50 protein-coding genes and 1 riboswitch (2 of these 51 cut by a window edge) are annotated in these 56,667 nt (G+C 73.4%); of the genes, 18 read left to right on the top strand and 32 right to left on the bottom strand.

Going from position 1 to position 56,667, the window contains the following annotated elements; all coding sequences use genetic code 11:
* Both ACFYU9_RS03180 and ACFYU9_RS03175 read left to right on the top strand, forming a co-directional pair.
* Positions 1–1,163, top strand: partial view of an MFS transporter gene (locus ACFYU9_RS03180; protein WP_389341840.1) — the 3' portion only. The gene continues 88 nt to the left of window position 1, outside the view; 1,163 of the gene's 1,251 nt are visible here — the last part of the coding sequence; its start codon lies beyond the left edge, outside the window; its stop codon occupies positions 1,161–1,163.
* Between the two features lie 123 nt (positions 1,164–1,286).
* The gene (locus tag ACFYU9_RS03175; protein ID WP_389341837.1) at positions 1,287–2,792 is read left to right on the top strand and encodes a carboxylesterase/lipase family protein; all 1,506 of its coding nucleotides are present in this window, start codon (positions 1,287–1,289) and stop codon (positions 2,790–2,792) included.
* A gap of 48 nt (positions 2,793–2,840) precedes the next feature.
* Here the strand turns inward: ACFYU9_RS03175 and ACFYU9_RS03170 are convergent, their stop codons facing one another.
* The 6 genes from ACFYU9_RS03170 to ACFYU9_RS03145 all read right to left on the bottom strand — a co-directional run bounded on the left by ACFYU9_RS03170 (position 2,841) and on the right by ACFYU9_RS03145 (position 11,712).
* Positions 2,841–3,323, bottom strand: a complete 483-nt coding sequence (locus ACFYU9_RS03170; RefSeq protein ID WP_389341835.1) for an ATP-binding protein — start codon at positions 3,321–3,323, stop codon at positions 2,841–2,843.
* 306 nt (positions 3,324–3,629) lie between these two features.
* Positions 3,630–5,804, bottom strand: coding sequence for a M4 family metallopeptidase (locus tag ACFYU9_RS03165; protein WP_389342963.1), 2,175 nt, complete (start codon positions 5,802–5,804; stop codon positions 3,630–3,632).
* 454 nt (positions 5,805–6,258) lie between these two features.
* Positions 6,259–6,705, bottom strand: a complete 447-nt coding sequence (locus tag ACFYU9_RS03160) for an MscL family protein (protein ID WP_389217846.1) — start codon at positions 6,703–6,705, stop codon at positions 6,259–6,261.
* Between the two features lie 147 nt (positions 6,706–6,852).
* Positions 6,853–8,301, bottom strand: a complete 1,449-nt coding sequence (locus ACFYU9_RS03155; protein WP_389341832.1) for an amidase — start codon at positions 8,299–8,301, stop codon at positions 6,853–6,855.
* Positions 8,298–8,468 carry a hypothetical protein gene (locus ACFYU9_RS03150; protein WP_389341829.1) on the bottom strand — a complete coding sequence of 57 codons (171 nt, stop codon included), beginning with the start codon at positions 8,466–8,468 and terminating at the stop codon, positions 8,298–8,300. The genes ACFYU9_RS03155 and ACFYU9_RS03150 overlap by 4 nt, the downstream gene beginning before the upstream one ends.
* 88 nt (positions 8,469–8,556) lie before the next feature.
* Positions 8,557–11,712, bottom strand: coding sequence for an ATP-binding protein (locus ACFYU9_RS03145; protein ID WP_389341826.1), 3,156 nt, complete (start codon positions 11,710–11,712; stop codon positions 8,557–8,559).
* A gap of 216 nt (positions 11,713–11,928) precedes the next feature.
* Positions 11,929–12,052, top strand: a riboswitch (cobalamin riboswitch).
* An 89-nt stretch (positions 12,053–12,141) separates the two neighbouring features.
* Here ACFYU9_RS03145 and ACFYU9_RS03140 point away from each other — a divergent pair.
* From ACFYU9_RS03140 to ACFYU9_RS03130, 3 genes are all read left to right on the top strand, one after another.
* Positions 12,142–13,182 carry an ABC transporter substrate-binding protein gene (locus ACFYU9_RS03140; RefSeq protein WP_389341823.1) on the top strand — a complete coding sequence of 347 codons (1,041 nt, stop codon included), beginning with the start codon at positions 12,142–12,144 and terminating at the stop codon, positions 13,180–13,182.
* A 110-nt stretch (positions 13,183–13,292) separates the two neighbouring features.
* Complete coding sequence (locus tag ACFYU9_RS03135) at positions 13,293–14,327, top strand: FecCD family ABC transporter permease (RefSeq protein WP_389342960.1); 1,035 nt, start codon at positions 13,293–13,295, stop codon at positions 14,325–14,327.
* Positions 14,324–15,136 (top strand): ABC transporter ATP-binding protein, encoded by an 813-nt coding sequence (locus tag ACFYU9_RS03130; RefSeq protein WP_389341820.1) that lies wholly within the window; start codon positions 14,324–14,326, stop codon positions 15,134–15,136. The genes ACFYU9_RS03135 and ACFYU9_RS03130 overlap by 4 nt, the downstream gene beginning before the upstream one ends.
* Positions 15,137–15,229: 93 nt before the next feature.
* Here ACFYU9_RS03130 and ACFYU9_RS03125 read toward each other — a convergent pair whose 3' ends face one another.
* Positions 15,230–17,620 carry a SpoIIE family protein phosphatase gene (locus tag ACFYU9_RS03125; protein WP_389341817.1) on the bottom strand — a complete coding sequence of 797 codons (2,391 nt, stop codon included), beginning with the start codon at positions 17,618–17,620 and terminating at the stop codon, positions 15,230–15,232.
* A gap of 431 nt (positions 17,621–18,051) precedes the next feature.
* On the opposite strand from ACFYU9_RS03125, the gene ACFYU9_RS03120 reads away from it, so the two are divergent.
* Both ACFYU9_RS03120 and ACFYU9_RS03115 read left to right on the top strand, forming a co-directional pair.
* A complete protein-coding gene (locus tag ACFYU9_RS03120) occupies positions 18,052–18,303 on the top strand; it encodes a DUF6400 family protein (protein ID WP_389217828.1) in 252 nt (83 codons plus the stop codon).
* Complete coding sequence (locus ACFYU9_RS03115) at positions 18,287–18,523, top strand: hypothetical protein (RefSeq protein WP_389217825.1); 237 nt, start codon at positions 18,287–18,289, stop codon at positions 18,521–18,523. The genes ACFYU9_RS03120 and ACFYU9_RS03115 overlap by 17 nt, the downstream gene beginning before the upstream one ends.
* A 3-nt stretch (positions 18,524–18,526) precedes the next feature.
* Here the strand turns inward: ACFYU9_RS03115 and hypE are convergent, their stop codons facing one another.
* The 16 genes from hypE to ACFYU9_RS03035 all read right to left on the bottom strand — a co-directional run bounded on the left by hypE (position 18,527) and on the right by ACFYU9_RS03035 (position 33,938).
* A complete protein-coding gene (hypE, locus tag ACFYU9_RS03110; RefSeq protein WP_389217823.1) occupies positions 18,527–19,600 on the bottom strand; it encodes a hydrogenase expression/formation protein HypE in 1,074 nt (357 codons plus the stop codon).
* A 4-nt stretch (positions 19,601–19,604) separates the two neighbouring features.
* Positions 19,605–20,759, bottom strand: coding sequence for a hydrogenase formation protein HypD (hypD, locus tag ACFYU9_RS03105; RefSeq protein WP_389341814.1), 1,155 nt, complete (start codon positions 20,757–20,759; stop codon positions 19,605–19,607).
* Positions 20,756–21,073: a HypC/HybG/HupF family hydrogenase formation chaperone gene (locus ACFYU9_RS03100; protein ID WP_389217817.1), complete on the bottom strand. Its 318-nt coding sequence runs from the start codon at positions 21,071–21,073 to the stop codon at positions 20,756–20,758. The genes hypD and ACFYU9_RS03100 overlap by 4 nt, the downstream gene beginning before the upstream one ends.
* 10 nt (positions 21,074–21,083) lie before the next feature.
* Positions 21,084–23,543 carry a carbamoyltransferase HypF gene (gene hypF, locus ACFYU9_RS03095; RefSeq protein WP_389341811.1) on the bottom strand — a complete coding sequence of 820 codons (2,460 nt, stop codon included), beginning with the start codon at positions 23,541–23,543 and terminating at the stop codon, positions 21,084–21,086.
* The gene (hypB, locus tag ACFYU9_RS03090) at positions 23,540–24,235 is read right to left on the bottom strand and encodes a hydrogenase nickel incorporation protein HypB (protein WP_389341808.1); all 696 of its coding nucleotides are present in this window, start codon (positions 24,233–24,235) and stop codon (positions 23,540–23,542) included. Before hypB ends, hypF begins: the two co-directional genes overlap by 4 nt.
* 2 nt (positions 24,236–24,237) lie before the next feature.
* The gene (locus tag ACFYU9_RS03085) at positions 24,238–24,633 is read right to left on the bottom strand and encodes a hydrogenase maturation nickel metallochaperone HypA (RefSeq protein WP_389341805.1); all 396 of its coding nucleotides are present in this window, start codon (positions 24,631–24,633) and stop codon (positions 24,238–24,240) included.
* Positions 24,634–24,772: 139 nt separating this feature from the next.
* Positions 24,773–24,886, bottom strand: a complete 114-nt coding sequence (locus ACFYU9_RS03080; protein WP_389217805.1) for a DUF6893 family small protein — start codon at positions 24,884–24,886, stop codon at positions 24,773–24,775.
* 20 nt (positions 24,887–24,906) lie between these two features.
* Entirely contained in the window at positions 24,907–25,428 is a 522-nt protein-coding gene (locus ACFYU9_RS03075; RefSeq protein WP_389217802.1) for a hydrogenase maturation protease, read from the bottom strand.
* The gene (locus ACFYU9_RS03070; RefSeq protein WP_389341802.1) at positions 25,425–26,822 is read right to left on the bottom strand and encodes a hypothetical protein; all 1,398 of its coding nucleotides are present in this window, start codon (positions 26,820–26,822) and stop codon (positions 25,425–25,427) included. Before ACFYU9_RS03070 ends, ACFYU9_RS03075 begins: the two co-directional genes overlap by 4 nt.
* On the bottom strand, positions 26,819–27,457 hold the full coding sequence (locus tag ACFYU9_RS03065; protein ID WP_389341799.1) for a DUF6084 family protein: 639 nt from the start codon (positions 27,455–27,457) through the stop codon (positions 26,819–26,821). The genes ACFYU9_RS03070 and ACFYU9_RS03065 overlap by 4 nt, the downstream gene beginning before the upstream one ends.
* Positions 27,454–28,113 carry a DUF5947 family protein gene (locus ACFYU9_RS03060; RefSeq protein WP_389341796.1) on the bottom strand — a complete coding sequence of 220 codons (660 nt, stop codon included), beginning with the start codon at positions 28,111–28,113 and terminating at the stop codon, positions 27,454–27,456. Before ACFYU9_RS03060 ends, ACFYU9_RS03065 begins: the two co-directional genes overlap by 4 nt.
* Complete coding sequence (locus ACFYU9_RS03055) at positions 28,110–28,667, bottom strand: hypothetical protein (protein ID WP_389341793.1); 558 nt, start codon at positions 28,665–28,667, stop codon at positions 28,110–28,112. The genes ACFYU9_RS03060 and ACFYU9_RS03055 overlap by 4 nt, the downstream gene beginning before the upstream one ends.
* Positions 28,664–30,448 carry a nickel-dependent hydrogenase large subunit gene (locus ACFYU9_RS03050; RefSeq protein WP_389217788.1) on the bottom strand — a complete coding sequence of 595 codons (1,785 nt, stop codon included), beginning with the start codon at positions 30,446–30,448 and terminating at the stop codon, positions 28,664–28,666. Before ACFYU9_RS03050 ends, ACFYU9_RS03055 begins: the two co-directional genes overlap by 4 nt.
* Before the next feature lie 89 nt (positions 30,449–30,537).
* Positions 30,538–31,620 carry a hydrogenase expression protein HypE gene (locus ACFYU9_RS03045; RefSeq protein ID WP_389217785.1) on the bottom strand — a complete coding sequence of 361 codons (1,083 nt, stop codon included), beginning with the start codon at positions 31,618–31,620 and terminating at the stop codon, positions 30,538–30,540.
* A 56-nt stretch (positions 31,621–31,676) separates the two neighbouring features.
* Positions 31,677–33,377: a hydrogenase maturation protein gene (locus tag ACFYU9_RS03040; protein WP_389217782.1), complete on the bottom strand. Its 1,701-nt coding sequence runs from the start codon at positions 33,375–33,377 to the stop codon at positions 31,677–31,679.
* 234 nt (positions 33,378–33,611) lie between these two features.
* A complete protein-coding gene (locus ACFYU9_RS03035; protein ID WP_389217779.1) occupies positions 33,612–33,938 on the bottom strand; it encodes a plasmid stabilization protein in 327 nt (108 codons plus the stop codon).
* Between the two features lie 227 nt (positions 33,939–34,165).
* On the opposite strand from ACFYU9_RS03035, the gene ACFYU9_RS03030 reads away from it, so the two are divergent.
* The 3 genes from ACFYU9_RS03030 (at position 34,166) to ACFYU9_RS03020 (ending at position 36,215) form a co-directional block, all read left to right on the top strand.
* Entirely contained in the window at positions 34,166–34,321 is a 156-nt protein-coding gene (locus ACFYU9_RS03030; protein ID WP_389217776.1) for a hypothetical protein, read from the top strand.
* Between the two features lie 282 nt (positions 34,322–34,603).
* A complete protein-coding gene (locus ACFYU9_RS03025) occupies positions 34,604–35,527 on the top strand; it encodes a serine hydrolase (RefSeq protein ID WP_389217774.1) in 924 nt (307 codons plus the stop codon).
* A 319-nt stretch (positions 35,528–35,846) separates the two neighbouring features.
* Entirely contained in the window at positions 35,847–36,215 is a 369-nt protein-coding gene (locus ACFYU9_RS03020) for a VOC family protein (protein WP_389341790.1), read from the top strand.
* Positions 36,216–36,249: 34 nt separating this feature from the next.
* On the opposite strand, the gene ACFYU9_RS03015 is transcribed toward ACFYU9_RS03020, so the two are convergent.
* The gene (locus ACFYU9_RS03015) at positions 36,250–37,608 is read right to left on the bottom strand and encodes an FAD-binding oxidoreductase (protein WP_389341787.1); all 1,359 of its coding nucleotides are present in this window, start codon (positions 37,606–37,608) and stop codon (positions 36,250–36,252) included.
* Positions 37,609–38,051: 443 nt separating this feature from the next.
* Here ACFYU9_RS03015 and ACFYU9_RS03010 point away from each other — a divergent pair, with 443 nt between their 5' ends.
* The 4 genes from ACFYU9_RS03010 to ACFYU9_RS02995 all read left to right on the top strand — a co-directional run bounded on the left by ACFYU9_RS03010 (position 38,052) and on the right by ACFYU9_RS02995 (position 40,961).
* On the top strand, positions 38,052–38,924 hold the full coding sequence (locus ACFYU9_RS03010; protein WP_389341785.1) for a hypothetical protein: 873 nt from the start codon (positions 38,052–38,054) through the stop codon (positions 38,922–38,924).
* 252 nt (positions 38,925–39,176) lie between these two features.
* A complete protein-coding gene (locus tag ACFYU9_RS03005) occupies positions 39,177–40,145 on the top strand; it encodes a MarR family transcriptional regulator (RefSeq protein WP_389341782.1) in 969 nt (322 codons plus the stop codon).
* A complete protein-coding gene (locus ACFYU9_RS03000) occupies positions 40,146–40,520 on the top strand; it encodes a roadblock/LC7 domain-containing protein (protein WP_389210344.1) in 375 nt (124 codons plus the stop codon).
* Between the two features lie 27 nt (positions 40,521–40,547).
* On the top strand, positions 40,548–40,961 hold the full coding sequence (locus ACFYU9_RS02995) for a hypothetical protein (protein ID WP_389210342.1): 414 nt from the start codon (positions 40,548–40,550) through the stop codon (positions 40,959–40,961).
* A 79-nt stretch (positions 40,962–41,040) separates the two neighbouring features.
* Here ACFYU9_RS02995 and ACFYU9_RS02990 read toward each other — a convergent pair whose 3' ends face one another.
* On the bottom strand, positions 41,041–42,657 hold the full coding sequence (locus ACFYU9_RS02990; protein WP_389210340.1) for a purple acid phosphatase family protein: 1,617 nt from the start codon (positions 42,655–42,657) through the stop codon (positions 41,041–41,043).
* 192 nt (positions 42,658–42,849) lie between these two features.
* Here ACFYU9_RS02990 and ACFYU9_RS02985 point away from each other — a divergent pair, with 192 nt between their 5' ends.
* Positions 42,850–44,586, top strand: coding sequence for an alpha/beta hydrolase (locus tag ACFYU9_RS02985; protein WP_389341780.1), 1,737 nt, complete (start codon positions 42,850–42,852; stop codon positions 44,584–44,586).
* 30 nt (positions 44,587–44,616) lie between these two features.
* On the opposite strand, the gene ACFYU9_RS02980 is transcribed toward ACFYU9_RS02985, so the two are convergent.
* Positions 44,617–45,405, bottom strand: a complete 789-nt coding sequence (locus ACFYU9_RS02980) for a CPBP family intramembrane glutamic endopeptidase (RefSeq protein WP_389341777.1) — start codon at positions 45,403–45,405, stop codon at positions 44,617–44,619.
* Positions 45,406–45,674: 269 nt separating this feature from the next.
* On the opposite strand from ACFYU9_RS02980, the gene ACFYU9_RS02975 reads away from it, so the two are divergent.
* Positions 45,675–47,180: an MFS transporter gene (locus ACFYU9_RS02975; protein ID WP_389210334.1), complete on the top strand. Its 1,506-nt coding sequence runs from the start codon at positions 45,675–45,677 to the stop codon at positions 47,178–47,180.
* 31 nt (positions 47,181–47,211) lie between these two features.
* On the opposite strand, the gene ACFYU9_RS02970 is transcribed toward ACFYU9_RS02975, so the two are convergent.
* The 5 genes from ACFYU9_RS02970 to ACFYU9_RS02950 form a co-directional block, all read right to left on the bottom strand.
* Positions 47,212–47,652 carry a hypothetical protein gene (locus ACFYU9_RS02970; protein ID WP_389210332.1) on the bottom strand — a complete coding sequence of 147 codons (441 nt, stop codon included), beginning with the start codon at positions 47,650–47,652 and terminating at the stop codon, positions 47,212–47,214.
* A complete protein-coding gene (locus ACFYU9_RS02965) occupies positions 47,649–49,127 on the bottom strand; it encodes an APC family permease (protein WP_389210330.1) in 1,479 nt (492 codons plus the stop codon). Before ACFYU9_RS02965 ends, ACFYU9_RS02970 begins: the two co-directional genes overlap by 4 nt.
* A gap of 166 nt (positions 49,128–49,293) precedes the next feature.
* Positions 49,294–50,643, bottom strand: coding sequence for a tetratricopeptide repeat protein (locus ACFYU9_RS02960; RefSeq protein WP_389341774.1), 1,350 nt, complete (start codon positions 50,641–50,643; stop codon positions 49,294–49,296).
* Between the two features lie 127 nt (positions 50,644–50,770).
* Positions 50,771–53,602 (bottom strand): type 2 lanthipeptide synthetase LanM family protein, encoded by a 2,832-nt coding sequence (locus ACFYU9_RS02955; RefSeq protein WP_389341771.1) that lies wholly within the window; start codon positions 53,600–53,602, stop codon positions 50,771–50,773.
* A 119-nt stretch (positions 53,603–53,721) separates the two neighbouring features.
* Positions 53,722–53,925, bottom strand: coding sequence for a DUF6229 family protein (locus ACFYU9_RS02950; RefSeq protein WP_389210325.1), 204 nt, complete (start codon positions 53,923–53,925; stop codon positions 53,722–53,724).
* 207 nt (positions 53,926–54,132) lie between these two features.
* On the opposite strand from ACFYU9_RS02950, the gene ACFYU9_RS02945 reads away from it, so the two are divergent.
* Both ACFYU9_RS02945 and ACFYU9_RS02940 read left to right on the top strand, forming a co-directional pair.
* On the top strand, positions 54,133–54,567 hold the full coding sequence (locus ACFYU9_RS02945; RefSeq protein ID WP_389210323.1) for a VOC family protein: 435 nt from the start codon (positions 54,133–54,135) through the stop codon (positions 54,565–54,567).
* A 99-nt stretch (positions 54,568–54,666) separates the two neighbouring features.
* On the top strand, positions 54,667–56,214 hold the full coding sequence (locus ACFYU9_RS02940; protein ID WP_389341768.1) for a long-chain fatty acid--CoA ligase: 1,548 nt from the start codon (positions 54,667–54,669) through the stop codon (positions 56,212–56,214).
* Positions 56,215–56,313: 99 nt separating this feature from the next.
* Here ACFYU9_RS02940 and ACFYU9_RS02935 read toward each other — a convergent pair whose 3' ends face one another.
* Positions 56,314–56,667 carry the final stretch of an AMP-binding protein gene (locus tag ACFYU9_RS02935; RefSeq protein WP_389210319.1) on the bottom strand. 1,185 nt of this gene lie beyond the right edge of the window, so only the last 354 of its 1,539 coding nucleotides appear in the window; the start codon falls outside the window, past its right edge; its stop codon occupies positions 56,314–56,316.

Genomic DNA, 56,667 nt, shown 5'->3' with positions numbered 1-56,667 from the left:
ACCGGGTCGGCAACGGTCTGTTCAACGCGGCGTCGGCGCTCTACTTCACCTTGGCCGTGGGCCTGCCCGCGGTGCAGGTCGGCGCCGCGCTCACCATCGCCGGAGTGATCGGCTTATGCGCGGGGATCCCCGGGGGTCATCTCGCCGACCGGCGCGGCGCACGCGTGATCATGGTGCTGGCCCTCGCGGTCCAGGCGGTGTCGATGGCGGCCCTCGTCCTCGTCGAGAGCTGGGCCGCGCTCACGATCATCGCGACGGTCGACCAGATCGCCGCGGCGGTCGGAGGGGCGGCGTGGGGGGCTCTGGTGGCCCGGGTCGGGGGTGAACGGCCGGCCAGGTTCCGGGCGAAGCTGCGCACCTTCGTCAACCTGGGCGTCATCCTGGGAACGGTGGGTGCCGGGCTGGCGCTGGCCGCGGACACCCGCGGCGCCTATGTCACGCTGATTCTCGGCAACGCGGCGAGCTTCGCCCTGTGCGCGGTGCTGCTGCTTCTGCTGCCCCGCTATCCGGTGCTGCCGGCGCCGCCGCAGCAGCGGCGCTGGCTCGTCTTCGCGGACCGTCCGTTCCTGGCGTTCACCGCCTACTACGGGGCCATGGGACTGCAGTACCCGGTGGTCTCCCTGCTCCTGCCGATCTGGATCTCCCAGCACACCGAGGCGCCGCGTTGGACGGTGGCCGCACTGTTCGCCGTCAATTCCGCCTTCTGCGTCCTGATGCAGACCAGGATCGGCTCCCGCGTCGAGACCCCGTACGACGGCGGCAGGGCGTTTCGCGCCGCCGGGCTGCTCTTCCTCGTCAGCTGTCCGCTGATGGCGCTGGCGGCGTACGCCCCTGTCTGGGCGGCAGCGGGACTGGTCCTGGCGGCGATCTTCGTCCACAGCCTGGGCGAGGTCTGGGAGTCCTCGGCGTGCTTCGCCGTGGGCTTCGCTCTTGCCCCCCAACATGCCATGGGCCAGTACCAGGGTGTCCTCGGCCTCGGCTTCAACGCGGGCCAGGCTCTTGCCCCTGCGATCCTCACCACGGTGGTGCTGGGCCTCGGCACGGCGGGCTGGCTTCTGCTGGCGTTGTTCTTCGCGGCGCTGGGTGCTGCCGGCCCGGCTCTTGCCCGCTGGGGTATGCGGACCCGGCCGCAGCCGGAGGTTGCCGCGGTAGTGACGGGGTGACCAGGGAGTAGGTGCCAGGTCGAGGGCCCGCCTCGGACCTTCGCGTCCCTGACGGGGGCGCGTCGCACGGGCGTCGACGGGCGCCGTTGGCGGGGCGCGGCGGCGTGGGCGAGACTGCGCCGCATGAGTGAACGATCTTGTGAGTACGAGACGGTGTTCCGGACGGCCGGCGGCCTGGTGCGCGGCAAGGAAGCCGATGCCGGCGATGTCGTCGCCGTTCTCGGAATTCCTTACGCCGCGCCGCCGTTCGGCGACCGGCGCTTCGAAGAGCCGCACCCCGCGGCGGCCTGGGACGGGGTCCGTGACGGTACGGCGTTCGGGCCCGTGGCCCCGCAGTCGGCGGAGCTCCCCGGCGCGCCCGGGTGGCGTCCCGGGGACGAGGACATACTCACCGTCAACGTATGGACCCCCGGGCGCAGCGAAGGTGACGCACTGCCGGTCCTGTTCTGGATCCACGGCGGGGCCAACACCTTCGGGTCCTCCGCGCAGCCCGACTTCGACGGCGCCGCGCTCGCCCGCGCCGGACTCGTCGTCGTCAGCTGCAACTTCCGTGTGGGGTTCGAGGGTTACGGGCACGTGCCCGGCCGTCCCCACAACCGCGGGCTGCTCGACCAGGTCGCCGCGCTGCGCTGGGTCCGGGAGAACATCGCGGCGTTCGGCGGCGACCCCGCGAACGTCACCCTCGCCGGGCACTCCTCCGGCGGCGCCGCGGTCGTCTGCCTGATGGCCATGGAGCGGACGCGGGGGCTGTTCCGCCGGGCCGTCGCGCACAGCGTGCCGCACGTCCTCTACTCGCCCCGGCTCGCGGCCGCCGTGACCGGGCGGATCGCCAAGGAGGCCGGGGTCTCCCCCACGGCGGAAGGGCTGCTGTCCGTGGCGCCCGAGGAGCTGGTGGCCGCCTCCGACGGGGCCGCAGCCCGCTGCGCCGCCGATCCGGTGACCCCGCTCCACTCCTACGCTCCGGTGATCTTCCAGCCCGTCGTGGACGGCGAGGTGCTGCCGGCCGATCCGCTGACCGCGCTCGCCTCGGGAGCGGCGCGGGACGTCGACCTGCTGGTGTGCCACGCGGTGGAGGAGCAGTGGTTCCTCCACATGGTCGGTGCCGTACGGGAGGTCGCCACGGAGGCGGCGCTCGCGGAGTTCGCCGAGGCGCTGGGACTCCCCGCTCGCCTGGTCGGGGGCTACACCGGGCTGATGCCGCACGCCCCGGTCCTCGACCGGTATCTGGCGCTCTTCGGCGACGCGCAGTTCGGCGAGTACACCACCCGGCTCGCCGAACACCACGCGCGCGGCGGCGGCCGGGCCCACCTGGCCCGCTTCGCCCGCCGGCGCGGGGCCGCCCGGCCGTGGCACACCGCCGACGTCCCCTTCGCCTTCGGCAACCTGGACGCGCCGGGCGCGGACTTCCTCATCGGAGGCGCCCCCGACGGCGAGGACCGCGCGCTGTCCCGTCGTATGCTCCGCGCCTGGGCCGACTTCGCGACGGACGGCGACCCGGGCTGGCCCGCGGTCACCGCCACCGCCACACCGGTCCGCACCTGGGCCGTTCCCACCGATCTGACGACCCCCGACGACCTCTCCCCCACCCGTGCCCTGTGGCGGGGCGTGCCCTACCGGCCCCTGCCGTGATGGCGTGAGCGCGGATCGCCGAGGCACGTCAATGGGCAGGGGTACCCATCAAAGACCGAGGGGTATCTCCGCGTACACGTGCGTACCGTCGCGCCTCGTGTGGACGACGCAGCGCTGCGCACACGCTTCGACGATGTCCAGGCCCCGGCCGCCGCACACGAGCTCGTCCTCGTGGCGTGGCCGGCCGGGGCGGAGCAGCCATCGGCCGTTGTCCTTGACGTCGACGGCCAGCGTCGAGCGGTCGGCGCAGAGCAGCAGGCCCACGTCGCGGCCGCCGCTGTGCCGCACGGCGTTGCCCACGAGCTCGCTCACCACGAGTCCGAGGGCGTCGTCGACCCCGTCCGGCAGGCCCCAGCGGGCCGCCACACCGCGGGCGAACCGCCGCAGGACCGGCACCGAGGCGGCGATCGCGGGCGCCGTGCACCCTGCGGTCCGCCGCTCGGCGGACGGCAGGTCCGGCCGGTGCTGCGCGTGGACGCGGATCCGGTCCTCGGCGAGGACGGCCGGTCGCAGGTGCGGGATGGCTGACATCGGGTCTCCCGGGACGGCGGATGGATACCCCCGCTCTCCACGGTCGGGGCAGGCGCCGGGGGAAACAATCCGGGTCGGCGGCTTAAGGGGTACGCAAGCGGTACGCGAGCCGGGTCCGGGCCCGCGAGGAACGGACCCTGCCGGGCCCGGGACCGACACTACCCGAACCGGCCGGCCCGGGCCCGGCATCAGTCACCGGGCCCGCCCGCTCATCCGGCACTCCGCCCCGGTGCTCCGGTCGGGCTCGTGCCTGCTGTTGCTCGGGGTACCTTCCGGCCCCCGGACAGCGCCTGCTGCCGGGCGCGCTCAGAAAATGAGCCTCCAGCTGTCGATGTAGCCCGTGTCGCCGCGGTACACGTCCTGGACCCGGAGCCTCCAGGTGCCGTCGGCGACCTGGCCGGAGGCGTCCACCGTGTAGGTGGCGAGCACGTTGTCGGCCGCGTCGGACCCGTTGCTCTTCTTCAGCGGGTACAGCGTGCCGTCGGGGGCGACCAGGTCGATGACCAGGTCACCGCGCCAGGTGTGCTTGATGTCCACGTCCACCTTGAGGTCGCTCGGCGCCTGGCCCGAGATCCCGGTGACGTCGACGTCCGAGAAGACCGCCGCGCCCGCGTCCGGGATCGGCACGTCGGAGGTGTTCCCGACGATGCCCCTGGCGATGTGCCAGCTGAAGGTCGCCGTGGTGATGCCGTGCATGGAACCCCTGACGGTCACGGTGACGTCGCTGGTGCCCACCGTGGTGGGGGTGCCGGTGATGAGGCCGGTGACGTGGTTGATGCTCAGGCCGTCGGGGAGGCCAGTGGCGAAGTAGGTGAGGACACCGGGGTTGAAGCCGGTGGCGCGGATCTGGAGGCCGGCGGCGGTGTCGACCGCGCTGTTCTGGGCGCCGGGGTTGTTCAGCAGGATGCCGTTGACGATGCGCGGGCCGACGTTGATGGCGGCCCAGGCGTTGGCGGTGTTGATGTAGGTGTCGCTGCCCAGCCCGTACAGGTCGGCGGCGGCCTGGAGGGTGGCGGTGCGGGCACCGGCGTAGTCGGTGGAGGAGGTCATGTAGGTGCTGAGGGCCCTGTACCAGATCTTGGCGGCGGCGTCCCGGCCGATCGCGGTGACCGGCAGGCCGTCGGAGGTCGGGGAGTCGTAGTCCACGCCGTTGACGGTCTTGGCGCCGCTGCCCTCGGAGGCCAGGTAGAACCAGTGGTTGGCCGGGCCGGAGGAGTAGTGGACGTCGAGGGATCCGAGGCCGGCGGACCAGGCGTCGGCGGACCTTCCGTCCTTGGAGGGCTTGTCCATGTAGCGCAGCGGCGTGCCGTTGCCGCGGATGTCGATCTTCTCGCCGACGAGGTAGTCGCCCGGGTCGGAAGGGTTGTCGGCCCAGAACTCCACGGCGGCGGCCATGATGTCGGAGGTGGCCTCGTTGAGGCCGCCGGACTCGCCGCCGTAGATCAGGCCCGCGGTGTGGGAGGTGACGCCGTGGGTCATCTCGTGGGCGCCGACGTCGATGGAAGTGAGCGGCCTGGCGTTGCCGGAGCCGTCGCCGTAGGTCATGCAGAAGCAGGCGTCCGACCAGAACGCGTTGACGTAGGCGTTGCCGTAGTGGACGCGTGAGTAGGCGCCGACGCTGTCGTTCCTGATGCCGTTGCGGCCGTGGACGTCCTTGTAGTAGTCCCAGGTGAGCTGGGCGCCGTAGGCGGCGTCCACCGCGGCGGTCTGCCGGTCGCCGGTGGTGCCGTCGCCCCAGGTGTCGTCCGGGTCGGTGAACAGCGCGCCCGTGCCGGAGCTGCCGCCGCCCAGGTCGTAGGTCTTGTGGCCGCCGCGGGGGCCGTCGGTCATCGAGTAGCCGCCGTCGGCCGGTGTGGTGCCGAGGGTGACCTGGCCGGAGTACTTGCTGTTGCCGACGCCGGTCTCGATGCCCTGGAACTCGAACAGCTTCTTGCCGGTCGTGGCGTCGGTGACGACGTGCAGTTCGGAGGGGGTGCCGTCGGCCTGGGTGCCGCCGACGACCGTCTCCCAGGCCAGGGTCGGGGTGCCGGAGGCGGCCCAGACGACCTTGCGGGCGTTGCCGGCCTTCGCCTTCGCGACACCCTTGGCCTTGGCGCGGCCCAGCGCGAAGGTCTTCGCGGAGCCGGCGCTCGTGGCGGCGGTGGTGGAGGCGACGGTGAGGGTCGCCTCGCCGGCCTTGGTGACGCCCTTGGCGGAGCCGTCCGCGGCGGTGTGGACGACCAGGTCGCCGCCCAGGACCGGCAGTCCGGCGAAGGTCCGCTCGTAGCGGGTGTGCAGGCTGCCGTCCGCGTCCTGCAGGACGGACTTGACGATCAGCGCCTCCTGCGACCCCAGGTGCAGCGACCTGGCGGTCACCGCCCGGGACGCGTTCGCCGCGGCCAGCAACTCGCCGCGCTGCGACGGCGACAACCGCACCGGCAGTGCGCCGGCGCGCGCGTGGGCCTTGGCGGGGGCCTGTGCCGTGGCGGGGGCCTGGCTCATGGTGTCGGCGGTGGCGGCGCCGGACGGCAGCACGGCCGCGACCAACGCGGCGCCGGCTATCAGCGCGCTCGTGGCGGCGGCTCTGCGGGCGGATCGGGTCACACGGAACTCCTTCTGCAGCGACCAGCGTTGTGGCTGGTGACAGCCCGGACAGCGGGTACTGACCGAGTAGAGCCGATGGTGCGGTGAGGAGAACACGACCGCAGCGGTGCGGAACCCCTGTGGGGGGCCTTGTCCCGTGCGGCCGGTCGACAGCGTGCCATTGTTGATCCGTACCTGTCATGCGTTTGGTCGTGTCAAGCCCCTGACGCGCCAGACTCCGACAGCCCGGGTGAGTGACCAGCGCACCAGCCATGGCCGGCGTGGCCATGGCTGGTGCGTGGAAGACGACTGCGAGCAGGTGGCGGCGAAGTCGGCGCCGGACTGAAGGCGGACTGGAGCCGGACCGGAAGTACTAGACGGTCGCTGCGGTGACGGTGGTCGGGGGCTGGTCGGTGGCGCAGTGGAGGCACTTGCTCGCGGCGGCGGGCAGGTCCTCGGACAGGCAGGCCGGGCAGGTCTTGACGGGGCCGGGTTCGCCGAACGCCTTGACACCACGGCGGGCCTGGTAGTGCTTGTAGGGCACGACGATCAGGAAGTAGACGACCGCCATGAAGATGACGAAGTAGATCAGGGCGGAGATGAACTGTCCCAGGTCGAGGTAGGTCGCCTTGTTCCCCGCGTCGCCGAGCTGCCATCCGAGCCCCTGGGACGTGCCGCCCTGGAAGCGGCTGACGATCGGGTTGATCACGAAGTCGGTGAACGCCTTGATCAGGGTCGAGAAGGCCAGCGCGATGACCAGCCCGACGGCGATGGTGACGAGGTCGCCCCGCATGAGGAAGTTCTTGAAGCCTTTGATCACGTCCGCTTCCTTTCCTGGATGCCCTCGTGCCGGGCACGTGCGCACGGCGCGAGGGGTGCTCAGCAGCTAATCGCAGGCACCCGGGCCGGTGGCGAAGCCACGGCGCGATGACCCACGGACGGCCGCAGCCCGGGTGCGCCGATGATGTCAGCGGACGTCCGGCGCCTGCCGGGACCAGGGGCGGGCGCGTTCGAGCTGTCCGGCCAGCCGGAACAGGGTGGACTCGTCGCCGTAGCGGCCGAGGAAGTGGACGCCTATGGGCAGTCCTGCCGGTGACCGGTGGAGGGGGACGGACATGGCCGGGGCGCCGGTGACGTTGGCGACGACGGCGGGGAAGGCGATGAAGGGGGCGCTGTTGCGGGCGGTGCGCCAGGGATCTTCCTCGGTGGCGGTCATCTCGCCCAGGGGAAGCGGTGGCCGGGCGAGGGTCGGCGTGAGGAACGCGTCGTACCGGGTGAGGAATCGCGCGACGGTGCGGGCGAAGGCCTGCAGGGTGGTGACGGCCAGCAGGTAGTCGCCTCCGGTGACGCGCCGGCCGTACTCCAGGTAGGCGCGGGTGTACGGCTCCAGTTCCCCGGGCCGTGGCTCGCGGCCCAGTTCGCGCGTCCAGTAGCCGACGATCCATGCGATCGCGGCGCCGAACACGGTGCCGATGGCCTCGCCCACCTCGTCGGTGAGCCCCGGCAGGTCCTGTTCGACGAGCTCGTGGCCCAGATCCGCGCACAGCTGGACGGCGTCCTGCAGCGCGGCCTCGCAGTCGGGGTGGAGGGGGTGGCCGCCGCTGGTGCGCAGGCTGTAGGCGATCCGCAGACGTCCCGGGTCCCGTTCCGCTTCGAGCCGGAAGGGACCGGGCACGGGCGGCGCGGGGTACGGGTCGCCGGGTTCCGGACCCGCGACGGCGTCCAGGAGGGCGGCCGAGTCGCGGACCGTACGGGTGAGGGCGTGTTCGGCGGCCCACCCGCCGAAGGCGTCGCCGTAGGCGGGCCCGAGCGGGACGCGGGCGCGGGTGGGCTTGAGGCCGAACAGGCCACAGCAGGAGGCGGGGAAGCGGATCGAGCCGCCGGCGTCGTTGGCGTGCGCGGCCGGGACCATGCGGGCGGCGACGGCCGCGGCCGAGCCGCCCGAGGAGCCCCCGGTGGTGCGGGTCGGGTCCCAGGGGTTGCGGGTGGGCCCGTGCAGTAGCGGTTCGCAGGTGGGAGCCATGCCGAACTCGGGGGTGTTCGTCTTGCCGAGCAGGACGAGACCGGCCGCCCGCAGCCGCCGGACGAGTTCCTGGTCGAGGTGCGAGACGTGGTCCCGGAGGAAGGCCGAGCCTTCGGTGAAGCGCACGCCGGCCTGCTCGGTGGCGAGGTCCTTGAGCAGGTACGGGACGCCGGTGAAGGGTCCGCCGGGGAGCCCTGCGCGGACCTGGTCGAGGGCGCGGTCGAAGGCGGGCGTGATCACGGCGTTGAGGCGGGGGTCGAGACGCTCGATGCGCGTGATCGCGGCGGTGACGAGTTCCTCGGCGCTCAGCCGGCCGCTGCGGATCAGCTCGGCCTGGCCGAGGGCGTCGAGTGCGGTGACGCTCTCGATGTCGGAGCCGGCGAGAGTGGTCATGGCCGTGCCTCCAGGATGATGTCGACCGGAACGCTGTCCTCGGCGCTGCGACGGATGCGGGTGGGGCCGGCGGCGGTGAGGACGTCTCGCGGTCGCGTTCCGCCCGCCGTCGCGCCGAGGACCGTGCCCACGGCCTCGTCGACCGCGGCTGTGTCCAGGGGTGCCATCGTGATCACCTCTTTCGGGTTGCCGGTGACCAGGAGGCGTGAGAACGCTCCTCACGAGGTGTGGGACCCGCCGCTCACGGCCGACCTTTCACAGCCGCCATCGGACCGGTTGCCCGGGGCGGTAGGCACAGGCACGCCCGGTGGTGATCGTCACGGACAGATGACGGCCGAGCTCAGGGTGCTCCTGCTCGATCCGGCGCATGGCATCGCGGATCCGGGCCGTCACGGTCGTGCGCGCGCGTTCGCCCGGGTCGCCGAGGCGGCGCCGGCGTCCGGCGAGACCGTACACGCGGCGCAGCTCGGCGATCAGCTCGTCGCGCTCCTCCTCCGCGCGGGTGAGCCGGGGCAGGTCCTCGCCGGCGCGGGCGTCGGCGATCTCCTCGTCGAGGCGGTCGAGGCGCGCCCGGTAGGCGGCGCGCGCCCGGTCGTCCGCGAGCTCGTCGCTGCCGGGGGACGGCAGGTCCTCGCCGGTCAGCAGACGGGTCGCGGGGATCTCCCGGCCGGGGCAGGACAGCAGCAGTGCCAGGTCGTGCAGTCCCTTGGCGTCCTTGAGGACCACCGTGCGGCCCGCGTAGCCGAGTGTCCACAGCTGCCCGTCGTGGTGGAAGACGTGGCCGGTGTCCGCCTGCGCGAGGGCGGCCCGGGCCCGGTCGCGCAGCCAGTCCATTCCCAGTTCCTCGGCGACGGTCAGCGCCTGGGAGAGCAGCTGCCTGCCGCGTTCGCCGGCGGGGTGGCGCGCCAGGAGCAGCCGGCCGAGTTCGAGCCGGGCGCGGGCCGCGACGGGCCGGGCGCCGAGGCGGTCGGCAGCCGCCAGAGCCGTCTCCAGGTGCGCCGCGGCCTCCGGTCCGGTCGCCGCCAGACCGAGGTAGAGCGCCACCGGGGCGAGGACGGCGACGCCGCCGCCGATGACGACGGTCTCCTCCTCGTAGGGCAGCAGTCGCTCGTAGCGGTCCGCGCACACCTCGGGAACGCCGGCCGCCACCGCGAGCTCCACGTCGAAGGCCATGCCGGCCAGGGCCCGCCACCGGAACCGCGACAGTTCCTCGGCCGGGGGCAGCGCCCGCAGGACGGCCGCCGCCGCCTCGGGCTCGCCCGCCCTCAGATACGCGAAGCAGCGCCCGTGCGGCAGGAACTCCGGTGGCAGACCGGCATCGCCGAACTCCTCGAACACCGGCGCGACGCCGTCGGGTCCCTCCCGGGCCAGCGCGGCGGCGACGCGCTGGGTCGCCGTCACCCCTCGGCCGTCCGGCTCGCCGATCGCCTCCGCCAGCACGGCCGCCTCCTCGGCCAGACGCCGGCCCGCCTCGAACCGGCCCTCCATCAGGGCCCACGCGGCCTCGCGCGAGCGCACCAGGTAGCGGGCGCGCGGCAGCCGGGACCGCTCGGCCGCGTCCGCCGCCCGGCGCAGGGCCGCCGCCGCGGCGGGGTCGGCGAGTTCCAGCAGCGCCACGAACCGGCACAGCGTTCCCTCGAACTCCAAGGCGATGTCGTCGGCGTCCATCGCGGCCGCCACCATCCCGTCGGCGAGCGCCAGCCGCCGCCGTGCCGTGCCCGGCGCCCACTCGACGTCGTGCTGGGCGAACAGCGCGGTGGCGAGCGCATGGGGATCACCGGCGGTACGGGCGGTCTCGGCCGCCTGGCGGGCGTGATCCCGGGCGCGGGCCAGGTCCCGCTCCGGGCCGTCGGCCAGCTCCCGTGCCAGTGCGGCGAGCACCTCGGCGTGCGCCCTCGCGTGGGGGCCGCCGCGCAGGGCGGCCTCCGCCTGCGCCAGCCGGCCGACCACGTCGCGCCGTGAATCGCCGCTGCGGACTCCGGCCCGGTGCAGCCCCAGAGCCGCGGCCGCCAGCAGCTCCGGCTGCGCCCGCGCCTGGGCGGCGACCTCGGCGAACTCGCGCGAGGCCGCGTCCCTGGCACCGGCGGACAGCTCGGCCTCCGCCCGTGCGGCACGCAGCCGGAGGAGCCCGGGATCGTGCGGGGCGGTGAGCCGTACGGCCTGCCGCCACCAGCCGGCGGCCTCCTCGTACGCCAGCTGCGACAGCGCTTCCCGGGCCGCTCGTACGGCGTGACGGATGGCCGGTTCTGTGGGGCCGTACGGCAGCGCCTGCGCGTAGTGCCAGGCCAGCTCGGCGGGATGCCCGGTGCCTTCGAGCGTCCGTGCGACGGCGAGATGGGTGCGGGCGCGCCGGGCCGGACCGAGCCCGGCCATCAGCTCCTCGCGGAACAGGTCGTGCGCGAAGCGGTAGCCGTCCCGGCCGTCGCGCGTGACGATCCGCGCGTCCACGGCCGGCTCCAGCAGGCCCGGTACCTCGGTGGCCGGAACGCCCGCGACGGCGGCCAGCCGGAGGATCCCACCCCGGCGGCCGAGCACCGCCGCGGCGGCCAGCAGACGCGCCGTACGGTCCGGCAGCCGTGCCAGGCGCCGGGCCACCGTCTGCCCGACCGCGACCGGCACCGTCCCGCCGTCCCCGCCCGCGGCACGCAGCCGGGCGATCTGCTGCACGAAGAACGGATTGCCCCCGGTGCGCCGCTGCACCGCGGCCGCCGTCTCCGCGACGGCCCCTCCCGGTCCGGCGGCCCCACCCCGTCCAGCGGTCTCCGCAGCGGCTTCTTCCGCTCCGGCGGCCCCCGCTCCTGCCTGCCCGCCGAACCGGTCCAGGAGTACGGCCACCTCGGCCGGCGCCAGACCGCCCAGTACGACCGTGTCCGCGTCCGCCAAGGAGAGCAGCGGGTGATCGGGCGCGAGCTCGACGTCACGGTAGGTCCCGACCAGGAGCAGGGGCTCGTGCCTGGCCCGGCGGCCGAGATGGCCGAGCAGCAGAACCGAGGCGGTGTCCGCCCACTGCAGATCGTCCAGCACCGCGACCAGCGGCCGGCCGCCTGCCAGCAGACGCTCCGCGACCTCCTCGAACAGCGCCCGCCTGGCGTCCTCCGCGCCACTGCGAGCCGGTGTGCCCGCGGCGTCGCCGAGCGGCTCCGGTCGTCCGGTGACCGAGCGGAGGATCTGCCGCCAGGGCCACAGACCGGGTGCGCCGCCCCCGTCCTCGCAGCTGCCCCAGGCCACCGTCACCCCGGCGCTTCGCGCGTAGGCCAGGACTTCGGCCGCGAGGGCCGTCTTCCCGATGCCCGGTTCCCCGGCCAGCAGCACCGACCCACCCCGGCCGACGGCAGCTGCGTCCACCTGACGGCACAGAGAGGTCAGCAGCGCGCCCCGGCCTACGAGAAGCGACTCAACGCGCGCGCTCACACCGGCATTCTCCCACCGGGCGGCGTTCGCCACCCGTCACCCGCGGGCTCCGCGCCCGTGCGCCGGGCGGCCGCGGGGCGCGGCCAGGGAGGCGAGGCCGGGTCCTCTCCCGGGGCCCCGGTGGGCGGACGGCTCGGCGGGACCAAGATCGTCCTGTGGTAATTTGCCCGGGCCAGTCGCACCCCTGTACGCATCCGCACGACGGGTACGGGGGTCAGGGAATCCGGTGGGAATCCGGAGCTGACGCGCAGCGGTGAGGGTGACGGGCGGAGCAGCGGCCACTGGGTCCCGAGGGGCCCGGGAAGGCGCTCCGTCCGGACGACCCCGAGTCCGAAGACCTGCTGGCGACCCGGACGGCACGTGTCGCCGCCCGGGAAGCACCGTACGACAGGCTCCGCGCATGAGCCGTGACGCAGAGGACTCCTCACCGTGCCCCTCACGCATCCCGTCCGTTCCGCCGCGCTGCTCGTGGCCGGTTCCGTTCTCCTGGCCGGCTGCGGCACGGGCGGGACGGTGGCCCCGCCCGGGGCGAAGGGCTCCGGCCCGGGTTTCCCGGTGGTGCTCGACAACTGCGGGCAGCGCGTCGAGGTCGATCGCGCGCCACGCCGGGCGGTCGCCCTGGACCAGGGCTCGGCCGAGATCCTGCTCTCCCTCGGGCTGGCCGACCGGATGGTGGGCACCGCCACCTGGACGGACCCCGTCCTCAAGGGCCTGGAGAAGGCCAACGCGAACGTCCCCCGGCTCGCGGACCGCTATCCGTCCTTCGAGAAGGTGCTCGGCACCGAGCCGGACTTCGTCAGCGCCTCCTTCCTGTACACCCTCGGCAAGGGCGGCGTGGCACCCCGGGAGCGGTTCACCAAGCTCGGCGTACCCGCCTACCTCTCCCCCACGGACTGCGTCGGCAAGGACAACGGCGGAGACGGCGACGGGGTGCGGACCCGGCCCCTGACCATGGACACCGTGTACGGGGAGATCCGCGACCTGGCCCGGGTGTTCGGCGTGCCGGAGCGCGGCGAGAAGCTCGTCGGGGAGCTCCGCGCCCGGGTCACCGCGGCCAGGGCAGGCGTCGACTTCGGCGGCGCTTCCGTCCTCTACTGGTTCTCCGACTCCCAGGGCCCTTACATGGCGGGCTGCTGCGGCGCACCGGGAATCGTCAGCGGGGCGCTCGGCGTGAAGAACGTCTTCGACGACACGAAGGAGGAGTGGCCGCAGATCAACTGGGAGACCGTCGCCGACCGCGATCCCGACGTGCTGGTGATCGCCGATCTGACCCGCAAGGCGCAGTCGGCGGAGAGCGCCGCGAAGAAGATCGAGTTCTTGGAGTCCCACCCGGTCACGCGGAACATGACGGCGGTGAGGAACAAGCGGTACGTGATCCTCAGCGGACAGGCCATGAACCCCACCGTCCGCACCGTCGAGGGCATCGAGAAGGTCGCCGCCGCGCTCAAGACGTACGGCTTCGCGAAGTGACCCGCCCGGAAGCGGGAACGGCGGCCGCGCCGCGCCGCGGCGGCGCCGAACACCCCGCCGCGGCCGCACACCCCGCCGCGGCCGAACAGCCCGCGGCGGCCGGCCGCTCCGTGGGAGCCGCCGTCCGCTCGTCCCGGGCGCTCGTGCCGCTCGCCGCGGTGGGCGGGGCCGTCCTCCTGTGCGTCTCCATCGCCCTGGCCCTGACCATCGGTCCGGCCGACATCCGCGTCTCGGACTCCTGGTCCGTGGTCGCCTCCCACCTCGGCGGGAATCCGTCCGGTCTGAGCGCGATCCGCGACGGCATCGTCTGGGACCTGCGACTGCCCCGGACCCTCCTCGCGGCCGTGTGCGGTGCCGGCCTCGCGGTGTGCGGCGTGGTGATGCAGTCGCTGCTGCGCAATCCGCTCGCCGATCCCTTCGTCCTCGGGGTCTCCTCCGGCGCCTCGACCGGGGCCGTCGCCGTGGTCGTCCTCGGTGCGGGCGGAGGCCTGCTGTCCGTCACCGGCGGCGCCTTCCTCGGCGCGCTCTGCTCCTTCGCCCTGGTCCTGCTCCTCAGCCACGTCCTGGGCGGGTCGGCCGACCGTGTCGTGCTGGCGGGGGTGGCGGCCATGCAGCTGTTCTCCGCCCTCACCTCGTTCGTGGTGATGACCGCGGCCGACGCCGAGACCACCCGGGGCGTTCTCTTCTGGCTCCTCGGCTCCCTCGGCGGCGCGGACTGGACGGACGCCGGGCTGTGCGCCGCCGTCCTCGCCGTCGGGCTGACGGTCTGCGGCGGGCACGCCCGCACGCTGGACGCCTTCGCGTTCGGCGAGGACGCGGCGGCCACGCTCGGCATCCCCGTGGCGCGGACCCGGCTCGTCCTGCTCTCGGTCACCGCCCTGCTGACCGCGGTCCTGGTCTCCACGGCCGGCGCGATCGGCTTCGTCGGCCTCGTCCTGCCCCACGCGATCCGGGCGCTCACGGGCCCGGGGCACGCCCGGCTGCTGCCCCTGGCCGCGCTGGCCGGGGCGGTCTTCCTCGTCTGGGCGGACACCCTCGCCCGTACCGTGCTCGACCCGCAGGAGGTGCCGGTGGGCGTGGTGACGTCGCTCGTCGGCGTCCCCGCGTTCGTCCTCGTCCTGTACCGCACCCGGAGGGTTCGATGACCGGCCCGGTGACACGCCCCGGCAGCCGTACCGGCCTCCGGGCCGAGCGCGTCTCCCGCACCGCGGGTGGCGCTCTCGTCCTGGACGGCGTGACCATCGCTCCGCGCCCCGGCCAACTCACGGGGCTGCTGGGCCCGAACGGTTCGGGCAAGTCCACCCTCCTGCGGCTGCTGGCCGGTGTCCTCGCTCCGGACACCGGGGTGGTGTCCCTGGACGGCGACCCGCTGAACGGCATCCCGCGCCGCGCCCTGGCACAGCGGCTCGCGGTGGTGGAGCAGCACGCCGACACCCAGGTCGACCTCACCGTGGCCGACGCCGTACGGCTCGGCCGCATCCCGCACCGCCGCGCCTGGTCACCGGCGACGGCCGCCGACGAGGAGGCCGTCCGGTCCGCGCTCGCCCGCACCGGACTGACCGGCCACGCCCACCGCACCTGGCGCACGCTGTCCGGCGGCGAACGCCAGCGGGTCCACATCGCCCGCGCCCTCGCCCAGGAACCGCGCGAGCTCCTCCTCGACGAACCGACGAACCACCTCGACATCCAGCACCAGCTGGACCTCCTGACCCTGGTGTCGGGCCTGCGCCTCACCTGTGTCATGGCCCTGCACGACCTCAACCTGGCGGCGATGTACTGCGACCACGTGGTGGTCCTGCACGAGGGACGGGTGGTGGCCGGCGGGCCGGTCGCGGACGTCCTCACGGAGCGGCTCGTCATGGACGTCTACGGCGTCCGCGCCGCCGTGTCCCGTCCCGGGCCCGGCGACCGCCCCCACATCCGCTTCCTGGGCACGGCGCGCCCCCGCGACTGAGCGGGGCGGGCCCGGCACGGCGCCAGGTGGTGGACACCCCGTACGGAGTACGCCTGCACACGCCCATAGCCACAGCCACGCCCACCGCGGCCGTCACACCGCGGGCAGGGCCTGTTCCGCCCAGATCGTCTTGCCGGTCGGCAGGTAACGCGTGCCCCAGTGCTCGGTGAGCTGGGCGACCATGAACAGTCCGCGTCCGCCCTCCTCGTCGTTGCCGGCGTACCGGGCGTGCGGTGAGGTGTGCTGCGAGTCGGAGACCTCGCAGATGAGGGAACGGTCCCGGATCAGGCGCAGTCCGATCGGGCCGGAGGCGTGCCGGATCGCGTTGGTGACCAGCTCGCTGACGACCAGTTCCGTGGTGAAGGCCAGGTCGTCCAGTCCCCACCGCCCGAGCTGTTGCGCGGCCATCGCCCGTGCGCGTGCGACGAGCGCGGGGTCCGAGGGCAGCTCCCAGGCCGCCACCTGGCGTGCGTCCAGCGCACGGGTGCGCGCGACGAGGAGCGTCGCGTCGTCCTGCGCGTGGTCCGCCGCCAGCTCCTCGACGATCCGGGCGCACAACCGGTCGGGCGACGATCCCCGATGTTCTCCGAGTACGGCCGCCAGGCGGTCCAGTCCCACCCCGACGCCCTGCCCCCCGGCCTCCACGAGGCCGTCGGTGAACAGCACGAGGAGGCTTCCCGCGGCGAGCGTCACTTCCGCGGCCTCGTAGGGAAGCCGTCCCACGCCCAGCGGCGGCCCCGGTGGCAGACGGAGGAAGCCGACGTCGCCGTGCGGCTGCACCACGGCGGGCGGCGGGTGTCCCGCCGCCGCCCAGGTGCTCGTCAGGGAAGCCGGATCGTAGATCCCGTAGACGCACGTCGCCCCGACGGCGCCGCTGCCGCCCGTGCCCGTCCCGTCCTGGTCCGACGCGTCCTTGCCGACCTGGTCGTTCAGCCGGGCCAGGAGTTCGTCGGGGGCGAGGTCCAGCTCGGCCAGGGTGTGCACCATCGCGCGCAGGCGCCCCATGGTGGCGGCGGCTCCCAGCCCGTGGCCGACGACGTCGCCCACGACGAGTCCGACCCGTGCGCCGGACAGCGGAATGACGTCGAACCAGTCGCCGCCGGCGCCGAGGTGGCTGTCGGCGGGCAGGTAGCGGCTCGCCGCCTCGACCGCGCTCAGCTCGGGCAGCGACCGCGGCAGCAGACTGCGCTGGAGCAGGAGCGCGGCGGTGCGCTCCCGGCGGTACCTGCGGGCGTTGTCGATGCAGACGGCGGTCCGCGACGCCAGCTCCTCCGCCACCGCCCGGTCGCCGTCGTCGAAGGGTTCCGCGTCGTCGCCCCGCGCGAAGGTGACCAGGCCCAGGGGCGTCCCCCGCACGACCAGCGGGGCGTACAGCCGGGTCGGCGCGGCCACGGCGTCCGCGGTCGCACGGCCCCCGGCCAGGCTCCGGGCCTGTGGCGATCCGGCGGCGTAGGCGACCCGCTCGCCCACCCGGGAGGGTTCCCCGTCGGAATCGGCCACGCGCACCAGGCCCCCTGCCGTGACGGGCTTCGGTTCCTCTCCGTCGAGCACCTCGGCCGCCACGTCGACCAGCACGGCGTCGGCGTACTGCGGCACGGCGGTCCTGGCCAGCTCCGATGCCGTCACGGACGGATCGAGCGTGGCCCCGATCCGTGCACCGGCCTCCGCGAGGAGCGCGAACCGCTGCTGCGCACGGTAGTGGCCGGTGACGTCGATGGACTGTTCGCACACGCCCACCGGCTCTCCCCGGCCGTCCAGCAGGCGGAAATAGGACGAGGACCAGACGCGCTCACGCCGCGGGTCGGCCGGGGCGCGCCCTCGGAAGTGCACGTCGATGACCGGCTCACCGGTCTCGAGGATCTGCCGCACGAAGTCCTCGGGCGACACCGAATGCTGGGTGGTGAGGACGTCGCCGGGAAACAGTTCGGTCATGGAACGGCCCAGCGAGGCCTCGAGGTCGCCGCCGAGCTCCCGGACACTGGACGCGTTGGCCCACAGGAGGCGCGCGCCGGGGCCGTAGATGGTCAGTGTCACCGGAGACTGGGTCACGAGCCCCTGCAGCATCGCCTGCCGGGTCTCCCACCAGCGCAGCTCCTCCAGCTCGGCCCCCATGAGGACGGCGGAGGGCGCCCGGCCGGCAAAGGCCGCGCCGGAGGCGGGGGTCAGGGGGTGCAGTGTCACCGCCACCCGCACGGTGTGTCCCCGGCGGTGGCGCACGTCCACGACGGCACTGCGGTTCTCACCGAACCGCGGCCGCCGGTCCCGCTCTTCCGGTCCGTCGCCATCGGCGGGCGGGGGCGCGAGCAGGTCGACCGCCGGGCGTCCCACCACCTGCGCGGCGGGATATCCCAGCAGGGCCTCGGCCTCACGGCTCCACCCGAGGAGCACTCCGTCCGCGGCGAGCAGGGCGAACGCGGCCGGGGGCGGACCGAGGTGCCCGCCGTCGTCCGCCCCGGTGAGAGGAGTGAAGGGCAGCCCTTCCATGGTCCCATCATCCTTCCGGGAGGTCGCGACCGCAGTGCGCTCGGTCCGGTCCGGTGGCACCGGGCGGACGCGCCGGCCCTGCGGGCGAAGGGCGCCCGGGCGGCCGGGTCGGGGACGGTGCACACGTAGGCCTGGTGGGCGGCCGGCCGGCGTCGGCGCGAGGGGCGCGCGGTCCTGCGCCACCGCCCTCGGGAAGCCGCGCTTCCCCCGCGGCCGGCCTCGCGCGCGCCATGACATGCGCCACAGCGGCGCGGTGCGTCGTGATCCCCTCGCGAGCCGTCCGCCCCGTCTCGTGGCGGTCCCGGCCCGGTCCGCGCCGGTCACGGGCGCCCTGGTGCGCGGCTCGTGGGAGTGATGTCCGCCCTTCCGCGCCCGGTGCCGGTTCTGCTACATGTGGCACGTCTTGTTCGAATCCCGTCGAAAGCACTCCCATGGACCAGGCCACCGACCCCGACCACGTCACCTTCACCCTCGACCTCACCCTCGAAGAGGCCCGCCGCAGGGCCGAGGTCGTGGCGGCGCTGGGCTCCGACTGGGACCCGGTGGCCGTGCTGCGGGAGGAGCAGGCGGCGCACGACCTGCTCTATTCGGGCCTCGACGAGGAGCAGCTGCGGATCCACGCCATGCTCGTGGCGGCGGGTGTGCTGCCGGGAGGGGAGCCGGGCCGTGCGGCTTCCCATTGATCCCCACGCCGACCGGGCCCGGCGCGCCTGGGTCGCCTGCCCGGGCTGTGACGACGCCCGCGGCTGCGGGCCCTGCGCGGAGCGCCGCAACTGTGCCGAGCACTGGCGCTATCTGATCGCGAACAAGGGGCCCGAGGTCCATCTGCAGTGCCCGAACTGCACCCACACATGGACCCTGGACACCTCCCGTGACCGCCGCGGCGGCGGCACCCGGGGCTGAGGCTCAGCAGATGCGGGGCAGCTGCTCCCCGAGCGGCATGTCCACCACGCGCGTACCGCCCAGACCCGTGCGGGCGACCACCATGCCCGGGTGCGCCTCGACGGCCTCGCCGATCACGGCCGCCTCCGCGCCGAGCGGATGCGACCGCATCGCGGCGAGCACGGCGTCGGCGTGGGCGCGCGGGACGAAGGCCACCAGCTTCCCCTCGTTCGCCACGTACATCGGATCGAGCCCGAGTACGGCGCACGCGTTGGCCACGGGGGCGGGGACGGGCACGGCCCGCTCCTGGACGACGACGCCGGTGCCCGAGGCGGCCGCGATCTCGTTGAGCGAGGCCGCGAGGCCCCCTCGGGTCGGGTCGCGCAGCACGTGCAGGTCCGGGGTGACCGCGAGCATCGCCTCGACCAGGCCGCCGAGCGGCGCGCAGTCGCTCTCGATCTCGACCCCGAACTCCAGCCCCTCGCGCACGCTCATGATCGCCACGCCGTGGACCCCGACGGGGCCGCTGACGATCACCACGTCACCGGGTACGACCCGCTGGGGCCGCAGGTCGACGCCGGGCGGGACGAGACCGATGCCGGAGGTGTTGATGTAGACGCCGTCGCCGTGGCCGGCCTCCACCACCTTGGTGTCACCGGTGACCACCCGCACGCCCGCCGCACGGGCCGCCGCGCCGAGCGCGTTCGCCACGCGGGTCAGCACGTCGGTCTCCACCCCCTCTTCCAGGATGAAGCCGCAGGAGAGGTAGGCGGCCCGGGCCCCGCTCATGGCGAGGTCGTTGACGGTGCCGTTGACGGCCAGGTCGCCGATGCTTCCGCCGGGGAAGAACAGGGGGCGGACGACGAAGGAGTCGGTGGAGAAGGCCAGCCGGGCGCCGCCGAGTTCGACGGTCGCGGCGTCGGTGGTGAGCGAGAGCGCGGGGCCGCCGAAGGCGGGCGCGAAGATCCCTTCGACCAGTTCGGCGGAGAGCGCTCCGCCTCCGCCGTGCCCCATCACCACCCGCGGCCGGTCGCGCAGCGGGGCGGGACACGTCCAGGCGAGCATGTCGGGTGCCTCCGCGCCGGAGGCGTCACGCATGAGCTCAGACAACGGAACTGCCCTCCAGAGCAGAGGAGTCGACGGCCCGGGGCTTCGGCGAGGGGGTCTCCAGGTCGAGCCGCCGGTAGAGGTAGTACGCGGCGCACGCGCCCTCGCTGGAGACCATCGTGGCGCCCAGCGGGGAGCGGGGGGTGCAGGTGGTGCCGAAGGCCTCGCACTGGTGCGGTTTCAGCAGGCCCTGGAGCACCTCGCCGCTGCGGCACTCGGCCGGTTCGCGGGTGTCGATGCCGTCGACGGAGAACCGGTGCTCGGCGTCGTGGTCGCGGTACCGCTCCGAGAGCCGCCAGCCGCTGTCGGGAATGACGCCGATGCCGCGCCAGGCGCGGTCGGTGACCTCGAAGACGTCGTCCAGCATCGCCCGGGCGGCGGGGTTGCCCTCCGGGGGCACGGCGCGCGGATAGGCGTTGTCGACGGTGTGTTCCCCGTGCTCCAGCTGGAGCACGGTGCGGCGTACGCCTTCGAGGATGTCCAGCGGTTCGAACCCGGTGACGACGATCGGCACCCGGTGGCGTTCGGCGAGTCCGGGGTACTCCGACGTGCCCATCACGCTGCACACGTGGCCCGCCGCCAGGAAGCCCTGGACGCGGCAGTCCGGCGAGCGCATGATCGCCTCGATCGCCGGGGGGACCCGGACGTGGGAGACGAGCAGGCTGAAGTTGCGGATGCCGAGCCTGCGCGCCTGGTGGACCGTCATCGCGTTGGGCGGCGCGGTGGTCTCGAAGCCGATGCCGAAGAAGACCACTTCCCGGTCGGGGTTCTGCTCGGCGATGCGCAGCGCGTCCAGCGGGGAGTAGACCACCCTGACGTCGCCGCCCTGCCCGCGGACCTGGAACAGGTCGCGGCCGGTGCCGGGGACGCGGAGCATGTCGCCGAAGGAGCAGAAGATCACTCCTGGCCGGGAGGCGATCTCCAGGGCCTTGTCGATCATCTCCAGCGGAGTGACGCAGACCGGGCAGCCCGGACCGTGGATCAGCTCGATCTCGGACGGCAGGAGCTGGTCGATGCCGTGCCGGATGATGCTGTGGGTCTGGCCGCCGCACACTTCCATCAGGGCCCAGGGCCGGGTCACCGTCGCCCGGATCTCGTCGAGCAGCCGGCGTGCCAGGTCCGGGTTCTGGAACTCGTCGATGTACTTCACGGCCGCACCTCTCCACGGACCTCGTCCCGCGCCTGCCACTCGCTTCCCGCGGCCTCGGCGGCCTCCCACGGGTCCGCGAACTCCTCCTGGAGCAGGCCGAGGGTCTCGAACAGCCCGAGCGTCCGCCGGGCCGACTCCTCGTCGAGCTTCTGGAGGGCGAAGCCCACGTGCACGATGGCGTACTCACCGGGCTTCAGGTCCGGCAGGTACTCCAGGCACACCTCCTTGACCACGCCGCCGAAGTCGACCGTGGCCATCCGGGTGCCGTCCCGGTCCTCGACTTCCAGCACTCTTCCGGGTACCGCCAGGCACATGGGTGTCTCCTCACTGTCGCTCTGGTCGTGGCGTGCCGGGGGCCGCGCCGTCCGTGATCCGGGCGGCCACGACGAGCTGGCCGAGGGCCAGACCGCCGTCGTTCGGCGGGATGCGGCGGTGGCGCAGGACGGTGAAGCCGTCCTCGCGCAGTCCTGCGGCGCAGGCCGAGGAGAGCACCGTGTTGGCGAACACTCCCCCGGTCAGGGCGACGGTCTCCACTCCGGTCTCGGCGCGGGCGGCGGCGCAGACCGCGCGCACCAGCCGGGCCACGGCCCGGTGGAAGCGCGCCGCGACGACGGCCGGGGGCGTCCCGTCCAGGACGTCGGCGACCACTGCCCTCACGAGGGGTGCGGCGTCGGCGGTGAGATGGGCGCCGGTGCGCGGCGAGCCGAGCCGGAAGGCGTAGCGGCCGTCCTCGGTCACGTCCGGTGCGCGCAGGGCCGCGGCCTCCAGCTCGATCGCGGCCTGCGCCTCGTATCCCGCGTGCTGGCAGATCCCGGCGAGGGAGGAGACGGCGTCGAAGAGGCGCCCCATGCTGGAGGTGGGCACGCAGTTCAGCTCGCGCTCCAGCTGCCTTTGCAGGACGGGCAGTTCTCCGGGGGCGCAGGCCCGGGTGCAGGGCAGGGCACGGTCGGCGGCGAGGCCCGCGGCCCGCAGGTGGGACAGCGCCATGCGGTAGGGCCGCCGTACGGCCGCGTCGCCGCCCGGCAGGGGTACGCAGGCCAGGTGCGCGAAGCGGCGGAACCCGGCGTAGTCCGCGAGGAGGAACTCACCGCCCCACACGGCGCCGTCGAGACCGTGGCCGGTGCCGTCGAAGGCCACGCCGATCACGGGGCGCGTGCCGTCGAGGCCGTTCTCGGCCATCGCCGCCGCGACGTGCGCGTGGTGGTGCTGCACGGGGACGACGGGCCGTTCCGCCGCGTGGTCGCGGGCCCAGCGGGTGGACCGGTAGCCCGGGTGGCGGTCGGCGGCGAGCAGCCCGGGCCGGACGCCGGTGACGGACTCCAGCTGCCGCTCGGCGGAGGCGAGGGCGAGCTGGGTGGCGAGGTCGTCCATGTCGCCGATGTGGGCGGAGAGCCAGGCCTGGCGTCCGTCGCCGAGGCAGAAGGTGTTCTTCAGGTCCCCTCCGACGGCGAGGGCGGGGGCGACCTCGACGGGCAGCTCGACCGGCAGCGGCGCGTAGCCCCGGGAGCGGCGCAGGGTCAGCTGTTCGCCGTCGCAGACGCGGACGACGGAGTCGTCGCAGGCCACATGGATGGGCCGGTCGTGCAGCAGCCAGGCGTCCGCCAGGCCCGCGAGCCTGGTCAGTGCCTCCGCGTCGTCCGTGACGATGGGTTCGCCCGCGAGGTTGCCGCTGGTCATCACCAGCAGCCGGGGCCCTTCCCGGTCCGTCGTGCCGAGGCCGAGAAGGAGATGGTGCACCGGGGTGTACGGGAGCATGAAGCCGAGGTCCGGGCTGCCCGGCGCCACGGCCGGCGCCGGCGCGGCCCCGTGGTGCGGCCGGGCGCCGGCTCGGCGGCGCAGCAGGACGACGGGCCGGACGCGGCCGGTGAGGAGTTCGCGTTCGAGCGTGCCGAGCTCCACGAGGGGCTCGATGTCGGCGAGGTCCGCGGCCATCATCGCGAACGGTTTGTCACCGCGCGCCTTGCGGCGGCGCAGTTCGGCCACCGCGTCGGGGTTCGTCGCGTCGCACGCCAGGTGGTAGCCGCCCAGGCCCTTGACGGCGAGGATCGCGCCGGCGGCCAGCAGCCCGCGCGCGGCGGCGATCGGGCCGGCGCCGGAACCGGCCCGGTTGCCGTCGGGTGCCGGGCCTGCGCCGGAGGGGCCGCCGGGCGCGGTGCCGTAAGGGCTGCCGGGCGCGGTGACCAGCCGCAGCCGGGGTCCGCAGCGGGGGCAGGCGACGGGCTGCGCGTGGAAGCGCCGGTCCGCCGGGTCCGCGTACTCCCGGGCGCAGTCCGGGCACATCGGGAAGCCGGCCATGGTGGTGTGGCCCCGGTCGTAGGGCAGCCCCGTGACGATCGTGAACCGCGGTCCGCAGTGGGTGCACGTGATGAAGGGGTGCAGATGGCGGCGGTCGGCCGGGTCGGCGAGCTCCGCGAGGCAGTCGTCGCAGGTGGCCGTGTCCGGCGGGACGAGGGTGCGGACGGCGCCGCCCTGGCGGGAGGGCACGATCGTGAATCCGCTGCCGCCGCTCGCGGTCACCTCGGCCGTCTCGACCGACTCGACCCGGGCCAGGGGCGGGGCGCCGGGCGCGAGGCGGGCGCAGAAGGACGCGACGTCCGCGGGATCCCCCTCGACCTCGGCGACGACGCCGTCCGCCGTGTTGGTGACGTGGCCGGACAGGCGCAGCCCGGTGGCGAGGGCGTAGACGTACGGCCGGAAGCCCACGCCCTGCACGACGCCGCGGACGACCACGCGGCTGCGCCGCGGGGCCAGGGCGGGCGCGGGTCCGGAGTGCGCCGTGCTCACGCGCCGGCCCGGGCCATCACCGGGGTGTGGACGCGGTTGCCCTCGGCGGCGGCGAGGGCCCGGTCGAGGAGCGCTCCGGCGCCCCGGCCGTCGCGCACCGAGCTGAGGACGATCTCGACGCCGGGGTTGACCTGCTGCACGTGGGCGCGGAAGGCCGTCTCGTCGAAGTCCGCCGCCCCGGCCATGTCGGTCTTGGTGACGATCACCAGCTGGGCGAGGCCGAACGCGGTGGGGTACTTGAGCGGCTTGTCCTCGCCCTCGGTGACCGAGGCGAGGACGACGCGGAGCGACTCGCCCAGGTCGTAGCCGGCGGGGCAGACGAGGTTGCCGACGTTCTCGACGAACAGCAGCCGGGTGGCCTCGGGCAGCCAGTCGTGCAGGTGCCGGGCGACCATGTCGGCCTCCAGATGGCACAGGCCCTCGGTGAGCACCTGCTTGACGGGGGCGCCGGAGCGGGCCAGGCGGCGGGCGTCGTTCTCGGTCGCCAGGTCGGCGGTGAGCGCGGCGGCTGCGATGCCCCGTTCGCCGGCGAGCCTCAGTTCGCGCTCCAGCAGGGCGGTCTTGCCGCTTCCGGGGCTGGAGAGCAGGTTGACCACCGTGGTGCCGCGGGCGGTCAGTTCGGTGCGCAGGATCCGGGCCGCGGCCTCGTTCTTGGCGAGGACGGCGCGCTGGAGATCGACGGCTCGGCACATGCTCAGCTCTCCTCGGTGATCGGTTGGCGGTACTCCCCGCGCGGCGCCCCGGGGTCGGCCCAGCGGACCTGACGGATCCGCAGCTCGCGGCCGGAGACGAGTTCGCCGGCGGCGGCGCCGCAGGCCGGGCAGAGCAGCCGGGGCGGCATGCCGACCGCCCAGTCCTCGGCGCAGGGTTCGCAGCGCGCGGTGCCCGGGACGGTACGGGTGATCAGCTCGGCGCCCTCGACGACGGTTCCGGCGCAGGCGAGTCCGAAGCAGAAGGCGAGGGCGTCCGCGACGACGCCGGCCAGCTCGCCCACCTCCAGTTCGATGAGGTCGACGCCGACGGCCCCGCGGGACCTCGCCGCGCTCTCGACCTGGTCGACGACGGCGACCGCGAGGGACATCTCGTGCATCGGTCTCCGTCCTGGACGCGGGGGTGGGTTCCGGGCGTCATTAGAGGACGGGCGGCGGGTGGATCCGGCCCGCCGCGCCGGGAGGGGAGGGCGGTGTCGTCCGTTCGGTGCAGCCGGCTCCGGTGGATCCGCGGGTGCGTCACATCCTGCTGATGCGCAGATAGCGCCGGAGGTCCGGGAGGACGGCGACGGTGACGGCCACGGCGGCCGCGGCGGCCAGGGCGACGGTGGCGGCGAGGAGGTTTCTCTGCATGGTGCTCTCCGTTTCGGTGTTCACACGACGGCTTCCTGGCGGACCAGTTCGGTCACCATGCGCACCGCCTCGGGCACGGCTGCGGCGACCTGCGGGCTGAGGCCGATGCCCTCGTCGAGGCAGGCCGGTTCGCAGCCGACGACGAGGATCCGCCGTGGCGGCGCGGCCCCGGTTCCCGCGCACAGGGTGTCGAGCAGGGCGAGGACGGCGTCGGGCGTCATCCGGTGGCCGTCGAGCGGCGCGGGCTCCGGGCCGCGGTCGCCGGCCGATGCGTCGATCAGATAGAGCGTCCCCGGTGCACCGCCGCGGGCGGTGACGTCGACGAGGACGAGGGTGTCCCAGCCGTCGAGGAGTTCGTAGGCGAGGTGCACGCCCCGGACGCCGACGTCGGCCAGCTCGACGGAGGCGGGGAGTTCCTCGCGGCGGAGCCGGCGCAGGGTCTCCACGCCGAAGCCGTCGTCGCCGAGGAAGATGTTGCCCACCCCGGCCACGAGGGTGCGGGCCGTGCCGGGCGTCCGGGCCTCGGGGGCGGGGCCGTTCACGCGTCCTCCGTCGCTTCGATCTCGTCGGTCTTGAAGTAGAGGAACCGGCCCTGTTCGCGGCGGATGTCGGCGCCCGGGTCGTCCTCCACGGTCACCGCGACGTGGACCTCGCCGTCGACGTCGTGGAGGACCGCTTCGACGAGCGCGGTGCGCCCGTCGAGGAACAGGTCCTGGGCGTCCGTGCGGCGCAGCCGTGGGCGCAGGACGACCCTGTTGCCCGCGCGGACCTCTCGTCCGCCGACGAGGACGTGGTCGCTGCCCGGGTCGACGCCGGTGTCGCCGCCCGGATCCCACCAGGGGGTGTCCGGTTCGAGGATGTTCCCGGCGGGCTCCGGGGTCCCGGTGACGCTCCGGAGGCTGCGTACCGCTCCGTGCAGGCGTTCCAGGACTTCCGGTGGCATGGTGTCCGCCAGCTCGATCACCGCCGCCGCGCGGGCGTCGGTCCCTCTGGCCTCGCGCTTCTCCTCGTCGGTGAGGGCCGCCGTGCGCAGGGCGAGGATCTCGTCGATCTCGGTGGCGTCGTAGAGGGCGCCGGGGCTCTCGGGCGCGATGGCCGGGTGGTCCTCCAGGATGATCGGCGAGGAGAGCATCAGGTCGTCGCGGCCCGGTTCGCCGGCCAGGACGGGCCAGGTGTGCAGGTTGCGGCAGGCGGCGACGGCGCCCCTGGCCCATTCCGGCGGGTCGGTCATCGACAGGAACGAGCCGCCGTCGAGGCGGAGCAGCGTGTGGGTGGCGACGAGGGAGTACGGCAGCACGGCGTGGCGGTCGGTGTCCGGACCGGTGGTCCAGCCGCTGGTGTTCTCCACCGTGACCGAGAGGCGTTCGACGCGGTACGGGCCGTCGAGTTCCGCCGCCGTGATCCGCAGGGTGCCGCTGATCTCCTCACGGCGGCGGACGAGCCGGCCGAGAACGTCTCCGCCGGTGTCGGTGACCTGCTCCGTCTCCTCGGCTGCGGGGCGGGTGAAGGGCAGGGCGATGCCGTCGCCCCGCAGTTCGGCGACGGGGACGACGAGGGTGACGCGCTCCTCGACGCCCTCGTCCCAGGCCGTCAGGACCCGGTCGGCCAGCCGGAGTTCACCGGTCGGAGCGAAGGTGCCGTCCTCGCGCCGTTCCTCGGCGGTACGCCGCTGGGCGCGCAGGAAGCGGACCTCCACGGCGAGTTCGGCGCCGGACCTCGGCTCCATGAGGCACTCGGTGCGCTGGAGGTCGTGCTCCTGGGCGGTGGCGCTCCAGGACGGCGGCACCAGGACCCCGAACTGCCAGCGGAGCCGGTTCTTCGCGGCGGACGCACGGTACGGGTAGAGGACGTACCCCTCGAAGAGGACGGCGTCGGCGACGTGCCGGGCGACGGCGAACCGCGCCTCGGTGCCGGGGGTGAAGGCGACGGTGGTCATCGTGTCCTCTCCCCCGCCGCTTGGAGCAGGGAGTCGACGGTGGCCTGCCACGACGGGAGGGCACGGCGCGAGCGGTAGGCGAGCAGGGCGTCCATCGCGTCGCCCGGGAGCCGGATCCATCCGCAGCCGGGGAAGTGCTGGTCGATCATCTCGCGCCACACCTTCACGGGCATGCGGTGGAGGACCTCCTTGTCCCAGGGGACGGGCTCGACGTGGAAGCCGCCGGCGCCGGTGAAGGCGGTGCCGGAGAAGAGCAGGAGCAGCGGGACGTCTCCTTCGCGGAGCGCCCGGAAGTAGCGGGACGCGGCGATGTCGGTGTCGTAGGTGCACGGCACGACGAGGTCGGTCTCGATCGCGCCGGTGAAGCCGGGCACCATCACGGAGGCCTGGGCGAACTGGACGGGGTTGAGGCTGCTGCCCCACCGGGAGCGTTCGCCGAAGAGGTCGCCGAGGGCCGCGGCCTCGTCGTCGTCGTAGCCGCGCCGGGCGGGTTCGAGGCGGATCTGGCAGCGCAGGGCCATGGCGTGGACCCGGGTGCCGCCGGTGGCGGTGATCCGCAGCCGGAAGACGAGCGTGGGCCCGGCCGCGTGGGCGTCGGCGCGGACGCCGGTGCAGTCGAAGGAGAACTCGGTCACGGCCGGCTCCCCTGCGGCTCGCGGGCCAGGCCGCGGACGTGGGTGAACAGCTCGTCGAGGTCCGCCCGTGCCTCGGCGCCTCCGTCGAAGCCCTGCCAGTGCAGTCGCATGCGGCCCACCAGTTCGTAGCAGAGGTCGACCGGCACGAGGAAGCACTCGGTGCGGCCCTCGTGGCGGCGCAGCAGCAGGGCCTCGACGTCGGGTTCGAGGTGGGCGGCGAGCCGGGTGGCGTCGAGGACGGACCGCCAGGCCTCCTCGTCCGGTTCGCCCTCGGTGGCGCCGGCGGGGCTCGGGTAGAGCGCCACGGGCCGGTCGAGGGCGGAGTTGCGGAAGAGGAAGGCGACCGAGACCGGGATGCGCAGCGACTCCCAGACGCGGTCGTCGATCCGGTGGCCGGGGTCGGCGAGGACGCGGCCGGGGACCGCCCGGAACCGCCCTGGGGAGGCAGCGGAGCGGTCCATGAGCTGCGCACACGGGCCGCAGGCGCAGACCAGGGCCCGCTGGTCCGTGTCGACGAGATGCGGGTGGCGCTCCCCGGCCGGCAGCGGCGCGGCGCACAGTTCGCAGCGCTCCTCGCGGGGCGGGCGGGGCGTGGTGAAGCGGCGCAGGCCGGTGGGCGCGGGAGGCCGCACGGCGCTGTTCGGCGGCCCGTTCACAGGGCGGCCGGTGAGCGGCCGTCCGCGCCCGCGGGCGACGGACGGGTGCCGATCTGGAGCAGCGCCGGTTCACGCGGGGCGCGGCCCTCCAGCTCCACGCCGGTCACCTCGGGGGCGAAGCAGGCGAGGGCGTCCACGGCCGACTGCCGGACGGACTCCTGGGTGCCGGAGCAGCCGCAGCCGGTGGAGGCGGTGGCCCTCAGCCGCAGCACTCCGGTCACCGGGTCGAATCCGGCGTTCTCCAGGGGCTGCGGCAGGGTGGACAGGGCGCGGTCGATGCGGGTCTGCGCGTCCTCGGGGTGCAGGTCGTGCAGGTTGAGCAGGCTCGCGACGAGTTCGTCCGCGAGCAGCGGGTCCAGCGGGTCGGCGGGCGGGCGGGCGGCGGGGCGCCCGAGGAGCTCGACGACCCGGGCGATGCCGCTGCCGTAGAACTCCATGAGGACGCGTACGACTTCCTCCGCGGCCGCGCAGGCCTCGGCGTCGCCTTTCCCGGCCAGCCGGTCCAGGACCTCCTCGATCCGCCGGCCCGCCTGCTCGGCGGTGGCCGCGCTCATCCGGCCAGCCCGCTCAGGCCGGTGGGCACGTGCATCTGCTTCACGGTCCTGCCGTTGCCCGTGTACATGTGGACGCCGCACGGCAGGCAGGGGTCGAAGCTGCGCACGGCGCGCATGATGTCGATGCCCTTGAAGTTCTCGGGGGTGTTCTCCTCGAAGATCGGGGTGTTCTGCACCGCGTCCTCGTACGGGCCGGGGGTTCCGAACGTGTCGCGCGTGGAGGCGTTCCACGGCGTCGGCGGATAGGGGTGGTAGTTGGCGATCTTGCCGTCCCTGATGACCATGTGGTGCGAGAGGACACCGCGTACGGCCTCGGTGAAGCCGACACCGATGGACTCGTCCGGCACCTCGAACTTCTCCCAGGTCTGCGTGCGTCCGGCGCGGACCTCCTCCAGGCCCTTCTCGGCGCAGTGCAGCGCGACGGCGGCCGCGTACGCCTGGAAGTAGGTCCGGGCGCGGTTGCGCTCCAGGGCGTTGCTCCACTTCGGGATCTTCCACTCGAAGGTGGTCTCCGGCTTGGTCATCGTCCGGGGGAGGTTGATGACGACGCTGTGCCCGGTGGCCTTGAGGTAGCCGATGTCGACGAGGCCGGAGAGCGCGGTGGACCACAGGCGCGCGAGGGGGCCGCCGCCGGTGTCCAGCGCCAGGTGGTCCTTGCCGTCGAACCAGCGCGGGGACATGACCCAGCTGTACTTGTCGTCGAAGTTCCGCTTCTGCGGGGCGGGGATGGTGTGCTGGTTCCACGGGTGGCGCGGGTCGACCGGGTTGCCCAGCGGATCGTGGGTGACGAACTGCTCCTGGCCCTGCCAGTCCTCGTAGTACGAGCTGCCGAGCAGGATGCGGATGCCCAGGTTGATCTCGGTGAGGTCGTTGGTCACCAGCTTGCCGTCGACGACGACACCGGGGGTGACGAACATCCGCCGGCCCCAGTCGGTCATGTTGGCGTAGGTGAAGTCGCAGTGCTCGGGATCGTTGAGCGCACCCCAGCAGCCGAGCAGCACACGGCGGCGGCCGACCTCCTCGTAACCGGGCAGCGCCTCGTAGAAGAAGTCGAAGAGGTCATCGTGGAGCGGGACGACCCGCTTCATGAACTCCACGTAGCGCATGAGCCGGCTCATGTAGTCGGTGAACAGCTGCACGGAGGCGACCGTGCCGACACCGCCGGGATAGAGGGTGGAGGGGTGGACGTGCCGCCCCTCCATGAGACAGAACATCTCCCGGGTGTAGCGGCTGACCTGGAGCGCCTCGCGGTAGAACTCGCCTTCGAGGGGGTTGAGGGAGCGCATGATGTCCGCGATCGTGCGGTAGCCGTGCTCGGCGGCGTGCGGCGCCTCGGTGCGCTCGGCCAGCTCCAGGACGCCGGGGTTGGTCTCGCGGACCATCTTCTCGCAGTAGTCGACCCCGACCAGGTTCTCCTGGAAGATGTTGTGGTCGAACATGTACTCCGCGGACTCGCCGAGGTTGATGATCCACTCGCCGAGGTGCGGGGGCTTCACCCCGTACGCCATGTTCTGCGCGTACACGGAGCAGGTCGCGTGGTTGTCGCCGCAGATGCCGCAGATGCGGCTGGTGATGAAGTGCGCGTCGCGGGGGTCCTTGCCCCGCATGAAGACGCTGTAGCCGCGGAAGACGGAGGACGTGCTGTAGCACTCCGCGACGCGCTTCTGCTTGAAATCGATCTTCGTGTGGATGCCGAGACTGCCCACGATCCGGGTGATGGGGTCCCACGCCATCTCCACAAGGCCGGAGCCGTCACCCGTCGTCTTCGCCGGAGATGCCATGGTCGTTTCGGTGCCCTTCGTCAGCTCTTCGACTTCGCGAACAGTGGGATGGATGGGGGTCCTGCGGGGGTGGCGCGACGGCGTCACGGTCACCAGGGCGGCCGGTAGCCGGTGGTGATGCGCTCGCCGGTGTGCCGCCACTTCGGCTCCTGGTCCACGGTCCTGGCCGTGATGTTCCGCAGCCGGCGGATGACGGAGCCGTACACGCCGCTGGCGGTGCTGGAGACCTTGCCGCCGGGAGGTTCGTCCATGAACGGCATGAACTTGTCCGGGAATCCGGGCATCGTGCACGCGATGCAGATGCCGCCGACGTTCGGACAGCCGCCGACACCGTTGATCCAGCCGCGCTTGGGGACGTTGCACTTGACGACGGGGCCCCAGCAACCGAGCTTGACCAGGCACTTGGGCGAGTCGTACGTCGAGGCGAACTGACCCTGCTCGTAGTAGCCGGCCCGGTCGCAGCCCTCGTGCACGGTCGCCCCGAACAGCCAGGTCGGACGGAGCTTGTCGTCCAGCGGGATCATGGGCGCGGAGCCGACCGCCTGATAGAGCAGGTAGGTCAGCGTCTCCGCGAAGTTGTCCGGCTGGATGGGGCAGCCGGGCACGCACACGATGGGGATGCCGGCCTGCGAGGTCCAGTCCCAGCCGAGATAGTCCGGGAGGCCCATCGCGCCGGTCGGGTTCCCCGCCATGGCGTGGATTCCGCCGTACGTGGCGCAGGTGCCGATCGCGACCACCGCGAGGGCCTTGGGCGCCAGCCGGTCGACCCACTCGCTGGTGGTGATGGGCTGGCCGGTCTCCGGGTCGTCGCCGAAGCCGCTCCAGTAGCCCTCCTGCTTGATGGCCTCGTTCGGGATCGAGCCCTCGACGACCAGCACGAACGGGTCGATCTCGCCCCGTTCCCCCTTGAAGAACCACTCGATGAACGTGTCGGCGCCGCCCACCGGGCCGCACTCGAAGTCGATCAGTGGCCAGTGGACCGCGATCCTGGGCAGCCCCGGCAGCCCGGCGAGGGCGATTTCCTCGATGCTGGGCTGCATGGCGGCGGTCAGGGCCACCGAGTCACCGTCACAGCTCAGACCCGCGTTGATCCAGAGGATGTGGATCGGCTTCTCTTCGCTGCCGGGTGCGGCACCCTGGTCCTCGACCGGGGCCGGTTTCACTGCACTCATGGGTCGCCTCCTGAGGAGGGATGGGGCGAAGGCCTCGTGTCGGGCCTAGGTCTTGCCTAACAGTCGCCGGATCCGTCCGCGCCCGCACCTGGGCCGTTCGGGAGCGGCACCGGCCGAACCTCCTTCCGGACGAAGGCCCGGCGCAGTGCGTGATAGCTCGCGGCCGGATCGTCGAAGATCGACCGCATCCGGGAGAGCTCCCGCTCGCGGTGGGCCGCAAGGGGAGCGACGGACTCCCTGCGCTCGTGCTCCGCCTTCTTCGCCGCGACGCGCGGCTGGAGGCCGTCACGGGAGGCGAGGCGCACGGCCGTCCGGGTGACCTCGGCGGCGAACTCCCCCGGTCCGCAGTCGACGATCCGGTCGACCAGACCCATGCCGAGGGCTGCCGCCGCGGAGAGCGGCCCGGCCTCTTCGGTGAGGCGCGCGGCCAGGGCCTCGCCCACCTTGCCGGGCAGGGTGCGGGTCCAGTACTCCGATCCGTACAGGCCCATGCGCCGGTAGTGCGGATTGAGCACCGCTCCCGAACGGCACCAGACCTCGTCGGCGGCGAGGGCGAGCATCACCCCGCCGGCGGCGGCGTTGCCGCCGATCGCGCTCACGACGAGCCGGTCGGTCGTGGTGAGGACGGCCTCGACCAGGTCGTTCATGGCGTTGATGTTGGCCCAGGACTCGGCCGCGGGGTCGGCGGCGGCCTCGATGACGTTCAGATGGATGCCGTTGGAGAAGAAGTCGCGCTGCCCGCCGAGCACCAGGACGGAGGTGGGGCGCCCCCGGGCGGTCTCGTACGCGGCCAGCAGGCGGCGGCACTGGTCGGTGCTCATCGCCCCGCCGGGGAACGCGAAGGACAGCACGCCGACCGGTCCCTGCTCGCGGTAGCGGATGTCCGACCAGGTGCGCCGGCCCGGCGCCGGGTCGGCGGGTGCCGGCAGTTCGGGGAGGTCCGGCAGCCGGCCCGCGAGGGCCAGGGTGGCGGGGAGCTTGCAGGCACGCGGCCGGCCGGGGCCGGTGCGGGCGCGGAGTTCGGGGATCCACACCGCGCCGTCCACGGTGGCGCGGCAGACCGCGCCCGCCCGGGTGGCGAGCAGTGCGCCGGGCCGCCCGCGCAGACCGTCCTCCGGGTGGCCGCCGTGCAGGAACCACTCGGCGCCGAGCAGCCGGTCCGGTACGCCGGGCTGCGAGTCGGCGGCGCGCAGGGCGCGCAGAACGGTCTCGGTGGTGTCCTCGCCCCACGAGATCCGCCGCTCCTCCTGGCGCAGAGCGGGCCGGGCGCGGAACGCGCCGGTCTGCGGACGCGGTCGCGCTCCGGCGGCGACCCTCTCCACGGCCAGGAGCACGGCGGACAGGGCGGCGTCGGACAGCTCGCCCCGGTACAGATCGCTCTTGCCGACCTCCGGGACGCGGAAGGTCGCCGACGCCCAGACGTCGCCCGCGTCCATCTCGGCATCGGCCTGCAGGACGGTGACGCCCCATTCCTCGGCTCCGTCGAGGATCGCGTGGTCCAGCGAGGACGGGCCCCTGTCGCCCACGGGCCCCGGGTGCACGATCAGACAGCGGTGCGCGGTCCACACGTCGCGGGGCACGACGGCCTTCAGCATCGGAGCCACGACGAGATCGGGCGCGTGGCGCGCCACGGCCTCGCGCACGGCGGCCCCGTCGGGGGTGACCTCCACGGGAACGGTGTGCCCGCGGTCACGCAGCTCGACCAGGACACGCTGGGTGAGGCTGTTGAAGGCGCTGGCGACGAGCAGGATGCGCATGGACGGCCCTTCCGGGTGCCGGTGATCGGTGCGGCCCTCGGAACGGCGGTCCCGTCGACCGCATGTGATCATCGGACAGCGCGTGCGACGCGGCGGCGTGACGGAGCCCGCGCCTCACTCGTACGGGGCGGCCGTCCGGCCGGTTGGCGGCCTGGCGACCGGCCGGCCGGCGGTCCGGGAGGCGCGCCGAGGCATCCGCCTGCGTGCCCGCGCCCTCCGGCCGGCCGCCGAACGTCAGCGGCCGAGCGCGTTCTTGAGCTGCTGTTTGTTCATGGTGGACCGGCCCTCGATGTTCTTCTTCCTCGCCTCTTCGTAGAGCTGGTCCTTGGTGGGTCCCTGGGCTCCGCTGTGGGACCGCTGTCCCCCTCGCTCCGACGCGGACTTCGGGTCACGCAGGGAGGCCCGGCTGGCGGTCTTGGACTCACCGGCGCGGGCCCGCTCCTTGTTCACGGTGCGGGCCGCGATCTCCTCGGCCCGCTCCGTGGACTCCCCGCGCTTCTTCGCGGACTCCTTGATGTGCTCGTACTGGCGCTCCCTCTTGGGACTGGAGCCTCGGGGCATGGCGCACTCCTCACTCTGTGGGTGGTGACTGGTCATCTCCCATAGGGAAGCCTCCCGTTACGGAACGCAACCGCAGGGAGCCCGCAGGCGGCCCCGGGGCCCGCCGATCCCGGCCCTGGCGGGGCGGGGCGGCCGGTACGCAGGAGACCTGGTTTGTCCGGGCCTCAACCGGGAAGCCGCATATCTGGTCGAATCCGATCGAGTGATCTATCAGTCGAGGAGGGATCATGATCATTCTTGGTGTGATCCTGCTCATCGTTGGCCTGCTCACCGGCGTGGGCGTCCTGTGGACGATCGGAATCGTCCTCGTGGTGCTCGGGATCGTGCTGTGGGTTCTCGGCGCGGCCGGCCACGCCGTCGGCGGTCGTACCCACTACTGGTAGGAGGCGGACCTCCGGGCCGATCGCCAGGGCGGCCTCACGGCTGCCCGGTCACGGCAGCCGTGAGGCGCGGTCGGCCGGGTCGCGGGAAGCCACCCGAGCAGCCGTGATTCCCCCGGTCAGGACCACGCGGAGGTCCTGACCGGGGCGCGTGCCGCGCTCCGGGAAGAAGCCGGGAGCGCCGGCACCGATTCCGCTGCATTCGTACAACCATCCGCGCACTCGGTAGTCATGTAGGGCGAGTACGCCGCAGGCGTGTTCGTTTCGTTTCCAGGGGGGACCCACATGACTCACCGCATATCCCTGCGCGCCCGCGTGCTTCCTGCCGTGGCCGCCGCAGGGATGCTCGTGCCCGTCGTCGCGGGCGCGGCGCCCGCCTCCGCCGCCACCGCGCCGCAGGTCAGCTGCACGTCCGGCAAGGCCGGGCTGGCCGCCAAGCTGCAGAGGGACATCACCGCCGCCCTCGCCACGCGCGGCGGAACCGTCGCCGTCGGCCTGCGCGACCGCACCACGAACACCACGTGCACCCTGCGCGCCACGACCTCGTACGACTCGGCCAGCGTCGTGAAGGTGACCGTCCTCGCCACGCTGCTCTGGGACGCCAAGAAGACCAATCGGTACCTGACCTCGCGCGAGTCCACCCTCGCCACCGCCATGATCACCAAGTCCGACAACGCGGCCACCACGTCCCTGTGGAACCAGCTCGGCGTGACCAAGGTGAAGGGCTTCCTGGCGGCCGCCGGCATGACGCAGACGGTGCCGGGGTCGGGCGGCTACTGGGGGCTCACCCGGATCAACGTGACCGACGAGCAGCGGCTGCTCTCGCTGATCACCGCCAGGAACAACGTCCTGAGCGACAACTCCCGCGCCTACATCTCCAAGCTCATGGGGCAGGTCATCACCTCGCAGCGGTGGGGAACCCCGGCCGGCGCGCCCTCCTCCGTGTCCGTGCACGTGAAGAACGGCTGGCTGCAGCGCGCCACGCGCGGCTGGCGCGTGCACAGCATCGGCACGTTCCAGGGCGGCGGCCACGACTACACCGTCTCCGTGCTCACCGACGGCAACAGCACCATGAACTACGGCGTGACCACCATCCAGGCCGTGGCCAAGGTCATCCACCGGGACCTGTTCCCGACCGCACCGGCCGCGACCCTCTACGCGCCGACCACCACGCCCAAGGAGGCGTTCGTCGCGGTGCCCCAGGGCTGATGTCCTGACCACGGCAAAGGGCGCCTGACCCGGGATCCCCCGGCAGACGCCTCGTCAGGGCGGAGGCAGCGGGCCGTCGCGGAGCGACAGCCCCCCTCCGCCCTCGGCACCCGGGTCGGTTACGCCAGGTTCTTCTCCATGGCTGCGACGTAGTTCCTGATGGGGTGGTCACGCAGGGCTCGGCGCCGCGGATCCCTCGTCACCCGGACGGACCGGGGCCGCCGACGGGCGGGGCTTCGGCGCGGCCCCGGATGCGCCGATGAGTTCTCCGGGCCCGGGCGGTCTGCCCAGGGACACGACCGTTCTCGTCAGGAGTGCCATGTCCACCATCCAGCCCGTGATCCTCACCGCCGATCTGGACGTCCTGCTCGGCTTCTACAAGGAACTGTTCGGCGCCGAGGAGGTCTTCCGGGTGCCGGAGGAGGGGCCGGCCTTCTACCTCGGCCTGCGGATCGGCGACAGCGACCTCGGGCTGGTGGCCAAGGCCGACCCGGGGACCGGGGCGGCGCCCCGGATCCTGCTGAGCATCGGGGTCGGCGACGTCGACGAGACGCTCGGCCGGGTGACGGCGCTGGGCGGATCGGTCGGCGGCGGTCCCACAGACATGCCGTGGGGACAGCGCGTCGCCCACGTCCAGGACCCCGACGGCAACCCGATCAACCTCACCCAGCCGGTCCGGGCGCCGTGACGCGGCGTCGCGTCCCCCGCGCGCGAGCGCCGGATCAGCGCGGCAGCGGCGCGAGTACGCCGGTGGGGTCGAGGCGGTGCCGGAGCGCTTGCAGGCGGGGCAGGTTGCCGCCGTAGGCCGCCCGTGCCTCGGCCTCGTACTCCGGGAGGTCCGGGCGCAGTTCGACGCTGTAGACCCCGACCGTGTGCGCGGCCAGTGCCCGGAGCGTGTCGCGGACCCACGCCCTCGATGCCTCGTCGTCGGCGGCGTCGTCCCAGATGGCGTTGAGCGGGATGCTCCACTGCGCGGTCCTGCCCCAGAACGCGGTGGCGGTGTCGGCGACATCGGCCAGTGCCCCGCCGGTGTGCTGGAAGTCGATCCGGCAGGCCCGCGTGGGTGCGGCGCGGATCCGCTCCGCGAGGGCGTCGGCGGCGGTGGCGTCGAGGGTGGGGCCGGTGAAGACCGCCTTGCCGAAGAACGAACCACGCGGACCGTCCCCGGGCCGGGGCATCCGGAGCGGTGCGGGCTCGCGTCCGCCGGCGGCGGGAGGGGCGAATTCGGGCAGTCCGGCCGGATAGCGGCCGGAGGTCTCCGAGCGGTGCAGCGGCGAGGAGCCCGAGGCCGCGACGACGGCGGAGGCCGCCGCCCTGGCCCGCCCGACGGCGCTGTCGTCGCCGCTCGCGCACACGGTGCAGAGGAAGAGGACCGGCTCGTCCGGCGAGAGCGAGGTGTAGCCGAGTACCGCGCTCATGCTGGTGTCGCGCGGGAGCTCGGGAGCCACCCGGAAATAGGTCGCGAGCGCGTCCGTTCCCACCACCGCCCGGTCCACCCGGACCGGGCCCGTCCCATGGGTGCGGAACGTCGCGGAGGTGACCACGCCGACATGGGGCGCGGCGCCCCGGACGGCCCACCACAGCTCGGCTTCCTCACCGGTGCTCCGCTCCGTGAGGCGGACGATGTCTCCGGAGGGGAGCACGAGTTCGGCCCCCACGAGGTGGTCGAGGGTGAGCCCCCGGGACCTGGTCAGATGGCCGATGCCCCCGCGGGTGGCCATCCCCAGGCCGGTGTGGCCGACGACGCCGACCGGCACGGCACGGCCCGCCGGGGCGACGGCCCGGTGCAGGGTGGCCATGGTCGCTCCACCGCCGACGGTCACCCGGTCCGCTGCCGGGCGGGCCTCGTCCAGGTGCTGGGAGAGGTCCACCATGACGGCGCCGTCGGCGACGCAGTCCGAGCCGAGGCCGCCGCCGCGCACGGTCACCCTGGTTCCCGTCGCCGTCGCGGCCCTCAGGACGGTCGCGACGTCCTTCGCCGAACGGGGCACCACGACGCAGGCCGGCCGGCGGCGGGCGGCCTCGGGAAAGAAGATCCTCGCCAGAGCGTCCTCGTACGCGTCGGTTCCGGGCGCGTGCACCGGTGATCCGAGTGCGGATCGCAGGCGCCCGGCGATGTCGGCCGATGGACGGCCGATCGGTGAGCTGGCCGCGCGGGGAGTGTCGTCGCTGGTCACGGTGGCTCCGGTTCCCGGTGACGGGTTTCGGGCGGAGCGCCTTCGGTTGTCCCTGACGGATGAGGAAACGACGTGGGGAGGCTAGACGAGTCGGCGGCCGCGCGCAAGGAAGTCGGGCCCGTATTCTCGCACTTGACTGTACGTCAGGCATGGTCGACGCGCTCGCGGACGCGGCTTGGTCGGCGATCGGGCGCACGCGTCCGCATCCGGTCCCGGCCCACGGCGCCTGCCTGGAACGCATGGCGGTGCGGTCCCGCTGAGGTCCCCGCCGGAAAGGTCGGGAGCGGGGAGCCGTGCGACGGTGGATCCAGGACCGGGCCGAGCACCGGGGACGGAGGCGAGCGACGATGACGACGAGCGGGCCGGGCGGAGAGGTGCCGCCGATCCCCCATGGGCGCGGCGGTGGCCGGCGCGCCGGCGCCGCGTCGACGTTCGTCGACCGCGTACGTCCGGACGGCGCCGTGGTCCGGTGGGAGGCGCGCCACTACCGCAAGCACCGGCGGCCGGCCGCCGGGTCGACCTGGTGGGCGCCCGGGGCCCGCGGCTGGTGGATCGCCGTCCTGTTCGCCGTCGGGTCGCTGCTGTTCGCCGCCGGATCGCTGCCCGGCTACACCGAGGCGGTCGGCGCGCGCGGGGACACGGTCACGTATTTCGTGGGATCGCTGTTCTTCACCACGGCGTCCTTCCTGTGCTACCGCGAGGCCGTCGACGCCGGCCCCCGGGCGCTCGACCCGAGGTGCCGGCGGGTCCTCGTCTTCCAGCCGCGGCGGATCGACTGGTGGGCCACCGCGATCCAGCTGGCCGGCACCCTGTACTTCAACGTGAGCACCGGCGTCGCCATGGGGAGCAACGTCTCCGCGACCACCGCCCACCAGCACGTCTGGCGCCCCGACGCGATCGGCTCGGTGTGCTTCCTCGTCGCGAGCCTCCTCGCCTGGTACGAGACCTGTCACGGCTGGGCCGCGTGGCGGCCGGCGTCATGGGACTGGTGGATCACGCTGGCCAACCTCGTCGGCTCGGTCGCCTTCGGCTTCTCCGCCGTGGCCGGGTACATCGATCCGGTCACCGGCCAGGTGCTCGACGCCACGGGAGCCGACTCGGCGACCCTGATCGGCGCGCTCTGCTTCCTCGCCGGCGCCGTGCTCCTCCTCCCCGAGCGCACGGCGAAGGCCCTGGACGAGGCGGCCTCGAAGGCCGCCGGCTCCCTCACCCCGGAGTGACGCGCCCGACCGATGCGCCCGGGTGACGCGCTGGAGCAAGACACCAGACCAGTGAAATCGCGCGCATACGATCTTTCACGCGATCTCATTTCCCATCCGCTTCGTCGTAATGTTGCAGGTTCTGTCAGATTCCCTCTCTGATGGAATCTTTGTCCGGTTGGCTGATAGACATTTCCACGTCGGCGTCACACTTCGGGCGTCCGTGCGAAATTCGCTGTGCGGAAACCGTTTCAGGCGTGGAAAGGGCGGGCTTTGCTGGATACGCGCCATTGCCTTCACCGTGCCGGACACCGACTGCTCTACCTCGCCCTGGCCCAGTGCCGGGCGGCGCGTTCCACCCTCGTGCTGAGGGTGCACGGCCGGCCCGGCGGAGTGTTCCACCTCCGGCAGGGCCAGGTGATCGCGGTCGAGACGCCCGGAGCACCGGGCGTGGAGGCGCTCCTGCTGCGCTCCGGGCGGGTCAGCGCGGCGGACTGGGCGACGTCGTCGCCGGCCGGGACGAGCGCGCCGGGCCACCAGCTCGTGGCGTCGGGGCACATCGGCGCGGCCGAACTGCAGGTGCTCACGGTGATGGCCCTGCAGGACGCGGTCTTCGCCGTCGTCGCGGGAGACACCGCCGAGTGCGTCGCCGTCTCGCGGAGCGTGCCGCCGCGCTCCGCCGCGCGGGGGGAGGATCCGCTGGGGCTCCTGGACAGCGCGGCCCGGAAGCTCGCCGGGCTCGCCGCGCTGCCGCAGGCCGTTCTCCCCGATCGCGAACGGGTCGTCGCCGGCCGCGGTGTCGTGGGGCCGTCCGAGCACCTGGCCCCGCGGCGCGGGGAGATCCTCTTCCACGCCAACGGCCGGCGTACCGCGCGCGACATCGCCTTCGTGCTGGGCCGAGGCGTCTACCACGTCACCGTGGAGATCTCCCGGATGCTCGGCGAAGGACTCCTGGAGCGGGCGGGCCGGGGCGAGGTGCTCGGCCACGCGGAGAGCCCGTGGTCGGTCCGGTCGCTCGAACCCCGGCGCGCGGCCCCCGGCCCGGACGGCGCGGGCGCCCTCGCGGACCTGCCGCGCCGCGTCCCCGGGGGCAGCGGTTTCACGACGAGGACTCTCCTCGCGGACGCGTCCGCGAGGGATCGAAGGGGCCCCGGACACGGGGCCGTACCCGGGCGGTGCGTCACGGAGCCACCGGCTCACGGCGCTCGGGGAATCCAGGAACCTGCGCGAAGGGACACGTGAATGGACCATGAGGCATTGACCGCGGAGATGAGAGGGCTCCGCGATCAGATACCGGGAATCACCGACACGGCCCTCGCGGCCGTCGACGGGATCCTCATCGCCGCCGACACGGAGGACGGCATCGAACCGAACGGCCTCGCCGCCCTCGCCGCCGCGGGCCTCGGCATCGCGCGCCGCACCGCCGGCGCGACCGGCCGCGGGACGCTGCGCCGGACCGTCGCGTACGGCAGCACCGGCTGCGCGGCGGTCTACGCCGTGGCCGACACCGCGCTGATGGTCGTCCTCGGTGACGAAGGGCTGGACCTCGACCGGCTCCACCTGGAATCGCAGCCGGTCCTCAAACGCGTGGAAGCCCTCCTGTCCGGCGGAAAGTGACGACTGACGACTATGGTGACGAAAACGATGACGCAGGGATTCTCGGACGCGATCCTCGGACTGGTGAAGGAACTGCGCTCCGAGGCCCCTGACTGCCTCGCGGCCGGCGTGGTCGACATGGGCACCGGCATGCTCCTCTCCTACGAGACCGTCGACAGCCACCCGCCGGAGGTCCTTGACCTGCTCGCGGGAGCCACGCTCGACCTGTTCCAGGGCCGCACCGTGGTGTTGATCGAGGACGTGTTCAAGGAACGCCGCGGTGTCGAGAACGACCAGCACTACTTCCAGGAGATCCTCGTCAACAGTGCCAACCTGACGCATCTGTTCATCCGGATGACCCAGAGCCAGGACGTCGTCGCGGTCGTCGTCTGCCGCAAGTCGGTGAACGTCGGCATGCTCTTCGCCCAGGCCCGGCGCGTGGTCAAGGCGTCCGGGCTCTGACGGCGTGCCGGTTCCGGCGGGCGCGACTCGCCGGAACCGGCACGGGCCGGGCGTCAGGGCCCGGCGTCGGCGGCCGGTGTCAGTGGCGGGCGTCCGCGCGGGGGCGTTCCAGGATGAAGGTGTCCACCGGCGTCAGCTCTCCGTAGGGGCCGTCGAAGGTGTAGTACGTGACGTGCATCCGGGTGCGCCCGGAGCCGCGGGTGCCCGGGTCGACGTCGAAGGCGCAGAAGCCGTGCCGGTGGACGCGGTCCTGGACGGCGCGCCAGGGGGCGTCCTCGGTGACGTAGACGGGCTTGCGGTGGCGGCCCTCGGGCACCTTGCCGACGTCGACGACGACACGGCCCTTGGGTTCCTCGAACAGGTCGTCCTGGGTGGTGGCGAAGTTCCCGCCGCCGCCGATGATCATGTGCACGGTGCCCTGGGCGGTGTCGGCGACATCGGTCCTGGTGGAGACCGGGACCGGGGTGCGGACGTCGTTCGGCAGGGTGCCGCGGACCGGCAGCGAGCGCTCGTAGTAGTGCTCGTGGCCGCACAGCACCAGGTCGACGCCGTACGCGTCGAAGAGCGGTCCCCATGCCTCGCGCACGCCGAGGTCGCTGCCGCCGCTGCGGTGGCTGGAGATCATCGGGTGATGCATGAAGACGACGATCCAGTCGATGCCGGCACTCGCCCGCGCGGCCTTCAACTCCCGTTCCAGCCAGCGCCGTTGCGCGCCGTCGGAGAATCCGCGCACATACAGCTCGCCGCTGTCCACGAGCGCCACGTCGTCGTTGGCCAGGCTGATGAAGCGGACGGCGCCGACGGTGAAGGCGTACCAGAGGCCGTCGGTGTCGGGGTCGGTGGCGGTCGCGGCGCCCGGCAGGGTGAAGTAGGTCTGGTAGCCGGTGACGCCCAGGGGGCCGTTGCCCTTCTCGGTCTCGCCGTTGCCGACGCAGGGCATCCAGGGCCGCAGCCGCGCCGAGCGGCTGTTGTTGATGAACCAGTCGGCCCAGGTCGCGACCCGGTCCTCGCCGATGGCGCCGGCCACGCCCGCGTAGCAGAGGTCGCCGTTGATCAGGTTGAAGAGCGGCCCGACCCGTTCCACCGCGGCCACGATGTCGGCGGACGCCTCGGTGCCGCCCTGGGTGCTGGTGTAGAGCGGGAAGTGGCCGAGCGGCGGCGGGGTGTTCTCCGTGGGCCAGGTGAGGGTCCGGCGCAGGTTGGGCGTGCCCTGGTCGCCGAAGCTGGTGAAGGTGAACGCGGCACGGCCGCGCGGCGCGGTGGTGAACGAGCCGGTCTCCGGCGCGGTGCCGTCGTGCCCGGCCGAGTACAGGTAGGTGGTGTCCGGCCGCAGCCCGGTGACGCGGGCGTGGTGGACGTACACCTCCTGCTGGGAGAACCCGTCGCGGTAGGTCCGGGTCTCGGCGTCGACCACCCGCCCGGTGCCGCCGTCGGGCGACGCGAGGCGCACCCGCGGGCGCCGGACGGACTGGGGGCTGATCCAGGAGACGGTCATCTCGGTGGCGGGGTCGGTGCCGAACTGGAGGTGCAGCCCGGCGACGCCCGGCGCTCCGATGCTGCCGGGTGTGCGCTGCAGCAGCGGCGAGGCCGCGGCGGCCGGCCGCTCGGCGGCCTCGGCGCTTCCCGCGCTCCCGACGGCGGCGGCCGCCGCGCCGGCCGTCGAGCCGGCGAGTAAGAGTCTGCGTGGAATCGACATGGAAAGTCCTTCTCTCTACGGAAATTGATCGTGTGAACCCTAGGATTCGATCGATTGTCCGGGCGTCGACGCGGAACACTCTTGAACGAAAGTTTCCGCTCCTCCGCTCCCCCAGGGCCCCCGACCCGATCCGCCGGCGGCCCGAGTGGCACCTTTTCCCGGGCCTTGGGAGCATGGCCCGGGAGGACAGCCATGACTCCTGACCCACACGACGACTCCCCGTCCGACCCGTCGGACAGCCCTCCCGGGCCCGCGGACACGGGGACCGGCGACGCCGAGCCGGCCCCGGAGGCCGGGAGGCGCCGTCGGTCGCTCCGTCTCACGGTGCCCGGCTGCTGGGGCGCGCTCCTGCTCGCCTGCCTGTCCTTCACGCCCTCGCTGCTTCCGCGCGGCGGTGTCCTGCAGGGGCTGATCGCCGGCATCAGCGCGGCCATCGGATACGGGCTCGGCGTGATCGCGGCCTATGTGTGGCGCGCGTTCGCCGACCGCGAGGCGCGGAGCCCGTCCCGCAGGACGTGGCAGGTGCTCATCATCGGCGCGATCGTCCTGTTCGGGGTGTCGTTCGGGCTCGGCCAGTACTGGCAGCACGAGATCCGCCAGCTCATGGGAGTCACCGAGTACAGCGTCCCCGCGACGGTGGCCTGCCCGTTCGTGGCCGCGCTCGTCTTCCTGCTGCTGTTGCTGGCGGGCCGGGGACTGCGGCGTCTGTACCGGTGGGTGGCCCGGCGGCTGCGCCGCTGGGTGGGCCCGCGCGCCGCCCGGGCCGTCGGCTGGATCGTGGTGGCGGGCCTGGCGTGGGCCGTCGTCAGCGGCGTGCTGCTGTCCGGACTCGTGAACGGGGCCAACCAGGCGTTCTCGGTACGGGACAAGGAGACGCCCGAAGGCGTGCACCAGCCCACGTCCCCGCTGCGCTCCGGCGGGCCGGGCTCGCTGGTGCCGTGGGACTCGCTGGGCCGGGAGGGCCGGGCGTTCACCGGCAAGGGCCCGACGGCCGCCGACATCGGCGCGCTCACCCACCGCCCGGCGCGCGAGCCGGTACGGGCGTACGCCGGACTCGCCACGACCGACGACACGGAGGCCCGTGCCCAGCGCGCCGTCGCGGACCTCGAGCGGGCCGGCGGTTTCGAGCGCGCCAACCTGCTCGTGGTGACGACCACGGGCAGCGGCTGGGTCGACCCGGCCGCGGTGGACTCGTTCGAGTACCTCGGCAACGGCGACTCGGCCACCGTGGCGATGCAGTACTCGTACCTGCCGTCGTGGCTGTCCTATCTCGTGGACCAGTCCAAGGCGCGCGCGGCCGGCCGCGACCTCTTCGACGCCGTCTACGACGTCTGGTCCCAGCTGCCCCAGGACCGCCGGCCCCGGCTGTTCGTGGCGGGCGAGAGCCTCGGGTCGTTCGGCGGCGAGACGGCGTTCAGCGGCGAGGCCGACCTGCGCATCCGCACCGCCGGCACGCTGTTCGCCGGTCCGCCGAACTTCAACGCCCTGTTCCGCGATTTCAGCGACCACCGCGACCCGGGCAGTCCGGAGATCGAGCCCGTCTACAAGGACGGCCGGACCGTACGGTTCACCGACGACCCGGCCGCCGGGATCCCGCCGAAGGACGCGCCGTGGAACGGCACCAGGGTGCTGTACCTGATGCACCCGTCCGACCCGATCGTGTGGTGGAGCCCGGACCTGGCGTTCACCGAGCCCGACTGGATCGGCGAGGCGCCCGGCCGCGACGTGCTCGACACCATGGTCTGGATCCCCTTCGTGACCTTCTGGCAGGTCACCGCCGACCTGCCGTTCTCCACCGGGGTGCCGGACGGCCACGGCCACCGGTACAAGGCGGCCTACGTCGACGGCTGGAACACCGTCATGCGGCCGTCGGGCTTCACCCCGCAGGACCTGGACCGGCTGCGCGCCGTCGTCGAGGCGAACGGCTGAGCCGGTGGGCGCGGGACGGGCGGCGCGCGGTCAGCGCAGGACGAAGCCGGCGACGTAACCGAAGGCGTTGACCGCCCAGTGCAGGCCCATGGGCGCCAGCAGGCTGCCGCTGCGGCGCCGCAGTTCGCAGAACAGGACGCCGGCCGCCCCGGTGAACAGCACGGCGCCCGCGACGGCGAGGACGGAGCCGGCCGCGGAGTCACCGACGACGGTGGTCAGCGCGGGTTTCGCGGTGGCCAGGTGGAGCGACGGCAGCACGTGCCAGAGGCCGAACAGCAGACTCGACACCGTCGTCGCCCAGGCGTTCCCGCGGGCCCGGGCCAGCAGCCCGTAGAGCACTCCGCGGAAGGCGACCTCCTCCACCAGGACGGTGCCGACGGGGACCACCACGAGCACGCGCGCCACCAGCTCCGCGCCGGTCATCGACTCGTACCGCCGGTCCTCGAACAGCGCGCGCGTGGCCGGCAGCAGCGCTCCGGCGAGGTAGACCGCCCCGACGAGGCCCATCAGGGCCAGCGCCCACCCGGCGCCGCGGGCCCGGGTCCCGCGGGCCAGTCCGGCGTCCGCCAGGGTGCCGCCCGCCCAGCGGAGCACCCCGAGCAGCAGGGCGCTGACCGCCACGGCCGCCGGCAGGCGCGGCGGGCCGGTCCACCGGTGCAGGAGCAGATTGGCCGCGACGAGCACGGCGACCACGAGCGCCACGGCCGGCCAGGTGCCGATCGGCCCGCGCCACCGGCGGCGCGGCGGGGCACCGCCGCCGGGGCCCCGTAACGGGGGCGCCCCGGCGTCGTCGGGGCCGCCGGGAACGTGCGAAGGCACCAGAGTGGGTCCGTCCTTCAGTCCTTGGGCTGCGCCGGCGAGTCCTCTCACCCCTCCCTCCGACCACGCTACGGCACCCGCCTCCATGCGGGTGAAGGGAAGTCCGCCGAACGGAGGGTCGGCCGCGGACGGCCGGTCCGCGGCCCTAGGGTGCCGGCGTCAGTGCCGGCGTCAGTGCCGGTGTGATCATGTACCCGTTCCGGAGCGCTCATGGTGGATCCCCGTCGTGGACTCCCGCATCCTCCTCCCCGCCGACCCGGGGCGGCCGGGTGACCGCGGACGCCGCAAGCGCGGCGGCGGAGCCCGCCCGCGCGGCGGGCGGGGTGCTGGCGGCCACCTGCGTCTCCGCCTTCGTCGTGAACGCGAACACCTCCGCGGTCAGCATCCTGCTGCCGGCCATCAGCGAGGACACCGGCGCCTCCCTGGCCACCCTGCAGTGGGCGGTGACGGGCTATTCGCTGGTCGGTGCGGCCGTCATCGTCACCTCGGGCGCGCTCGGCGACATCTTCGGACGCCGGCGCATCTTCCTCTGCGGCCTGCTGCTGTTCGTGGCCTCGTGCGTGCTGATCGCGCTGGGCGGCAGCGGCGCGACCGTGATCGCCGGCCGGGCGATCCAGGGCGCGGCGGGCTCGACGATCCTGGCCTGCGGGCTCAGCCTGCTGTCGGCGGGCACCTCGGGGGACGCGCAGATGCGTTCGGTGTCCCTGTGGGGAGCGGCCTCGGCCGCCGGTGCCGCCGCCGGGCCGCTGCTCGGCGGTGTGCTCGTCGACGTCACCGGCTGGCAGGGGCTGTTCTGGATCGACGCGGGGATCGCGGCCGCCTGCGTGCCGCTGACGCTCCGTACGGTGCCGGAGTCCCGCGACCCGTCGCGGCCGCGCTCCGTCGACCTCGCGGGTACGGCGCTGATCGCCGCCGTGCTCGTGCCGTTCGTCTTCGCGGTGACCGAGGGCTCTCAGTGGGGCTGGCTCAGTGCCCCGACGCTGGTGTGCTTCGTGATCTCGGCCGCGTCGCTGATCGGCTTCGTCCTGGTGGAGAAGCGCGTGCGGACGCCGCTGATCGACCTGGCGCTGCTGCGCAACAAGATGCTGGTCGGGTCGAGCGTCGCCATCCTCGTGGTGGCCGGCTGCATCAACGCGATCATGTACATCTGCAGTCTGTACTTCCAGAACCCCGACGGCCTGGGCATGAGCCCGCTGGAGGCCGGTGTGGCCACGCTGCCCGCGGCGGCCGGCATCGTCGTGACCGCTCCGCTGATCACCCGGTTCGTCGACCGGCTGGGCGCCCGTAAGGTGATCGCCGGCGGCTTCGGGATCGCGACCGTCTCCTTCGCCGTCTTCGGCTTCGTCGCGTCGTCCTGGGAGTACGCGAACTTCGTCGTGCCGCTCGTCGTGCTCGCCGTCGGCCTCGGTCTGGCGAACGGTCCCGCGTCCTCGGTCGCCACGGCCTGCGTCACCAAGGACCAGGTCGGTGCCGCCTCCGGGATCTCCAACATGGGCCGCTACGTGGGATCGGCGGTGCTCACCGCCGTCACCGCGGCCCTGTTCAGCTCGGTCTACACCCGCCACCACGCGGCCGGCACGGCGACGGCGGACGCGCTCGCGGCCGGGTTCTCGCGCGCGTCCGTCGGCCTCGCCCTGTTCTGCGCGTTCGGCGTCGCCCTGGCCCTCCTGGTCGGCCGCTTCCGGCCTTCGGGCCCGCCGACGGCCGCCCACTACGCCGCGGCGGCCGCCGCGAGCGCGCACACCGTACCCACCAGGCCGGTGGACGGGGCCTGAGAGGGGGTCACCGGCGGTGTCCCGCCGGTGTTCACCTCCGTACCGTGTCGTCGGTCTTCAGGTCCTGGATCGCCCTGTCGAAGTCGTCGACCTGGTCGGGGCAGTAGACCTGGAGCACGATCCGTTCGGCTTCGACGGCCTTGGTGTCGGCGATGACGGGGCGGTTGCCGGGTCCTGGGGCGCCGGTGGAGAGCTGCTGGATCCGGTAGAGGGCGTTGCGCAGGGCGCTGTCGGGGTCCGCGCAGACGGCGCCGCCGTCGGTGCCGAGGAGCTGTTGGACGGTGTCCGTGTCGGGGGCCGGGTAGCCGGCCTTCACCAGCTCCGAGCTCAGCTCGTCGGCCTTCTGCTGGGAGAGGGTGGTCTTCGTGATGCTCGCGTAGCGGATGAGACCGGTGATCACCAGACCGAGCAGGAGGGCGACGGCACCGGCGTAGATCCACCGGTGCTGCATCGCGAAGCGGGTGGGGCTCACGACGCGCCTCCGGTGGAGCCGGTGGACCCGGTGGCCGCCGCGGTGCGCCAGCTGGGCTTGCGCAGCTTCAGGAAGGTCCACGGGATGAGCAGGCCGAGGATCACCAGACCGCCGCCGACGATGACGACGTACGACCAGACGCTGCTGCCGCCGAACTGCGAGGGCGGCACGAAGCCGATGGCGAGGGCGGCGAGCGAGGAGAGCAGGCCGGTCACGCACACCAGGCCGAGGGCGGGGACCCGGTAGCCGCGGGGGTGGTCGGGCTGGTTCTTGCGCAGGCGCATGGCCGCGGCGAACATCAGCAGGTAGACGATGAGGTACACCTGCGTGGTGATCGTGGAGAAGATCCAGTAGACGCTGGAGACGTTCGGGATGAGCGCGTAGCCGAGGGCGATGACCGAGGTGACGATGCCCTGGGTGACGAGGATGTTCTGCTGGATGCCGTGCTTGTTGAGCTTCTGCAGGAACGGCGGCAGGTAGCCCTCGCTGCGCGAGATCTCCAGGAGGCCCTTGGACGGGCCCGCCAGCCAGGTGAGCATGCCGCCGAGCGAGGCGGAGATGAGCATCACGGCGGCGATCGGCGTCATCCAGCCGATGTCGAAGTACGAGAAGAAGGCGTCGAACGCCTGCATGACGCCGGCCGTGAGGCTGAGCTGGTCGGCCGGGACGACCCAGCTGATCGCGAGCGCCGGCAGGATGAAGATGAGCAGGACGAGTCCCATCGCCAGGAACATCGACTTCGGGTACTCCTTCGCCGGGTTCTTCAGCGAGGAGACGTGCACGGCGTTCATCTCCATGCCGGAGTACGACAGGAAGTTGTTGACGATCAGCACCAGGCTCGCCAGGCCGGTCCACTCCGGCAGCAGGTGCGAGGCGGTCATGGGCGCGGCCGACGGGTTGCCCTGGGCGAGGAAGACCATGCCGAGGACGACGAGCAGCGTGCCCGGTACGAGCGTTCCGATGATCAGGCCCCAGCTGGACAGCCCCGCCAGGGCCTTCGTACCGCGCGAGGAGACCCAGACGCCGGTCCAGTAGAGCACCATGATGACGATCGCCGTGTAGACGCCGTTGGCGGCCAGCGCGGGGTCGATGACGAAGGCGATCGTCGAGGCCACGAAGGCCAGCAGGCTCGGGTAGTAGAAGATCGTCATCGCGAACTGGCACCACACGGCGAGGAAGCCGAGGGGCTTCGACAGCCCCTCGGCCACCCACCGGTACACGCCGCCCGACCAGCCGGACGCCAGCTCCGCGGAGACGAGCGCCGTGGGCAGCAGGAAGACGACGGCCGGGACCAGGTAGAGGAAGACGCAGGCCAGGCCGTAGATGGCCATGGTCGGGGCGGCCCGCAGACTCGCCACCGAGGCCGTGGTCATGAACGCGAGCGTCAGCCACGAAAGGACGGGCGGTGCGCCGGCTCGTGTCGTCGTACGGGCCCCCTGCTCCGGCAGGTCGGCGGGAACGTCCATCGATGCCATGTGCCCTCCTCAGGCGCGGCCGTGATGGACATCAGACTCGGCCGTGGCGGGCGGGCGCGCAGGATCAGGGGGGCCGGACGGGTGACGGCCCCGCCGTCACTCCCCCGCTCTCATTCCCCCGGTGCCACTCCCCCGGTGTCGCTCCCTCGGTGTCGCTCCCTCGGTGTCACTCTCCCGGTGAGCCGGCGAGGCGCGCCGCGCTCAGCCGGTTGTACGGACTGTCCGGGCGCAGCGCGGTCCGCTCGCTGATCAGGACCCGGGCCAGGTCGTGCCGCCCGGACCTCAGGGCGGCCTCGACGAGGGTCTGCTGGAGCGCGTCGCGCTGGGCGTGGCTGCCGCCGAACTCGTGGAGCCGCCGGCGCAGCGGCCACAGCAGGTCCATGACGGTGTCGTGGTCCCCTCCGGCGTACGCGACCAGCGCCTCGCACACGGGCAGGCCCACGTCCGCGGTCATCGCGTGGTTGGTGACCATGTGCGCGCCGGGCTCGGCCAGCCAGTTCCGGCGGCCGTCGATGAGCCGGCGGGCCTCGGCGACCCGGCCCGCCCCGACGTAGGACATCACGGCGTGGACGTCGTTGAAGGCGTAGAACGGCGGATCGGCCCGCGCGGACCACGCGTCCGCGAGCGCCTCCCACCGGCCGGTCTGGTCGGATCCCGCGAGATGGAAGCGCCACAGCATGGCCGCCGCGTCGAGGAGTTCCATCGCCACTCCCCTGGACCCCCCGTGGTGCAGCGTCGTGTCGTAGACGCCGAGCGCCGTGTCGGGCCGGCCCGCCTCCAGGGCGTAGAGCGCGTAGTGCCACCAGTTGTGGACCGTCAGGAAGTTGCCGCCCGACCAGTCGGCGGCGCGCGCGTCGAGGAAGGCCGTGCCGTCGGCGAAGCGGCCCTGCATCTCGTAGGTGTGCGCGATCGCGTGGATGGCCCACACGTCGTGGCGGTTGCGCTCGACGGCCGCCGATCCCGTCTCGCGGGCGTGGGTGTAGTGCCCCGACTCCTCCAGGCCGAAGGCGTACATGCCGAGCAGCGGGCCCCGGTGCGGGTCGTCGTCCTCCCAGGCCGAAAGGGCGCCGCCGATCCGGTCCCGCAGCCGCGGGGCGTCGCCGGTGAGGAAGTCGAGCTGGTGCCCGACGAAGAGCGCGAGCGCGTCGCGCGGGCAGGCCGTGGTCAGCTCCTCCAGGAGCGCGCTGCCCCGCCGCAGATCGCCCGCGAGCAGGCTCGCGGCGGCGGCCGTGTGCAGTCGCTCCCGGGCGGAGCACTTGCTCGTGTCGAAGCCGGCGGCGAAGGCGTCGAACCGCTTGCGGGCCGCCGCCGCGGCGGTCGGTTCCGTGCCCAGCACGCCCAGATAGGCCGCGAACGCGTGCGCGACCGGTGCGGCGGGGGCGGCGCGGAGCAGGTCGTCGACCGCCTCCGTCACCTCGGGGCGGAAGAAGAGCAGGTGCTCCACGGCCCGGTCCAGGTGCGCGGCCGCCTCTGCTGTGCCGTTGTACAAGTCGTGACCGTACCGGTCGGTCGCCAACGCTGATCACCTCGTCCTGAGAGCCGTTACGTCCTTTCCTATGGAGCCAGTTGGGGGCGCCGGAGCACAGTCCCTGATCAGGTGATCGTCGTCCGCCGTCGTCCGGGGGGCGGTCGGCTCGCGGCGCTCAGGCCGGCCTTCGAGGGTGGGCCAGGAGGAGGGGCGAGGTCAGGCGGGCGTCGGGATGCATCGCGAGCAGGTGGTGCACCACACCGGACAGTCCGGGGAGCAGCCCGGGCGCGAACGCCTCCTTGGCGAGGCCGCCCACCGGGCCGCGCTGTTCGATGCCGGTGATCACCTCCGCGTCGGCCTCGGCGGCGGTCGGGCCCTCGTATCCCTTGAGCCCGCGCAGACGGTGGAGGAGTTCACGGAGTCCGAGGTCGCCGTGGCAGAGGGTGTGGCTCCAGCCGAAGCCCTCGCGCAGGCCCGCCGGGCCGGAGCGGAGCGCGGTGTCCAGGTGGCGGGAATCGCCCGTGCGCTCGTACAGGTCGGCGGCGGCCAGGCCGATGCCCGTGCTGCCGTGGCACCAGGCGGTGGGATGGTCCACGTCCCCGCCGATCCGCGCGTCGACCCAGGCGCGCTCCGCCGGCGCGTACAGCGACTCCTCGAAGTCATGTGCCAGGGCGCCGAGTTCGTACCAGCGGCGGCGGTCGGCCGGGCTGCCGGCGGTGGAGAGGGCGAGCCGGGTGAGGGCCCAGCCGGCGCCGGTGGCACCGTGGGCGAATCCGCCGATGCCCTCCGGGAACATCACCGTGGACCAGCGGGCGCCGCGGTCGTCGACGACCGCCGTGCGTTCCAGGTGCCGGCCGGCCTCCGCGGCCACCGCCGACCACCGGTCCTCGCCGGTGCGTGCGGCCAGGTCGAGCAGCGGGACGACCACACCGGCCACCCCGCCGAGCACGTCGAGCGCCCGGTCCTCGGCGATGGCCTGCGGGGTCAGCAGCGCGGCCCTGGCCCGGGCGCGGTCCAACAGGCCCGGGGTGCCGAGGAGTTCGTGCAGCGCGACCCAGGTCCACACCTGCGAGGCGATGCCGGTGAACCCGCCGAGCTGGCGGGTCGGCGTGGTGTCCTCGGTGGCGGCCAGCACCTCCAGGGCGCCGGTCAGGACGGGCTCGACGTCGGCCACGGGCTCGGCCCGCCCGGCCCGCTGCTCCCGCAGGTACTCGGCGAGGGCGACGGCGACGCCGCCCTGCCCGGTGTAGAGGTCGGCGCCGAGCGGGCGGATCGCCCAGCCGTAGTCGGTGAGTACGGGGCTGATCCAGGTCGCGGTGGCGTCGTCGCCGCGCACGGCCGCCGCGCAGAGCGTCCGTACGGCCTCGGCCGCGAGCGCGCGGCGGCGCCGGTCCAGGTCGTCGGAGTACGGCGCGCGGGCGGGTGTCCGCACCCGGTCGGGCAGCTTGCGTTCGTTCAGGTAGGCGCCGACGAGGGCGCTGCGGATGGTGTCCCGCTCGCGGGTGAGGTCCGCCCGCCGCCACCCCGTCAGGAAGGCGTCGAGGCGTCGCGCGTCGACCTGTTCGCCGAAGGCGGGGACGTCGCCGACCAGGAGGTCCGCGATCTCCTCGTCGATCACCGCCGGATCGCGGGGCGCGCCGGGCGCGGCGAGGGCGTTGCGGTGGAGGATGTCGCGGGCCCGGGCCAGGGCGGCGTCGGGGTCGTGCAGCGAGGCCGGGTGCCAGAGCATCCGGCCGATGTCCGTGTAGGTCTGGGTGGGCCGCCGGATCCGGCGGACCCGGCAGCCGTCGAACTGCCGCAGCGCCGCTTCGAGTTCGCCGCGGGCGTCGCGTTCCGCGAGGGCTGCGGTGAGCCGGTCGAAGCCGGTGAGCACCTGGTCCCAGTGGCGGATCAGCACCGGTTCGGGGCTGGGGTGATTGCGGGCCGGCGGCAGGTCCACCTCGCCGATCTCCATCCGCGCGGTGTCGCGTCCGCCGTCCGCGATGACGGGGACGCGGATCCGCGGCTGCTGGCCGGGCAGACCGCCCGCGGCCGAGAGGTCCACGCCGGCGAGGGCGTAGCCGTCGGTGCGGAGCGGGAGGATGCCGGTGCGCAGCACCGTGTTGCGGATCGTGCGGGCGGCCCGGTCCACGGCGTCGCCGCGGCCGCTCGGCGGGACCTCGACGTCGGGGGTGAACAGCGCCTCGGCGTCGACCACGGCGGGCACCGGGCCGCGGGCGACCAGGTTCTCGGCGTGCAGGTCGGTCCCGCCGAGCAGCCGCATCACGGCCAGCCAGCCGCCGAGTGCGCGGTAGAAGCGGGCGAGTTCCGCCTCGCCTCGGCAGTAGTGGTGGCCGAGGTGTTCGGCCCAGCCGTAGCCGCCCCGGACCACCACCCTCGGCACGCCCAGGTCCTCGGTGCCGGGGACGGCGGCGAGGAAGGAGCGCAGTGCCGCGTCCACCTCCACCGGTCGCGGCTTGTACATGACGGTGGTGGTCTCGAAGACCAGCCGGGCCACCGCCCGGCCGCCGTGGTGGGTGTCCCCGCGGGCGAGCTCCAGGGCGCGCAGCGGTCCGGGGTCGCCGCCGAGCAGTCCGGCGACGGCCCGCCGGTCGGCGGCGAGGCGGGTGCCGAGCTCCAGGGCGCCGTCGATCAGCAGGCGCCCGGAGGCGAGGGCGCGGGGGCGCAGTGCCGGGTAGCGCCGGTGCAGGGCGTCGAGGAAGCCGGGGGTGGCGGCGTGCCGGAGGAAGGCGTCCCAGCGCGCGGCCGGGTCGGCGCCGGGCAGGTCGCCGGCGAGGGAGGCGGCGCGCAGTTCGAGCAGGAGCACCCGGTTGAGGCGGAGCTGGAGGGTACGGCGCAGGGCTTCGCGCGTCGCCTCGCGCAGCACCTCCCGCTCGTCGCGGGCCAGCCCGGCCGGATCCTGGATCCGGTCGTCGAGCTCCGCGAACAGCGGGGCCGCGAAGACGTCCACCGGGCCCGCGAACCATCCGTCGGGCGGGGGTCCGCCGGCCGCGCGGTCCGCTGCCACCGGTTCCACCATGCTGCAGTCCTCTCCACGGCTGGGGCGGGCCCCGAGGGGGTTTGCGGGGCCGGGGAACCCTCGGCGAGGGCTCCCCGGGTGGTGCGTCCGTGCCGTACGGCGGCTCGTCAGCAGCAGTAGCTGTGCAGCGAGCCCGTACAGCTGCTGCAGCCGGTGAGGAGCGCCTCGGTGCCGTCGGTCAGCGCGGCCTCGCCGGCGGCGCCGCCCACGTAGAGCGGACCGGCCGGGTTGTCGGTGCCGAAGGCCGACTCGGCGCCCTGGAGCCAGGCGGTGACGATGTCGTCCGCGCGGGTGGTGGACATGACGGGCATGCGGAACCTCCTACGATGCGTCGGAAGTGCACGGGGCTACAGAATCCACCGGAGGCGACCCGTCCGTGACCGTCGAGAACCGGCCATTCGCCGGGCGGGCGTCCCGGCGCGCCCGGCCCGGTCCTGCCGCCGGCGCTCCCGCCAACCTGCGGATTTGCAAGGGGAAATGAGCGGCGTGGGCCCCCGCTTCGGTGGCACGATGGCAGGATGGCAACGATCAAGCAGTTCCAGGTCACCTTCGACTGCGCGGATCCCGTGCGTCTCGCCCGATTCTGGTGCGAGGTGCTGGGATACGTCATACCGGCGCCGCCGGAGGGGTCCGCGAGCTGGGAGGAGTACTTCGGCTCGCTGCCCGCCGAGGAGCAGGTGAGGTACTTCCCCTGCTCCGACCCCTCGGGTGTGGGGCCGCGGCTGCTCTTCCAGCGCGTTCCCGAAGGCAAGGTCGTCAAGAACCGGGTGCACCTCGACGTGCGGGCCGGCACCGGGCTCGTCGGTGACGAGCGCCTGGCCACGCTGGAGGCCGAGTGCGCACGCCTGGTCAAGCTCGGCGCGGTGCACCTGAACACGCTCTACGCCGATGGCGAGAACGAGTCGTGCATCAACATGCAGGACATCGAGGGCAACGAGTTCTGTCTCGACTGAGCACGCGCCGAGACGGCGGCCCGGGCCCCGGAGCACGGCTCCGGCGGCCCGGGCCGCCCCATGCCCGACCACCGCACCCCGGGATTCACGGAGGACACCATGCTGAACCTGTCGGTCCTGCTCGAGGACTCCGCCCGCACGTACCCCGACCGCGACGCGGTCGTTCTCGGCGCGACCCGGCTGACCTACGCGCAGGTCGACGCCGCCGCGAACCAGGTCGCGAACCTGCTCGTCGAGCGGGGTGTCGGCCCCGGCGACCGGGTGGCGCTGAGCTGCCCGAACCTGCCGTACTTCCCGGTCGTCTACTACGGCATCCTCAAGGCCGGCGCGGTCGTCGTGCCGCTCAACGTGCTGCTGAAGAGCCGTGAGATCGCCTACCACCTCAAGGACGCCGGCGCGACGGCGTACTTCTGCTTCGAGGGCTCCGCGGAGCTCCCGATGGGCGCGGCGGGCTTCGCGGCGTTCCAGGAGGTCGAGTCGGCCCGGCACTTCTTCCTGGTGACCGCCGATCCGGCGGCGCCGGGCCCGGTCGAGGGCGCCGAGACCCTGGGGGCGGCGCTCGCCGGCCAGAGCCCGGTGTTCGACACGGTCGTCACCGAGGCCACCGACACCGCGGTCGTCCTCTACACCTCGGGCACCACCGGCCAGGCCAAGGGCGCCGAGCTGTCGCACGCGAACACGATGATGAACGTGATGGCCTGCAACAGGATGTTCGAGAGCCGTCCGGCCACCGACAGCCATGTGCTCTGCCTGCCGCTGTTCCACACCTTCGGCGCGACCGTGCAGATGCACGCCGGGTTCTCGATGGCCGCCACGCTCCACCTGGTGCCGCGGTTCGACCCGCACCAGGTCGTGCGGCTGATGGACACCGAGGAGATCACCTTCTTCGCCGGCGTCCCGACCATGTGGTGGGCCCTGCTGTCCGCGCTCACCGACGACGTCGACGTGGACCGGATCGCCGCCAACCTGCGGATCGGCGTCTCCGGCGGCGCGGCGCTGCCCGTCGAGATCATCCACCAGGTCAAGGACCGGCTGCGCGTGCAGATCCTGGAGGGGTACGGCCTCTCCGAGACGAGCCCGGTGGTCACCTTCAGCGACCCCCACCGGGAGCCGCGGCCCGGCTCCATCGGCGTCCCGATCTGGGGCGTCCGGGTGAAGCTGATCCAAGACGACTGGTCCGAGGTGACCGGCAGCGGCGAGATCGGCGAGATCGCGGTCAAGGGCCACAACGTGATGAAGGGCTACTGCAACCGCCCCGAGGCCACGGCCGAGGTGATCAGGGACGGCTGGTTCCGCACCGGTGACCTGGCCCGCCGGGACGAGGACGGCTTCTACTACATCGTCGACCGCGCCAAGGACATGATCATCCGCGGTGGCTTCAACGTGTACCCGCGCGAGATCGAGGAAGTGCTCATGACGCACCCGGCGATCGGCCTGGCCGCGGTCGTCGGGGTCCCGCACGAGAGCCACGGCGAGGAGGTCAAGGCCTTCGTCGTCCTGAAGCCGGGCGCCGAGGCCACCCCCGCCGAGCTGGTCGCCTGGGGCCGGGAGCAGATGGCCGGCCACAAGTACCCGCGCGTCGTGGAGATCGTCACGGCCCTCCCGATGACCGCCACGGGCAAGATCCTCAAGCGCGAACTCGGCTGACGGGCAAGGCGGTCGGGCACCGGGTGCGCGCGGGCCGCGCGCACCCGGTGATCCTCGGCGCCGAGGGCCGAGGGCGGCGCAGGAAGGCGGCCTCGACGCTCACGCGAGCGTCGCGCGCAGCCGCTTCTTGTCGGGCTTGCCGGCCTCGGTGAGCGGGATGCCGTCGACGGTGTGGACGACGTGCGGCGCGTACATCGCCCCCTTGTGCTCCGTGACGTACGCCCGGATCGGATCGCGGTCCGCGGCCTGCCCCGCCGCGGGGACGATCGCGGCGTGGACCTCCTCGGTGCCGTCCGCGCGGCGCACGCCGAACACCGCGCACCTGGCGACGGCGGGATGGGCGAGGAGCAGTTCCTCCAGTTCCGCCGGGTGGACGTGCCCGCCGACCACGACGACCATGTCGCCGAGGCGGTCGACGACGTAGAGATGTCCGTCGGCGTCGAGGCAGCCGAC

The organism is Streptomyces sp. NPDC004327 (assembly GCF_042873935.1).
In the GTDB taxonomy this organism is placed as follows: domain Bacteria; phylum Actinomycetota; class Actinomycetes; order Streptomycetales; family Streptomycetaceae; genus Streptomyces.
Note: the sequence above shows the minus strand (reverse complement) of the source record. Positions and strands in the feature narration are given on the sequence as shown.

Coding starts and splice junctions, on each gene's coding strand:
- ACFYU9_RS03175 (WP_389341837.1), top strand. CDS start 1,287: ATGAGTGAACGATCTTGTGAGTACGAGACGGTGTTCCGGACGGCCGGC.
- ACFYU9_RS03170 (WP_389341835.1), bottom strand. CDS start 3,323: ATGTCAGCCATCCCGCACCTGCGACCGGCCGTCCTCGCCGAGGACCGG.
- ACFYU9_RS03165 (WP_389342963.1), bottom strand. CDS start 5,804: ATGAGCCAGGCCCCCGCCACGGCACAGGCCCCCGCCAAGGCCCACGCG.
- ACFYU9_RS03155 (WP_389341832.1), bottom strand. CDS start 8,301: ATGACCACTCTCGCCGGCTCCGACATCGAGAGCGTCACCGCACTCGAC.
- ACFYU9_RS03150 (WP_389341829.1), bottom strand. CDS start 8,468: ATGGCACCCCTGGACACAGCCGCGGTCGACGAGGCCGTGGGCACGGTC.
- ACFYU9_RS03130 (WP_389341820.1), top strand. CDS start 14,324: ATGACCGGCCCGGTGACACGCCCCGGCAGCCGTACCGGCCTCCGGGCC.
- ACFYU9_RS03125 (WP_389341817.1), bottom strand. CDS start 17,620: ATGGAAGGGCTGCCCTTCACTCCTCTCACCGGGGCGGACGACGGCGGG.
- ACFYU9_RS03120 (WP_389217828.1), top strand. CDS start 18,052: ATGGACCAGGCCACCGACCCCGACCACGTCACCTTCACCCTCGACCTC.
- hypE (WP_389217823.1), bottom strand. CDS start 19,600: ATGCGTGACGCCTCCGGCGCGGAGGCACCCGACATGCTCGCCTGGACG.
- ACFYU9_RS03100 (WP_389217817.1), bottom strand. CDS start 21,073: ATGTGCCTGGCGGTACCCGGAAGAGTGCTGGAAGTCGAGGACCGGGAC.
- hypB (WP_389341808.1), bottom strand. CDS start 24,235: ATGTGCCGAGCCGTCGATCTCCAGCGCGCCGTCCTCGCCAAGAACGAG.
- ACFYU9_RS03085 (WP_389341805.1), bottom strand. CDS start 24,633: ATGCACGAGATGTCCCTCGCGGTCGCCGTCGTCGACCAGGTCGAGAGC.
- ACFYU9_RS03080 (WP_389217805.1), bottom strand. CDS start 24,886: ATGCAGAGAAACCTCCTCGCCGCCACCGTCGCCCTGGCCGCCGCGGCC.
- ACFYU9_RS03070 (WP_389341802.1), bottom strand. CDS start 26,822: ATGACCACCGTCGCCTTCACCCCCGGCACCGAGGCGCGGTTCGCCGTC.
- ACFYU9_RS03055 (WP_389341793.1), bottom strand. CDS start 28,667: ATGAGCGCGGCCACCGCCGAGCAGGCGGGCCGGCGGATCGAGGAGGTC.
- ACFYU9_RS03050 (WP_389217788.1), bottom strand. CDS start 30,448: ATGGCATCTCCGGCGAAGACGACGGGTGACGGCTCCGGCCTTGTGGAG.
- ACFYU9_RS03045 (WP_389217785.1), bottom strand. CDS start 31,620: ATGAGTGCAGTGAAACCGGCCCCGGTCGAGGACCAGGGTGCCGCACCC.
- ACFYU9_RS03040 (WP_389217782.1), bottom strand. CDS start 33,377: ATGCGCATCCTGCTCGTCGCCAGCGCCTTCAACAGCCTCACCCAGCGT.
- ACFYU9_RS03035 (WP_389217779.1), bottom strand. CDS start 33,938: ATGCCCCGAGGCTCCAGTCCCAAGAGGGAGCGCCAGTACGAGCACATC.
- ACFYU9_RS03030 (WP_389217776.1), top strand. CDS start 34,166: ATGATCATTCTTGGTGTGATCCTGCTCATCGTTGGCCTGCTCACCGGC.
- ACFYU9_RS03025 (WP_389217774.1), top strand. CDS start 34,604: ATGACTCACCGCATATCCCTGCGCGCCCGCGTGCTTCCTGCCGTGGCC.
- ACFYU9_RS03020 (WP_389341790.1), top strand. CDS start 35,847: ATGTCCACCATCCAGCCCGTGATCCTCACCGCCGATCTGGACGTCCTG.
- ACFYU9_RS03010 (WP_389341785.1), top strand. CDS start 38,052: ATGACGACGAGCGGGCCGGGCGGAGAGGTGCCGCCGATCCCCCATGGG.
- ACFYU9_RS03000 (WP_389210344.1), top strand. CDS start 40,146: ATGGACCATGAGGCATTGACCGCGGAGATGAGAGGGCTCCGCGATCAG.
- ACFYU9_RS02995 (WP_389210342.1), top strand. CDS start 40,548: ATGACGCAGGGATTCTCGGACGCGATCCTCGGACTGGTGAAGGAACTG.
- ACFYU9_RS02990 (WP_389210340.1), bottom strand. CDS start 42,657: ATGTCGATTCCACGCAGACTCTTACTCGCCGGCTCGACGGCCGGCGCG.
- ACFYU9_RS02985 (WP_389341780.1), top strand. CDS start 42,850: ATGACTCCTGACCCACACGACGACTCCCCGTCCGACCCGTCGGACAGC.
- ACFYU9_RS02965 (WP_389210330.1), bottom strand. CDS start 49,127: ATGGCATCGATGGACGTTCCCGCCGACCTGCCGGAGCAGGGGGCCCGT.
- ACFYU9_RS02950 (WP_389210325.1), bottom strand. CDS start 53,925: ATGCCCGTCATGTCCACCACCCGCGCGGACGACATCGTCACCGCCTGG.
- ACFYU9_RS02945 (WP_389210323.1), top strand. CDS start 54,133: ATGGCAACGATCAAGCAGTTCCAGGTCACCTTCGACTGCGCGGATCCC.
- ACFYU9_RS02940 (WP_389341768.1), top strand. CDS start 54,667: ATGCTGAACCTGTCGGTCCTGCTCGAGGACTCCGCCCGCACGTACCCC.